Source organism: Vibrio sp. E14 (genome assembly GCF_020515785.1).
GTDB classification, from domain to species: Bacteria; Pseudomonadota; Gammaproteobacteria; order Enterobacterales; family Vibrionaceae; genus Vibrio; species Vibrio diabolicus.
On record NZ_JAHPJI010000006.1, the window covers coordinates 57672 to 115342 of the forward strand.

Consider the following 57671-nt stretch of genomic DNA (forward strand, 5'->3'; position numbering starts at 1 on the left):
GACATATTCAAGCTTAGGTTTGGCTGATTTTTCTAAACGAATGACGGTTCAAGAGCTTTCAGCTGACGGTCTTAAAAATCTTGCGCCAACGGTTGTCACCATGGCTGAAGCAGAAGGTCTGGACGCCCACAAACGTGCTGTTACTATCCGTGTAGAAAAATTAGCAAGTAAGTAAGAATAAGAGAGTAAAGAGATGGAAAAGCTAGCGCGTAAACAAGTCCAACAACTAACACCTTATCTTTCGGCTCGCCGAATTGGTGGTACAGGTGACGTATGGCTGAACGCCAACGAATCGCCATTCAACAATGAATACAAAACAGACTTTGCTCGTCTTAATCGTTACAGCGAATGCCAGCCGAAAGAACTGATTTCTGCTTACGCCGCATATGCTGGAGTGAAGCCAGAACAAACGCTGACTTCTCGCGGTGCAGATGAAGGTATTGAGTTATTGATTCGTGCTTTCTGTGAACCGGGTGAAGACGCGATTTTATACTGCCCACCGACTTACGGTATGTACGCCATCAGTGCAGAAACCATCGGTGTAGAGCGCAAAACGGTGCCGCTAATGTCAGATTGGCAACTAGACCTCGCAGGTATCGAAGCGAGTCTGGATAACGTAAAACTGGTTTTCGTATGCTCGCCAAACAACCCAACGGGTAACTTAGTTAAGCGTGACGATATTGTCTCTCTGCTTGAGATGACAAAAGACCGCGCAATCGTGGTCATGGACGAAGCGTACATCGATTTTTGTCCAGAAGCGTCAACAGTAGATTTACTGGCAGAATATCCAAACCTAGCGATTCTGCGTACTCTGTCGAAAGCTTTCGCGCTTGCTGGTCTTCGTTGCGGATTTACGCTAGCAAACGAAGAACTGATTAACGTCCTTCTTAAAGTTATCGCACCATATCCAGTCCCAGTTCCAGTGGCAGAAATTGCCACTCAAGCGCTCTCTGAAGCAGGCCTAGCGCGAGCGAAGTTCCAAGTTCTCGATTTGAACGCGAACCGAGCTTACTTACAAGTTGGTTTGTCGATGATTCCGGGTCTGGAGGTTTTTGAAGGGTGGGGTAACTACTTATTGGTGAAATTCCCAGATGGCGATGCTCTTTTCAAAGCCGCTTGGGATACGGGCATTATCCTGCGTAACTCGCCAATTGAGAACTGCGTGCGTATCAGTGTTGGTAACCGCGACGAGTGTGAAAAGACACTGGGTTTCATTAGAAACTACTATTCATAAATAGAATTCTCAACGTTCTCGGTTTATGCCGAGAACGAAACAAGATTAGTAATAAGGAAGTTCGAGTGAGCAAGCAACAAAAAATCCTATTTATCGACCGAGATGGCACCTTAATTGTTGAGCCGCCAGTTGATTTTCAAGTAGACCGTTTAGATAAGCTAAAACTAGAGCCATTTGTTATCCCAAGCCTGTTGTCGTTGCAGGATGCTGGATACCGTCTAGTGATGGTCACTAACCAAGATGGTTTGGGTACTGACAGCTACCCACAAGCTGATTTTGATGCACCGCACAACATGATGATGGAGATCTTTGAGTCTCAAGGTGTGAAGTTTGATGACGTGCTGATTTGTCCTCACTTCGATGAAGATAACTGCTCTTGCCGTAAGCCTAAATTGGGCTTGGTAAAAGAGTACCTTCAAGGTGGCAAAGTTGATTTCCAAAACTCTGTCGTGATTGGCGATCGTCAAACCGATCTTCAACTTGCAGAAAACATGGCAATTCGTGGCATTCAATACAACCCAGAAACCATGGGTTGGAAACAGATCCTAAAAGATCTGACGGTGAAGGCGCGCGTAGCTGAAGTGGTTCGCACCACGAAAGAAACGGACATCAAAGTTTCGGTTAATCTTGATGAGCAAGGCGGCAATGACATCTCTACAGGTCTTGGCTTCTTTGACCACATGCTGGATCAAATTGCGACGCACGGTGGATTCCAAATGGTGTGCAAAGTGGAAGGTGACCTGCACATTGATGATCACCACACAGTAGAAGATACGGCTCTTGCGTTAGGTCAAGCGTTGAAAGAAGCACTGGGTGACAAACGTGGTATTGGTCGCTTTGGTTTTAGCCTGCCAATGGATGAGTGCTTGGCACAATGTGCACTGGACCTGTCAGGTCGTCCTTACCTTAAGTTCGACGCGCAGTTTAGTCGTGAGCAAGTGGGGGACCTTTCAACAGAGATGGTGGTTCACTTCTTCCGTTCTTTAACTGACACACTAGCGTGTACACTGCACCTTTCTTCTGCGGGCAACAATGATCACCACATCATTGAGAGCCTATTTAAAGCGTTTGGTCGTACTCTGCGCCAAGCAATCAAAGTAGAAGGCACTGAGCTACCGAGTAGTAAAGGCGTACTTTAAGGCTAACGTTAGCAAGGAGAAAAACAGTGACAGAACAGAAAGTTGTCATTATCGATACTGGCTGTGCCAACGTTTCTTCGGTGAAGTTTGCCATTGAACGCCTAGGCTATGACGTAACGATTTCAAAAGATCCACAAGTTGTATTGTCGGCAGATAAGTTATTCCTACCGGGAGTGGGAACCGCCAGCGAAGCGATGAAAAACCTAGAAGAGCGTGACCTTATCAGCTTGGTAAAACAGGTAGAAAAGCCGCTATTAGGTATCTGTTTAGGCATGCAGCTGTTGGGCAAAGTGTCTCAAGAAAAAGGGCAGAAAGCCGACGAGTTAGTTGAGTGTCTTGGACTTTGTGATGGTGAAGTTAAGCTATTACAAACTGGTGACTTACCGCTGCCGCATATGGGCTGGAACACGGTGTCTGCAAAAGCAGGTAACCCACTGTTCAAAGGTATTGAAGAAGGTGAGTACTTCTACTTTGTACACAGCTTTGCGATGCCAGTTGGAGACTACACCATTGCCGAATGTGATTACGGAAATCCATTCACTGCTGCGGTTCAAAGCGGTAACTATTATGGTGTGCAATTCCACCCAGAGCGTTCTTCAAAAGCGGGCGCGAAGCTTATTCAAAACTTCTTAGAATTATAAAAGGGATTTAATGTGATTATTCCAGCTCTTGATTTAATTGAAGGACAGGTGGTTCGCCTTTATCAAGGTGATTACGGCCAAGTAACCGAATATAAAGTTGATCCAGCAGAGCAGTTTAACTTGTACCACCAAGCGGGCGCTAACTGGCTGCATTTGGTGGATTTAACAGGTGCGAAAGACACAACAGCGCGCCAACTTGATTTGATTGCAAAACTACTCGCAAGCACGCCAGCGAACATCCAAATCGGTGGCGGAGTGCGTACAGAGCAAGACGTGATTGATCTGTTAGAAGCCGGTGCTCAACGTGTTGTGGTTGGCTCTACAGCAGTAAAACAACCGGAGCTTGTGAAAGGTTGGATGGAAAAATACGGCGCAGAGAAAATCGTTCTCGCTCTAGACATCAACATCGATCAAGACGGTACACGTAAAGTGGCGATCTCTGGTTGGCAAGAAGATTCAGGCGTGACTATCGAAGCTTTGATCAACGATTATCTGACGGTAGGTCTACAGCATGTGCTTTGCACGGACATTTCTCGTGACGGTACGCTAGAAGGCTCAAACGTTGAGCTTTACGTCGACTTATGTAAACAGTACCCACAAGTGCAGTTCCAATCTTCAGGCGGCATTGGCTCATTAGCAGATATCGAAGCGTTAAAAGGCAGCGGTGTAGCTGGCGTGATTGTTGGTCGCGCGCTGTTAGATGGTAAGTTCACAGCAGAGGAGGCGTTTGCATGCTGGCAAAGCGAATAATTCCATGTCTTGATGTCCGTGATGGACAGGTGGTAAAGGGCGTCCAGTTCCGTAACCACGAGATCATTGGCGACATCGTTCCTCTGGCACAGCGTTATGCTGAAGAAGGCGCTGACGAGCTTGTGTTCTACGATATTACCGCTTCAAGTGATGGGCGTGTCGTTGATAAAAGTTGGGTCGCTCGCGTTGCAGAAGTGATTGATATTCCGTTCTGTGTCGCTGGTGGCATTAAATCAGCAGAGGACGCAGCGCGCATTCTTGAGTTTGGTGCAGATAAGGTATCTATTAACTCTCCTGCCTTGGCGAACCCTCAGTTGATTACTGACCTTGCTGATAAGTTTGGTGTGCAATGTATCGTCGTTGGTATCGATTCATACTACGACAAAGAGACGGGCAAGTATCAGGTTTACCAGTTTACTGGTGATGAAGAACGCACCAAAGCGACCCAATGGGAAACGCGTGATTGGGTGCAAGAAGTACAAAAACGCGGCGCTGGTGAAATCGTACTTAACATGATGAACCAAGACGGTGTGCGTAACGGATACGACATCGAACAACTGAATATGGTGCGCGAAGTATGTAATGTACCGCTGATTGCATCGGGTGGTGCAGGTGCCATGGAGCATTTCGCAGAAGCCTACCAAAAAGCAAATGTGGATGGCGCGCTTGCCGCATCGGTATTCCACAAGCAAGTCATCAATATTGGTGAACTAAAGCAGTATTTGAAACAACAAGGCATTGAGGTACGACTATGAGTGTGAAAGCCGCCGAAGTAAGTTCGCTAGCTGAGCGAATCAACTGGGAAAAAGTGGATGGTCTGGTACCTGCCATCGTACAAGATTTCCAATCAAGCCAAGTGCTGATGATGGGTTACATGAACCAAGATGCGTTGGCAAAAACGGGCGAAACAGGTCAAGTGACGTTTTTCTCTCGTACCAAGCAACGTCTTTGGACGAAAGGTGAGACCTCTGGCAACGTATTGCAATTGGTGAACATTCAGCTCGATTGTGACAACGATACGCTACTGGTGAAAGTGAATCCCATTGGTCCTACGTGTCACTTGGGTAACACAACTTGCTGGGATGTGGACCCTCAAGAGGAGTCACAAATGGTGTGGCTTCATCAACTTGAGCAGCTATTGGCTGCCCGCAAGAGCGCCGACCCAGATTCCTCTTATACTGCCAGTCTTTATGCCCGTGGCACCAAGCGTATTTCGCAAAAAGTGGGCGAAGAAGGCGTTGAAGTCGCGCTTGCGGCGACGTCGGGCGATAAGGCGGAGTTAGTGTGTGAATCTGCAGATCTGATTTACCACTTGCTGGTATTGCTTCAAGACCAAGGCTTATCGATGAATGACGTAGTGAACAAGTTGAAAGAACGTCATAAGTAAACTTGCTTATAGATAAGTGAAAGCCCCTATGCTCTCGAGTCTAGGGGCTTTTTTAATTTAGTGTTCTTGATTCGGGGGAAACCTGACAGCAGAGCCTACGGTGATTAGATTCTGAATCACGCTTGTTCTTCGCTGTTCAGAATGACGGTATATTTTCTAAAAGTACTTGAAGTAGAGTTATCTATTTCAAATGAAAGCACATATTCACGTTATTTCGACGAGCTTAGGTGAGATCAGGAATCTCATTAAAGCGAGCTCAATAAGCTAAGCGTGGATGACTTTACCCACAACACTTCTTAAACTTCTTACCGCTTCCGCAGATACACGGATCGTTACGACCTAGCTTTAGGCTACTAACTGGCTGGCTCAGTCGTGGATCCTGTTCTGGCTCTTCTTCAGGAAATGTGCCGTCAATGTAGTACCAAAGCCCATTTTCTTTTACGAAGCGAGAACGTTCTGTCATACAGTAGCGTTTGCCGTCTTCATCAAAATAAGCGCTAAACTCGACAAAGCCTTCATTGTCATTACTGCCAGCTTCTGTTTTTAATACTTCAAGTTTGCACCAATCGCTGTCGATAGATTGGGCAATGCCTTCTCGTTGTTCTTCTGCATTACAGCTTGGGTGGTACGTGTTCACCACGTAATCTACTAGACCTAACACATGCGCACTGTAACGAGAGCGCATTAACTGCTCCGGAGTGGTAACGTCAGCATGGTTATTGTGGGCAATTTCACAACACTGTTGGTAGGTGCGGTTAGAGCCGCAAGGACAAGAAGAAGCCATAAAATGAAATCTCGATTAATTAAGCGGGAAAAACAAACAACCTCACAATTGCGAGGCTGGAGGTGAGGCATTATAGCGATTTAGGGCGTTTGAGACAGCAGTTCTTGAGCCCACTCGGTAGATTGATTAAAAGCGTCTGCTAATTGAGGCTCGGTTAATTTAAGAACGGTGCAATACCGCTCAGCTAATTCCCAGTCTGCTTGTTCGTAGGCGATCGTCATTGAAAGTAAGTGGCCAAGTACGCCTTTTCGACTGGTTAATGCGAGTTTTATATCTTCGTCAACGGGGATATCTTCAATGACATCCGAGAGCGGTTGATCGAGCAAAGATCCGAGTAAAGAAAACATGCCTGTCAAAAATGCCTGCCCAGGGTCATACCTAGTGTTCATTTGACTAAGTAACAGTTCACACATTCTTGCACGCTGAATCGCCAAGGAGTAAAGAGAATCTGGTTTATCTTCTTGAACGGACGCAATGGCAACTAAGGATATGAAGCGTCGTAGTCGCTCTTCACCCAGATAAATAAGCGCTTGTCTGAACGACTTAATCTTGGTCGTTAATGTATAGCCTGAATTTACGTAAGTAAGCAGCTTGTATGACAGCGTCACATCAATCGAAAACAGACGTTCAACCTCATTGAAGTCGATGGGCTTATCTGCAATCTCTTTACAAAGCTGGATGACTGTAAGAAACGCGGGGTTCAACCGTTTTTTCTGGATCATCTCAGGCTTGCTGAAAAAATATCCCTGAAAGTAGTTAAAACCTGCTTCTAAAGCTTGCTCAAACTCTTCGTAGGTCTCTACTTTTTCCGCAAGAAAGTCGATTTTAAATGGGCTTAATGCCTGAATAAAAATAGCGGCTTTCTTGATCGGTACGAGTCGAATGTCAAACTTGATCATGGAAACATATGGAAGAAAACGTTTCCAAGCCTTCGTCGGTACAAAATCATCTAAAGCAATTTTGTATCCGCACTCATGCAGGTGCTTGATGGCTTCTAGCAGCTCCTCTGTCGGTTCACAATCTTCAAGAACTTCAATGACGAGAGACTCTTTGGGAAACAGAGTCGGGACCAGATTCACCAAGCTTTGATGCGGAAAGTTAACAAAGCCAAGTTTGTTCCCTAATGTGTTGTAATGCGTCGACAAAAAATGATCGGATAGCAGTCGACTAGTAGCCAGCTCTGGTTCTACTTCAGGGAAGGTATTTTTAGGACCATCTCGAAAGAGAAGTTCGTAACCTATGGTTCGTTTTTCTCTATCCAGAATCGGTTGGCGAGCTACGTAAGAATACTTCAATTAGGTACTTCGTTCTGTTTAACTTAGTATTATGATAATAGCGATTTTTTACAAAATATCTACGATTTGAGCGTGAATCTTCTACACGCTCTACATGCTTAACGCAAATTCTGTATGAATGGTCTCGTTTGTAGGTCAAAGCCATCAGAATTTACTTGTAAAACTGAGCCTTGCGTATACCAATCCCCTAAAACTATCCGGGTCTTTTTAACACCATCGACGTCAAAAAAATGTGTATTCGGGCGATGAGTGTGACCATGAATCATTAAGTTGACGCAATTCTGAGACATCACTTTCTCGACTTCATTTTGATTGACGTCCATGATGTCCAAAGGCTTGCTCATTTTATCATCGCGAATATCGGATTGAACTTTTGAGACAATTTTCTTCTTAATAAACCAAGGAATGTGATTAAACAGCCATTGCAACCAAGGTTGATGAACAGTCTTACGGAATTTTTGATAATCAATGTCGTCAGTACACAGGGTGTCACCGTGGAGAATAACCGCTTTAGTACCATAAAGGTCTATGAGGCTAACTTCATCCAGTAATGTAATGCCTGTCTCTTTACAGAAGCGTTTTCCCAATAGGAAGTCGCGATTGCCCTGAATGAAATAAACAGGAACGCCAGTCTTTGTTAGTTGCTGGAACTCTGTACGGATTTGATTGGCAAAAGGAGTTTTGTCATCGTCTCCAACCCAAAACTCGAACAGATCGCCTAATACATAAAGTGCATCGGCTTTCGTTGCTTCTGTTCGCATGAACGTCACAAAACATTCCGTAATATCCGGACGCGATGGGGTGAGGTGAAGATCGGAAATAAATAATGTTGTCATAGAAATAAGGGGAAGCGATGCCTCCCCATTAACTTATCTCTTAGAAATAATTCTTACGAATTATTCTTCAATTGTTGTACCAGTGATTACTACGTCCTCTAGAGGTACGTCTTGGTGCATGCCGTAAGAACCAGTGCTAACGCCTTTGATCTTATTTACGATGTCCATGCCTTCTACAACTTCACCGAATACACAGTACCCCCAACCATCTAGGCTTTCGCTACGGAAATCTAGGAATGTGTTGTTGTTTACGTTGATAAAGAATTGAGAGCTTGCTGAATGCGGTTCCATAGTACGCGCCATAGCAAGTGTACCCACTTTGTTGCTTAGGCCGTTGTTTGCTTCGTTCTTGATAGGTGCACGTGATGCTTTTTCACGTAGACCAGGTTCCATGCCACCACCTTGGATCATGAAACCGTCAATAACACGGTGGAAAAGAGTGTTGTCGTAAAAGCCATCGCGGCAGTACTGAAGGAAGTTTGCGCTAGTCTCTGGCGCTTTCTCTTCGTTTAGTTGAATCTTGATGTCACCAAAATTAGTGTGAAGGGTGATCATGCTACTTTCCTTTACTGTGTTGTGTTGAGCCCGAGATTCTAGCCTAAGTTCTAGTGCTTTAAAAACTCAGGAAGAGGAAATTCTTCGTTTTGTGCTTGAAGTTTAGCCGATTATCGTTTTATCGGTTAATTGCTATTACCTAACCAGGTCGGAGTTGATATACTCGACCTTCTTTTATTCATTCACAATCATAGATAGAGATCATGTTAAAGATATATAACACACTCACAAGACAGAAAGAGGAATTCAAACCAATTACAGCTGGCAAAGTCGGCATGTATGTCTGTGGAGTTACCATCTACGATCTCTGTCACATCGGTCACGGTCGCACTTTTGTCTCCTTTGACGTGGTATCACGTTACCTTCGTTACCTAGGTTACGATCTAACGTTTGTACGCAACATCACAGACATCGATGATAAGATCATTAAACGTGCGGCTGAAAATGGCGAGTCTTGTGACTCATTGACCGAGCGCTTGATCGGTGAAATGCACGCAGACTTCGACGCATTAAACATGAAGCGCCCTGATATTGAGCCTCGTGCAACCCAGTTTATTCCAGAAATCATCGAACTTGTTCAAAAACTGATTGAACGTGGTTTTGCTTACGTTGCGGATAATGGCGATGTAATGTTTGAGGTTCGCAAGTTTGACGAATACGGCAAACTGTCTAAACAAGATTTGGATCAGCTGCAAGCGGGCGCGCGCGTTGATGTCGAAACAGCCAAACGCAGCCCACTAGACTTCGTTCTTTGGAAGATGTCTAAACCAGGTGAACCTACGTGGGAATCACCATGGGGCCCTGGTCGTCCAGGCTGGCACATTGAATGTTCTGCTATGAACTCTTCAATCCTAGGTGATCACTTTGATATTCACGGTGGCGGCTCTGATCTTCAGTTCCCACACCACGAAAACGAAATCGCGCAATCATGCTGTGCGCACGACACTAAGTACGTAAATACTTGGATGCACAGTGGCATGGTGATGGTAGATCGCGAGAAGATGTCTAAGTCTCTAGGCAACTTCTTTACTATCCGTGACGTACTTGGTCACTACGATGCAGAAACGGTTCGTTACTTCCTTATGTCTGGTCACTACCGTAGCCAGTTAAACTACAGCGAAGAGAACCTAAACCAAGCACGCGCTTCGCTTGAGCGTCTATACACTTCTCTACGTGGTTTGGATCTAAATGCTGCTCCTGCTGGTGGTGAAGAGTACGTATCTCGCTTTACAGCAGCGATGAACGATGACTTCAATACGCCAGAAGCGTACTCAGTTCTGTTCGACATGGCGCGCGAAGTTAACCGTCTGAAAACAGAAAACCTAGAGAAAGCGAGCGAGCTAGGTGCGCTAATGCGTGAACTAGCAGATGTGATCGGTATTCTTCACCAAGATCCAGAAGCCTTCCTAAAAGGTGATGCAGGTAACGATGATGAAGTGGCTGAAATCGAAGCTCTTATCAAGCTGCGTAACGACTCTCGCGCTGCGAAAGATTGGGCGAATGCAGATATGGCTCGTGACAAGCTAACCGAAATGGGCATTGTTCTGGAAGATGGTCCAGAAGGCACAACGTGGCGTCGTAAGTAATTGAATTTTCAATTTTAAAGGGCTGATAATTCAGCCCTTTTATTTTCCATTTCCATAAATTAAAACTTTAACTTTAGGTAATGCTCTGTGGCTCAGATGTATTTCTATTACTCAGCAATGAATGCGGGTAAATCAACAACGCTTCTTCAATCCTCTTTCAACTATCAAGAACGCGGCATGACGCCAGTTATTTTTACGGCTGCACTAGATGATCGCTTTGGTGTCGGTAAAGTGAGCTCTCGTATTGGTCTTCAATCTGACGCACATTTGTTTCGTCAGGATACCAATTTATATCAAGAGATCGCAGCTCTGAATGAGGTTGAGAAACGTCACTGTATTCTTGTTGATGAGTGTCAGTTCTTGTCGAAAGAGCAGGTTTACCAACTTACTGAAGTTGTTGATAAACTGCATATTCCAGTATTGTGTTATGGCCTTCGCACCGATTTTCTAGGCGAACTTTTTGAAGGCAGTAAGTACCTGTTATCTTGGGCAGACAAGTTGGTTGAGCTCAAAACGATCTGCCACTGCGGTCGCAAAGCGAATATGGTTATTCGTACCGATGAACATGGCGTGGCAATTAAAGAGGGCGATCAAGTTGCGATCGGCGGTAACGACAAATATGTCTCCGTGTGCCGTCAGCATTACAAAGAAGCACTCGGTAAATAATCCGTATTAATACAGAAAAGCCACCGTAATCGGTGGCTTTTTGTTGTCTGCTAGAAAGGGCTTAGACTAAGTCAAAACCAAATCTCTCTAGCAAAAACTGATAAGATGATTCTACCTGCGGAGGGATGTTCTGCTCGGTTTGAAATCCTTTCTCTGGATAGCTTTTTACACGAGAGAAATCTTCCATTAGTGCTTCTAGCACCATCATTAATGGCATGTCTTCATTAATATACTCAAAAAACGGATGAGCCGTAGAGCTTACTTGGAGCTGGGAGTAGGGTGACTGCCACTGTTTTTCAAATGTCGCTATGGCTCTGCGTTCCATAAATGGTTTTTGCACCAGAATAAACGATGAGCAATTTTTTCCTTCCTCTTTCAATCGTTGCTCAGTAAAGCGAACGTTTTCGCCACTATTGGTGGATTCAGCTTCGAGCAAAATTGCTTCACTGGGCACGCCTGACATCTTGGCAATTTCGGCAAAAGTTTCCGCTTCGCTTTTTTCAAACAGTCCATCGGTAAAACGACCTTCTCCCCCTGAAAATACAATCAAAGGCGCTAACTTTTGGTGGTACAGATTTGCGGCATGCTCTGCTACACGCACATCGTTACTGCACATCACAAACAAACAGTCTGCGGGTTTCAGCTCATGTTTGAGTTGCATGTAATCCCAAAGTGTTTCTATGTGTCGATAGAGTTTCATAGCGCGTCCAAAGTTGAGTTGAAATGAAATTGATAGCCAAGTGAGAGTAGTTTGTCTGCGAGAATGCGCTTATCTGTTTGTTCTGTGACTGGTGGAAGAGGTATCTCACTTTCGCTCTTATTTATAGCGGCTTGGTAGAACTCCGCCTTGCTGACGGTATGCGGTGTGGTCACGTTAATAACTTGGTTGCTTAATTTATCTAAAGCAAATTTGGCCGCCGATACCGCATCGTCTTGATGAAGCATATTAGCAGGCGCTTTACGACTGACTTGTTTTAGTCTCATTGCAAAGCGAGAAGGGTGCCTATCTGGTCCAATTAGCCCGCTACAACGCATAATGACGAAGCTAATATTAGAGTCGATAACATGCTGCTCGGCTTGCAGCATAATACGTGCATTGTCAGAGAAATAAGGGCTGTCGGCTGCTAAAGAGAGTGACGCATCTGCTTCTTCCATATCAGAAGCTAGGTTGGGATACACCGTTGTAGAGCTAATCATAACGAGCTTTTCAACGTTGTTTTGCTTTGCTGCGTTTGCGAGCATTTTCCATTGTTGGGCGTATTCTTGTCCGCGTCCTTTACGAAAACCAGGGGGAAAAGCACCGACAACGTGAGTAATTTTATGTTGCTTAAGCAACTCATCTAGCCGTTTCGCCGCGTTAAGTTGATTAAAATCGAATAATGCGGAGTGAGTTAATGAAGCGGGTAACTCGTTTAACCGAGCTTGGTTACGACGAGTAACGACAACGTGGTGTCCGTCTTTCATCAAAGTTTCTGCTAGCGGAGTTCCGAGCCAGCCTGCACCTACGATCAATGTATTTGCCATTTGGGTCTTCCTACTTACTTATTTATGTCTGCTCGAATAGATTGAGCAGCTCTGCTTTGGCTTGTTGATGGAGGGGATCTGAATGCCATTTCTGATGTTGAATAAGGTCAACATTGACTTGCCAAGCCAGCTTTGTGAAATCATCCCCAACTCTTTTCAGTGTGTTCGGTGAATACGCGACTAAATGCTCTGGAAGAAAGCACCAACCAAACCCTTTATTCGCTAATTCCAACAAAATATAGTAGTTATCAGCGTACCAGATATCCGGGCTGAATGCTTGATTGAGACCACATGGCTCTGCGTTTTTGGAGCGTATGACCAGTTGACGGTGTTGTTTGAGTTGATCAATGTGAGTGACGCGTTGCTGTGCCAGAGCGTGTGTTGAAGAGACATAGACATCGAACGCAATGTTACCAAGATTAGTGAAATCGATATGTCTTGGCATTTGTAAGTCACTCAAAATAATCCCAGTAGTGGCGCGCTCCGATTTGACCAATTCAATGATATCCGGACTTGAAGCTGTTAAGCATTCAACTTGCAAATGTGGAAAGCGTTGCTCTAAATTTTTTAGCACGTCGGGCAAGCGAGTCAGAGGAATCCCTTCATCAATGGCTAAGACCAATTTATTAGTTGGTGTTGAAAAAAGCTGTGATGCTCTGTTGTTTAATCGGTCGAGTTGGCTGATTGCCGCTTGTGCATAAGGTATGAGCGCGAGGCCACTCTCGGTTAATTTCGGATATCGACCAGAGCGATCAAATAGATCAACACCACAGTCGACCTCCATATTTATGATGTGTTGGCTGACTACGGATTGAGCTCGCCCCAGTTTTCTTGCCGCGCCTGAAAATGATCCGGTTTCTGATGTAGCAATGAAAGCTTGCAGTTGTTCGATGGTAAACATATCGCTTTTGCCGATGGTATCTAACTTTTTGCTATCTGAATAATAGATAAAATTCTAAGCATTGAGTAGAACTATTTGGACAGAGAAATATGACTCGTAACGAACGAATTTTTCATGCAGTACTTTTTGAGTTAATCGCACTCGCGATCATTGTGCCAGCGGCTTCATTGATCACCGGAAAGGGATCGAGTGATCTCGCGTTGGTTGGGATTGGGTTGAGCATGTATACCGTTGTGTGGAATTACATCTACAACTTGTACTTTGATAAGTGGTTTGGCAGCAATCGAACTGAACGAAGTTTAGCGATGCGTTTTGGGCATACAATTGGATTCGAGGGAGGGTTGATCTTTATCTCTATACCCGTCATTGCTTGGTTCTTAGAAATTACGCTTCTCCAAGCTCTGGTGTTGGAAGCTGGCTTCCTAGTGTTCTTCCTATTTTATGCCACAGGCTTTAATTGGTTGTACGACAAGGTTCAGCCATTTAGCAAAATGAAAAAACGATTAGCACCGCAGGTTTCGGCAGGAACAAAATGCAGGGACCAATAAAAAACGCCACCGAATTCGGTGGCGTTTTTGTTCAAATTACACAGAAAGGACTCTTAAAATCTTATCCGCATGCTCTGCGACTTCAATACCTTCATCTGTTAAATAACCACCATCAGGCTGTGTACAAAGTTGCTTCTCGTATAGACGAGCAACGGCTGCCTGCATTTCTTCTGACGCGTCTGTATGAACTTTAATACCAGTTGCAGCACTACTTAGGTCGAACTGAAGAAGTAGGTTCAATTCGGCGATATGTTCAGCTGAATATTTCATAAATGATTCCTTTACGCTTTTTTTACCAAGCTAGTCTGAAAAGAAGAGTTGAGCAACATTAAACGATAAGAAGTGTTAAGTATGGCGCTATCAGGCTGATATAACGCAGGATCTTTGTTCGAAAGGCAGAATACTTGTTAAGTATCAATGATAGTTACGATTGCGAATGATAGTTGACCTTTATCGGTTGATCTATCGATAACAACATTTTTAGTAAACATGTCAAATAGCGCTTGAAAAAGTAGGGAAATGGAGCGATTATCCGCGCCTCTTTAATTGTTTCTAAATGTTACACCACAATGAACTTCAATCAGTTTGACTCACTATTACCGCCTCAGGCTGCGGAACGCGCGGCTGAAGTGGGGGTAGGTAAAGCAACTAAAGCACCGATCAAATCTTTTTTATTGGCAATTTCTGCCGGACTTCATATTGGTATTGCGTTCATCTTTTACACCACGGTGACAACCGGTGCAGGCGACCTTCCATGGGGTATTACCAGGCTAATCGGTGGCCTAGCCTTCAGCCTTGGTTTGATTCTTGTTGTCGTTACAGGTGGTGAGCTTTTCACTAGCTCAGTATTAACATTGGTAGCGCGAGCGAGTGGAAAGATCTCGTGGCAAGCGCTCATCAAAAACTGGTTTGTGGTTTATTTCGGCAACATGGTTGGTGCTCTTTTGTTGGTAGCATGCATGTTGGTCACCAAGCAGTATATGTTTGATCACGGCCAAGTTGGCCTCAACGCGATGGCGATCTCTCAACACAAATTGCACCATGGTTTCTTTGCTGCTGTTGCGCTTGGCATCATGTGTAACGTGCTGGTGTGTATTGCTGTTTGGATGACGTTTAGTGGACGTACATTAACTGACAAAATAGCGGTCATGATTCTGCCAGTAGCTATGTTCGTGTCGGCAGGTTTCGAGCACTGTATTGCGAACATGTTCCAAGTACCCATGGCGATTGGAATCAAATATTTTGCACCGGAAGCATTTTGGCAAATGACAGGGGCGGAAATTGCAAACTATGCGGACTTAAACATGATGGGGTTCATCGTAAATAACCTTATCCCTGTAACGATAGGGAACATCATTGGTGGCGGTGTATTCGTTGGTATGTGGTATTGGATGATTTATCTACGTGATGAAGACAAGCATTTACGATAAATCTAAAAGAATAAAAGAAAGGCGAGCCAAATGGTTCGTCTTTCTTTTATTCATGTCGATAAGTTTCACACAAATCGAGTGAGTTAAATCAGTTCTTCATTGATGCCAAAATCGGTTGGGAGCCAATGAGAAGTCACTTCCTTTGGTTCTTGAACGAGCCAGTCCAGAGGTGCATCGGATAGGAGTTCATCGTAATTTTCTTTGATCATTAAGACATCCATGTACGTCTCTCCAAGTTTGTGGTCACTATCTTTACTCTAAAATTAGAATATGTCAGGCAAGTGATCAAAGCATGACGATTAGATTGATCACTTATGCTGCTATGTTTCTGGTTGCGTATGGGTTTAGGGTGTTTATCCACATTTTCTGTGGATAACCTGTCTCAAAGGCCGTGCGTATCTAAACTTGCAAAGAAAATTTCATAAAATTAGAGGCTTATACTCGAGAGAATTCTGTCTGACTTTTCTCCAGAAAGCGTCTTGATGAATGTTGAAAGAATGAATGAGTTATTCAGTTAAAATTGCGTTTGACTTGATAATACAAGCCCTTTCACTGGCTTTGTTCACACGCTTAAACTATCTATGAGTTTTGGTAGGTTCTGGTTGTTGGATTTTTATTTTGATCCGGCCTTCTTTCGTTTGTACCCAGCTCAGTGTCATCTCCAGCGTAATAGCGACGGAGGTACTCAACATGACGAAAATAGCCAGCATAATCACCAACTGATATTTAATCGCAACCATCGGGCTTGCGCCACCTAGAATTTGACCAGTCATCATGCTTGGCAAGGTAACCAGCCCTGTAGTGGCCATAGAGGCTAAAGTTGGAGCAAGTGACTTTCTAAGGGCCTCTTGAATGAAGGGGAATGATGCATAACGAGGAGAGGCACCAAGTGAGATAGCAGCCTCGTATTCTGATTGTCTCTGTTCAAAAGCCGTAAATAAATTCTGCAGTGCGATGATGTTACTACTTAAGCTGTTACCCAATAGCATGCCCGCAAGTGGGATCATATACTGGGCGTTGTAAATAGGGGATGGCTGCACTAGGCCTGCGGTAATCGCTATAAGAAGTGGAATTAGACCACAGGTTAAGCCTGTAAGCAGAGGAAGCATGAGTGGCTTTTTAGGTAGACGAGCTTTTCCTGCAATTGAGCTTGCACCAATCAGTAGCATGATGGCAAGCCAAAGTATATTGATAAGTAAGCTGTTTAATTGAAAAAGATATTCTAAATACACGCCAATCAATATGAGCTGAAGTGTCATACGAATAACACTGATTATCGTGTCTTTCGCAATCCCTAATTTGTAGCGGGCATTAATAAAGAAGGGAACCAACAAAATCAGACCAAACAATGCCAGTTTGGTCCAACTTATATCCACCACGCTATCCATAATCGCTCCTCGAAAATCCGCGAATAATTGTAACTAAGCTCCTCCTTTATATGAACATCAATGTGCATTTTTTGATGTTCTCAACGTAAACCTTCAGCGCTATTCTTGTCATTATTTAGCATCATTTTATTTACAATTTATTATCTTTTGACGGGTTTTTAAGCCAATTTATGACCCGTTAATTACTATCCAAATGTAACTTATGTTTGGTAAATGTTGTTGTTTTAACAATTAGTTAAAAGACTTATTTTGTCACATCTGTTCATGTTTTTTAATAAATAACATCAATCAATCACATCTCTGGATGAGCTCAAAAAAGTGTTGAATTACAAGGCCTGAGAGCTCTTATTTGATTGAACCTTACTATTAGTATGGTCTAACATTTTCCATTAGAGATTGTAAAAAACTTAAGCTTGGTTACGCGGGCTTTTCAATAACACTAGATACAAAATAGGCAAATGTATGAGTGATGTTAATAAAATTGAGAGTGGTGAAAAACGCTCCCTGGAGTGGAAGTCGTTCCTCTTCATTGCAGTTGTTCTCTTCCCAATTCTGAGTGTGGCTTTTGTCGGCGGTTATGGGTTCATCGTTTGGATGTTGCAAGTGTTCTTCTTTGGACCTCCAGGCGCGCACGGCATGTAAGCCTGTGAGCTCATAACCACACTTTTGAAAAGATTTTAAGAGAGCAAATAATGAAATCATTAATCATTAAACTGTGGCGTACCATGACGCGCCCAGCTGTACATATCAGCCTAGGTGTGCTGACTATGGGCGGCTTCATTGCTGGTGTTATCTTTTGGGGTGGCTTTAACACCGCTCTAGAAGCAACCAACACAGAAGAATTCTGTATTAGTTGTCACACAATGCGTGACAACGTGTACGTTGAGCTGCAAGAAACGGTTCACTGGAAAAACCACTCAGGCGTTCGTGCTACTTGCCCTGACTGTCACGTTCCTCATAACTGGACAGACAAAATTGCTCGTAAAATGCAGGCATCTAAAGAGGTATTTGCACAGGTATTTGGCAACTACGATGAACCTGGTGTGTTCGAAGAGCGTCGTATCGAACTTGCGAAACACGAATGGGATCGTTTCTCGGCAAACAAATCTTTAGAGTGTAAGAACTGTCACAACTACGAATCGATGGATTTCGAGCAAATGTCTCCAACCGCTCGTATCCAAATGAAGCAAGCAGCAGAGAAAGATCAAAGCTGTGTTGACTGTCATAAAGGTATCGCGCATAACCTGCCAGCAGGTATGGACAGCATCGGCGGTATCGTGGGTGACCTAGAAGGTATGACTTCAAATACAGATTACTCTGTAGGTCAGCAACTAGTGAGTGTTCGTCACCTACCTATTTACTTTGATGCACAAGGCACTAAAGAAGCCGGTCTTCTTAACCCAGCATCGACCGTTAAAGTTCTTGAAGACAAAGGCGAGTTTGTTGAAATCGAAATCGATGGCTGGCGTAAAGCGAAAGGCTTTGGTCGCGTAATTCAAGAAGACTTCGGTAAGAACATTGCGACTGCGTCTCTGATGAAAGAAGCAGCGACAGATAGCAACATTGTGACGACTGGTGAGAAAAAAGTGGATGAGCTAACGGGTCTTCCATGGGAAAAAGTGGCGGCGAAAGTATGGCTTAAGAAAGAGTCTATGCTGAACGACATCAATCCTGTTTGGGAAAAATCTCGTGAAGCGTACAAGACCAACTGTTCTGTATGTCACACGCAACCTGCGGAAGCGCACTTCGACGCGAACACCTGGCCAGGTATGTTCGACGGTATGTTGGCGTTCGTTAACCTAGATACAGACAGTGAAGCCCTGATCTTGAAGTATCTACAGAAACACTCTTCAGATTATGCTGAAGGTCACCACTAATAAGCGTCGGATTGGAGTAATTTAAATGGCTATTACACGAAGAAGTTTTCTTAAAGGTGTAGCAACCACAAGTGCAGCGTCAGTTATTGGTCCTAGCTTATTGGCGTCAGCCTCTGCCAATGCTGTTGAGACGACAGGTACTTGGAAAGTAACAGGTTCTCACTGGGGCGCGTTCCGCGCCCACATCTACGCGGGTAAAGTTCAAGAGATCAAACCGCTAGAGCTAGACAAAAACCCAACTGAAATGCTAAACGGCATCAAGGGCATTATTTACAGCCCTTCACGTGTACGTTACCCAATGGTTCGTCTAGATTGGTTGAAGAAACACAAATACAGCGCCGATACTCGCGGTAACAACCGTTTCATCCGCGTGACTTGGGATGAAGCGCTAGATTTGTTCTACCGCGAACTAGAACGTATTCAAAAAGACTACGGTCCATGGGCGCTACACGCAGGTCAAACAGGTTGGAACCAAACAGGTTCATTCAACAACTGTACCGCGCACATGCAACGTGCAGTGGGTATGCACGGCAACTTTATCACGAAAGTAGGTGACTACTCGACGGGTGCAGGTCAAACCATCATGCCTTACGTACTTGGTTCAACCGAAGTTTACGCACAAGGTACGTCTTGGTCTGAAATCCTAGAGAACTCTGACAACATCGTTCTTTGGGCTAACGACCCAGTGAAAAACCTTCAAGTAGGTTGGAACTGTGAAACGCATGAGTCGTTCAAGTACCTAGCACAACTAAAAGAAAAAGTAGCGAAAGGTGAGATCAACGTTCTATCTGTAGACCCAGTGAAGAACAAGACTCAGCGCTACTTAGAGAACGATCACTTGTACATTAACCCGCTGACAGACGTAGCGTTCATGCTTGCTGTGGCGCACGTGCTGTACAACGAAGACTTGTACGATAAGAAGTTCATTGATACTTACTGTCTAGGCTTTGAAGAGTTTATTCAATACGTTCAAGGTAAGACAAAAGATAAAGTAGAGAAAACACCAGAGTGGGCTGCGGCTATCTGCGGCGTGAAAGCGGACAAGATTCGCGAATTCGCGCGTATGCTAGTAAGTGGCCGTACACAGATCCTGATGGGTTGGTGTATCCAGCGTCAAGAGCACGGTGAGCAACCATACTGGGCGGCGGCTGTGGTTGCTGCAATGGTTGGTCAAATCGGTCTACCTGGCGGTGGTATCTCTTACGGTCACCATTACTCAAGTATCGGTGTACCTTCAACTGGTTTCGCGGGCCCTGGTGGTTTTCCTCGTAACCTTGACCAAGGTATGAAGCCGAAGTGGGACAACAACGACTTTAACGGTTACAGCCGTACTATCCCAGTTGCACGTTGGATCGACTGTCTGCTTGAGCCAGGCAAAGAGATCAACTACAACGGCGGTAAAGTGAAACTGCCAGACTTCAAGATGATGGTGATCTCGGGTTGCAACCCATGGCACCACCATCAAGATCGTAACCGCATGAAGAAAGCGTTCCGCAAACTTCAAACGGTTGTAACGATCGAGTTTGCTTGGACTGCAACATGTCGTTTCTCGGATATCGTTCTACCTGCGTGTACGCAATGGGAACGTAACGACATCGACGTATACGGTTCATACTCGAACAAAGGTCTGATTGCAATGCATCGTCTCGTCGATCCATTGTTCCAATCTAAGCCTGATTTCCAAATCATGAGTGAACTAACTCAGCGTTTTGGTCGCCGCGAAGAATACACTCGTGGTATGAGCGAGATGGAATGGATCGAAAGCCTATACAACGATTGTAAGAAAGCGAACGAAGGTAAGTTTGAAATGCCAGAATTCAACGAGTTCTGGGAGAAGAGCGTACTAGACTTCGGTGAAGGTAAACCTTGGGTTCGTCATGCGGACTTCCGTAAAGACCCTGAGCTTAACCCACTAGGTACGCCATCTGGTTTCATCGAGATCACGTCTCGTAAGATCGGCCGTTACGGCTACGAACACTGTCAAGAACACCCAATGTGGTTCGAAAAATCAGAGCGTTCACACGGTGGCCCTGGTTCAGATAAATACCCATTCTGGTTGCAGTCTTGTCACCCAGACAAGCGTCTGCACTCTCAAATGTGTGAATCTGAAGAGTTCCGTGCAACTTACGCGGTGCAAGGTCGTGAACCTGTTTACATCAACCCAGCGGATGCGAAAGCGAAAGGCATCAAAGACGGTGACTTAGTGCGCGTATTCAACGGTCGTGGTCAGCTATTAGCTGGTGCTGTTCTTACTGACAGCTACCCACGTGGCGTTATTCGTATCGAAGAAGGTGCATGGTACGGTCCTCTAAACGAGAAAGAGGGCGCAATCTGTACTTACGGTGACCCTAACACGCTAACGCAAGACATTGGCTCTTCTGAACTTGCGCAGGCGACTTCTGCGAACACATGTATCGTAGACTTCGAGAAGTTCACCGGCAAAGTACCGCCAGTGACTTCATTCGGTGGTCCAATCGAAGTTGCTTAATTAATGCAATTCACATCAATCGAAATACCAGCCTTCGGGCTGGTATTTTTTTAACCAAAATTTCAGTGAGCGTTATCTCAATAATAAATTTGTGACGCTAAACGACAGTAGGATTCGTGACGTCGATAACGAATTGGGTGGGACAAGCAGGGGATAATGAACCAAGCTAAACAATAATAATTAAGTGAGTAGACTCTTTATGGCTCAGAGCATTCAATTGGCAAATCACATTGAGATCACTGTGAATAACAACGACCTCCAAGTTGAAGTTGAGGGTAATCAATTACATTTTTCTTTTGCTGGGCTTCACAATAAAACGTTTACCGACCGTGAAGTGTTGTTCGAGATGCCGTTTTTATACGAGCACGAGGCCAACGTGATTGGTGATGGCTTCCAAATGCTAGCGCAAACAGCGGGAACGGTTAGCCATCCCGTTGATATTGGTCGCTGTCCAGACAACAACCCTTCTTATCGAATCTATCCCAAAGATGCCCCTAAGCGTTACTACAACTATTTAGTGGTGGAAGGCTCGGCTGGCTATACCTTGTTTGGCTTTACTTCATGTCACCGTTTTGCGGGCTATTTTGATGTTGTACTGCGTGATGGACATTGGGTTTTATCTGCCGCGATTGATGGTGAGTTTACTCAAGTGGCGGATTGGGAAAGTAATCAACTTGAATCCGTGGCGGTACTCTGCGGCCAATCTCTGTCTGAACTTTATCAAATCTATGGAGAGATGATTGCAGAGCATCATCCTGTTCGCCAAGGTGTGACACAAGATGCGCCTGTCGGTTGGTGTTCGTGGTATGCCTACTACGCAGGCGTGACAGAGCAAAACATCATGCAGAACGTTGATTGCATGCAAGATAAGCTTGAAGACCTAGAGTGGGTACTTCTGGATGATGGCTATCAAGCCTTTATGGGCGATTGGTTAATCCCATCGGATAAGTTTTCTGGTGGTGTGAAAGAGCTCATTCATAGTATCCGTGCAAAAGGCAAAAAGCCGGCAATTTGGATGGCCCCCTTTATTGCTCAACCTGAGTCGGAGATCTTCAAACAACACCCAGAGTGGTTTGTTCGTCACAAAGATGGAAGCTTACTTAAAGCAGAAGATGTCACATACGGTGGTTGGCGCTGCACGCCTTGGTACATACTCGATACCTCAAATCCAGAAGTGCAAGACCATCTGACGAATGTGGTCTCTGTCATGAGACAAGAGTGGGGCGTTGAATTGTTCAAGCTAGACGCGAACTATTGGGGCACCTTGAAAGGTGTGCGTAAACAATCTGGTATTACAGGCGTTGAGGCGTATCGCTTAGGAATGGAAGCGATTGCTAAAGGCGCTGGTGATGCGTGGCTTTTAGGTTGCAACGCGCCAATGTGGCCATCTCTAGGGCTTGTGGATGCAATGCGTGTTTCTGATGACGTAGAACGCCATAGTCGTCGTTTCGAGCAGATAGCCAAAGAAACCTTTTACCGTAGTTGGCAGCATCGAAAACTGTGGCAAATTGATCCGGATTGCGCGACATTCACGTCATTAGCTAATCAAGCCGCATCCAGAGAAGAGTATGAATTTCATCGCACGGTGTTATTGGCGTGTGGTGGTTTGCTGCTGTCTGGCGATCCGCTCCCTGAGATTACGCCATTTGCAAAGAAGACATTGGCTAAGCTCATGCTACGTCAACAACGTAACCAAGAGTCAGCAAAGTTCACGGCTTTGAGTTTAAATCATGCGTTTTTAAAACTAACGACGAAGAATGACCTTCACTGCTTGTTTAACTATGCCAGCTACGGTGCGATGGAATTTACGCTGACGTCTGATCAACCGATGGATTGGTATGATTACTGGACAGGAGAAAAGCTAAACCAAGAACCTTGTCAGTTATTAATGGTGAGCGTTGATAAAGGGTTAAATGCGAAAGCGATCGTCACGGCATAACGTGCAGCAAATCGTTCGATTATAAAAACAAGAAAGGGGCCTACTGTGGCTCCTTTCTTATTTTGACGTCCTGAGCGTTAGAACTCGAATAAAAAGTAATACCCGTATCCAACGATAAAAGCAGGAATGGACGAATAAATAGTCGCGACCAAAGCGGCTTTCGGTGCCATAGCAATGGCGGGGAATAGGGCGTCACCATCATTGGAAATCGCATTTGCCAGCTGCGCCGAAAGTGGCGCTGCACCAGAGATGTACAGGCTAGTGACTAAAATTTGCGGACCACAACCAGGTAGCATACCAATGGCTAAGCCAGCTAATGGCATCCATATCCCCCAATGAGAAAAGGTTTCTACGAGATTGATTCCAGAAAAATAGGTCGTCAGTTCAAACGCCAGAAACGCAACGATCACCCAAGCACTGACGAAGTTTGTGTCTTGAGCCGCTTTTTGAATTGGGTGTGAGTCCACAATTTTTTCATCTTCAGAGACCGTTGACTGATAATCGCCGAGCTCTTTTGTCATCGCCCACAACGACATTGTGATCACCGCGAAGATAGCGCCCAGCCATTCAATGGTATTGGCCTGCAAAGACAACAGCTGATTAATATCGATTTGGAAAGACATTAACACAGCAACGACGCTGGCAGGCACAATAAGCCATTTCCAAAATGCGCCTTGTAGATTGATTGCACGTTGTTCAAGAGGCGTGTGTCGGTCTGTCTGGTGTTGGCAACAAGCATGTGTCTGAGGTGCTTCTTTTGGCTCTGGGCGCAGAAAGTTATCATCATGAAAAGCATTAACGACCAGCCCTGAAAGAGTACCCACGATTATGCCTAATCCAACCACGCCTAATCCAACACTTGGTTTGGCGGCAAGAAGTAAAAAGGCAGCGTCACCCATTGTTGAAGTAAGTACCGCGACAATCGCACCAAATCCCACTCGGCCACTAATAAATTGCGTTGTCACAACAATAGCGCCACCACAGCCAGGCAATGCGCCCAATAAAGAAGCAAAGAAAACCTGATGATTACGCGAGCGATGGTATAGCTCAGTAATTCGATTGGTTTTCGACATAAAGTTTGAAAGATAATGATAAATTGCCAAGGTGGCGGCAACATAGCATGACACCGCCCAGAATGAGTCGGATAGCGTCTGTACGGCAACGTCACGTGTATTTTCATTGCCTAGCAAAATGAGCATGACGATAGGGATCAGCAATCGCTTATAAGCTAAACGAAACTGAGTAGGCTGAAACAACTGTTGTGCAGAGTGTAAAAATTGGGTCGCGTTCATCGTTTACTCAAATGCAAATAGGAATAATTATCATTATATGTAAATGAGATTTATTCGCAATAGCATTGTGAACTTTTCTTCGTGTCAAACTCTCTGAAATCAGGTAAAGTATCGGCCTTTGTGAGCAAACACGCCCTAATTAACTGTATTAGGCGGCGTATAAAATTGACTTGAATAGGAAGAAACATGATTCTAGTTGTAGGTCATAAGAACCCAGACAGTGACAGTATTTGTAGTGCACTCGTTGCAACTGAACTTCTAAAAGCGCGTGGCGTTGAAGCTATGCCAATTCGCCAAGGCGAAATCAACCGTGAAACTCAGCACATCCTAGAAGTTGCTGGCGCTGAAGTTCCTGAGCTTCGCATATCAGTTGCGGGTGAGACCGTTTGGCTAGTAGATTACTCAGATCTAGCACAAGCACCAGACGATATCGCAGAAGCTGAAATTGCGGGTATTGTTGACCACCACCGCCTAGGTGACGTGATGACAGTAAACCCAATGGAAGCATGGATCTGGCCTGTTGGTTGTACCAACACTGTTCTATTCAACATGTTCAAGATTGAAGGTCACGCGATTACTCCACAAATCGCTAAGCTAATGATGTCAGCAATTCTATCTGACACAGTAGGCTTCGCTTCTCCAACTTGTACACAAAAAGACAAAGATGCCGTTGCTGAGCTAGCGGTAATCGCAGACGTACAAGATGTTGACGCATTCACTAAAGATCTTCTAATTGCTAAGACAAACATCGAAGGTCTATCTGCTGCTGAGCTTGTTGAGAAAGACCTTAAAGGTTACCCATTCAACGGTCGTGACGTAGTAGTAGGTCAGGTTGAGCTTGCAACACTAGAGCAAGTTGACGGTATGATCGAAGCACTAGAAGCGGATCTAGAAGCGCGTTGCGAAAAAGATAACCTTGCATTTGCTGCTGTAATGCTAACAGACATCACGACTGCTCAAACTCGTCTTCTATACAAAGGTGAGTGGGCTGAGAAGCTTGTTAAGCACGAAAAAGACGGAATGCTAATGATGGAAAACACGCTAAGCCGTAAGAAGCAAGGTTGGCCTTGGCTTCAAACTGAGCTAGCTTAATTTTCTAGCATATACTTTAAATGCCCGCCTAGCTGCGGGCATTTTTCTATGGGAAATAGGAGACGAATATGTCTGAGCAACTGACCCAAGAGCAGATGGATACCATCAATCGTTACAACGAAGAGCAACGTTTAAAGTACTGCGTAAAAGAGATTGTGGCGAATCGTAAAGTTTGGATTCTGAAAGATGAACATGGCTGTGTCATGTTAAATACAGAAGATGATGATTGTGTACCAGTATGGCCAAACGAAGAGTTTGCTTTGCAATGGGCGAATGGTGATTGGGAAGATTGCGAGCCAGAAGCGATCTCTCTAAACAAGTGGCACAGTCGTTGGACCTCTGGTCTAGAGGATGACGAGCTATCGATTGTTGTATTCCCAAATCAAAATGAAGAAGGGGTCGTATTGTTTCCTGACGAGTTTGATTTTGAACTGCGCAAACAAGCGAGCCGCCGTTAGTTTTTTGATTAGTACCCATACAATAAAGAAGCCTGCTTTAACGCAGGCTTCTTTACATTTGAACGATGAGATCTTTGATAGGCTATTTTGTTTGGTGGCTTGGCGCCTTATAGAAGTGGCTTTCGACTAGGCGTTGAGTGATCGGATGTTCTGGGCTAGTGAGTACCTGGTTAGTTTCGCCAAACTCGACCACTTCACCTTCATGCATCACCATCACTTTGTCAGTGATGTGCTTAACAATGCCAATGTGTTGAGATACATACACAAACGACAATCCCATCTCTTCTTGTAACTCGAGGAATAAGTTAATGATCTGTGAGCGCATTGCCATATCCAAACCGTTTAACGCCTCGTCAGCGACAATGATGGAAGGTTGAAGAATAAGCGCACGAGCTAAACACACACGCTGTTTTTGGCCTGCCGCTAGCATTTGTGGGTAAAAATAGGCGTGTTCAGGCAACAATCCGACGCGGAGTAGGGTGTTCTTCACACGCTGCATGCGTGCATCTGGCGGCATGTTGGTGTTTCGCTTTAATGGACCTTCCAAAATACGGCCAATCTGGATACGCGGGTTGAGCGATGTGTTTGGATCTTGGAAAATCATGCGAATGAGCTTACAGCGTGTCGCGTAATCTTTGTGCTCCAACCGTTCGCCATTCACACGGATCTCTCCGGAGCTTGGCTCTACAACGCCTGCAAGCATACGGGCAAGAGTGGATTTTCCTGAACCGTTTTGGCCAATAAAACCGATAGTTTGCCCCGGCTCTAACGTAAAGCTCACCGGTTTGACAGCCTCATTAACCTGACGTTTGAATAGTCGGGAGCGCGTAACAAACTGCTTCGATAAATTATCGACTTCAAGTAACGCACTCATGACTTTTTCTCCGTGTTCAATGGAAAGTGGCAGTTAAATTTATGATTCTTAATTCGTCTGGTGTGTGGAATTTCAACACATTGTTTCTGCGCATACGGACAACGTGGACCGAGTCGACAACCGATTGGCAGATGCTGCAATGGCGGAATCGAGCCCGGTAGGGATTGGAGTTTTTGCTTGTGTGGTACCCAATCATTAAAGTCTGGCATCGCTTTAAGCAAGGCATCTGTATACGGGTGCTTGGGCGCTGCAATGATTTTACTGGTATCGGCAGACTCTACCGACTGACCACAATACATTACCGTAATGCGGCCCGCCCATTGTGTGATGGTTGCTAAGTCGTGACCGATAAGCAGAATGGTCGTGTTATTGAGCTGGTTCATACGGCTCAATAAACGCAATATTTGCGACTGGGTAATCGGGTCCAAGTCGTTCGTTGGTTCATCTGCGATTAGCAACTTTGGTTTGGTCGCTATCGCCATGGCAATCATGACTTTTTGGCACTCACCATCAGTCAGTTCATAAGGGTAGCTACCCATTAAACGCTTGTGATCTTTAATACCCACTTTATGCAAAAGCGCGATGGCCTGTTTTTTACGCCATTTAAATCGCTCCCACCATTTCCCTTCAAACGCGCGAGATGGGATGGACTCGATCAATTGACGTCCCACTTCTTCTGAAGGATCAAGACAGGTTGATGGCTCTTGGAAGATCATCGCAATATCACGGGCAATGACACGTCGACGCTCTTTTGGCGTAAGCTGAAGCAAGTCAATATTGCCAAGGCGCATACGGTCCGCGGTAATGCGCCAGTTATCTTTACTTACCCCAACAATCGCTTTTGCAACCAAGCTTTTCCCTGAACCAGACTCACCTACAAGACCACGAATTTCGCCTTCATTCAAAGTTAGGCTCATTCGGTCCACGGCTTTGACCAACCCTTGAGGGGTTTCAATCTCAATAGTCAAATGTCGAATATCTAACAACGGCATTATTCGATCCCCGCATTAAGCGCTTGACGTACACCTTCACCTACTAAGTTTAGGGTAATAACGGTAAACATGATGGTTAGGCCGGGTAGGGTTACGGTCCAAGGTGCAATATAAATCAACTCGACAGAGTCACCTAATATTGCTCCCCACTCAGTACTTGGTGCTTGTGCGCCTAAGCCAAGAAAACCCAGCGCAGTAATATCTAAAATCGCAGCAGAGAGCGCGAGCGTGATTTCAGCAGCAATAACCGTCAATATGTTGGGAAGAATTGAACTCCACAACAAGTAGAAATCGTTCGCGCCATCAAGACGTGCTGCCATGATGTAGTCTTTTTCAACTTCGGTGTGGACTGCGATATAAACAGAACGAATAAAACGCGGAATCAATGCCAAGCAGATCGCGAGTAAAATGTTGAACCCACCAAAACCTAGAAATGCCACAAAAATGATTGCTAATAAGAGCGACGGGATCGACATGACGGTATCGAGCAAGTGATTGAGAGTACTTGAGAGTAAGCCTTTCGTCATACCTGCTAATACGCCAATCAAACAACCTACGACCGCGGCAATCGCAGTGATGGCAACGGCTGCACCAAATGTAAGTTGAGAGCCCATGATCAAGCGTGACAGAATGTCTCGGCCTAAGTCATCGGTTCCCAAAAAGTAATCAACCGTTCCAGCTGGGGCCCATGATGGCGGCACAAGCAATTCGCCTGACTGTGCTTGGGCATCAAACGGCGCAAGCAGTGGCGCAAAAATGGTAATTAGGACGATAAATACCAAGCACCATAGGCCAAACATGGCTAGCCCGTTGGCGCGGTAACTTCGCCAAAATCGCTCAAACTGAGTTGGAATGCGTTCTTCCTGATAAACGTTATTTGTTAGCATACCATTCCTTTCGAACTAGAGGGTTAATCATCGCGCCAATCAAATCAGAGAGAATATTAGCGGTGAGAACCAAAGTCGCAAGTACCATCACGCCAGCTTGGATAGATGCATAATCTTGGTTTGCCAATGCATCTAACAACCAACGACCAATACCTGGCCAGTTAAAAATAGATTCAGTGATGATAGCCAAGGTAATCATACTGGAAAGCTGAACACCGACTTTGGGGATGATAGGCGGTATCGCATTACGTAGCACATGTTGAGTAACGATCTCGCGGTTAGAGAGACCTTTGATTCTCGCTGCACGAATGTAGTTTTGGCTCATCACTTCCGCCACCGAAGAACGCATTAGTCCGACAACCTGCGTGGTTGGAGCCAAAGCGAGCACTAAACATGGCAGCACCATATGCTCAATGACGCTTTGCAGTGCGTGAGCGCGGTATTCACCTTTCGCCATGAATGCATCGATAATGGCAAATCCGGTTACATGATCAATTTCGTAAAGCAGGTCATACCGTCCTGCCACGGGAAAGAGTTGGTATTCCAATGAAAAAACCATGATAAGTAACAAAGCCACCCAAAAAATTGGAGCGGAATAACCAGACATCGACATGAATGAAATGCTGGTGTCGAGCCATTTACCTTGCTTCATCCCAGCAACGGTTCCAAGCGGAATACCGATCAAAAGGGACACCAAAAAGGCAAAAAAGCACAGTTCCAAAGTGGCAGGGAATACGACGGCGAGCTCGTCATAAATCGCGTTGCCGTTTTTACTTATGCCAAAATCAAGCTGAGAAAGGTTGATTAAGTAAGTTTGCCAACCAGACCAAAAATCAACGTTTGCCCAGTGCGAGAGAGGGTCAAGGCGCAGCAGAGAAAAGCCCACTAATGTGAGGATCATCAAAGTGATGAAAAATAGGTTAAAGCGTCGAACGGTATACCAAAACATCAGTGAATTCTCTCAACTCTATCAAACGGTTGGGCATTGAAAGGGCTTGATTTGAAGCCTGTCAGTGATTTGTCGTGAACACGGAATTGCACACCATGTGCCAGAGGAATTACCGGGAATTCTTGATTTAAAATGTTCTGCGCTTGGCGATATAAGTTCAGACGGTAACGCGGTTCTTGGGTTTCCAATGCCAAATCGAGCAAGAAATCGAAATCATCGTTACACCACATCGATACGTTGAGGCCAACGCGATCAGACTCACAAGATAATAACGGGCGGAAAAAGTTGTCAGGGTCCCCGGTATCACCAATCCAACCAGTTAAAAGTAAATCGATGTCGTTGATGTTCTCTAAATCCACACGTTCGAATCTATCATCGGTTAGCAACGTTAACTCAACCCCAATATCGGCAAAATTCGCTTGGATTAGCTCCGCGGTCTTGCGAGGACTTGGGTTAAAGGCGCGTGGTTCAAGTGGTACCCACATGGTCAGCTCTAGACCGTCTTCATAGCCAGCATCACGGAGTAGTGCTAATGCGTAGTTACGGTCATAACGAATTTTTACGCTGTCCTTTTGATAGGCCCATGAATTAGGCGGTAGCAATGTATAAGCTTGCGAGCCAGTTCCGTAGTAAACCGAATCTAAAATGTTCTGACGGTTAATCGCTAAGTTAAGTGCTTGGCGGACGCGAACATCACTAAGTGCGGTCGTTTCAGTGTTGATCGCAATAAAGGATACGTTGTTGGCTGGCGTAGCAGTTAACTCAAGATTGTCATTTTCTTGAATAACGGGTATTTGGCTTGAAATAGGCGAAGAGAGCACATCACACTCGTTTCTTAAAAGTTTCGCCAAGGTACCAGTGCCTCGATGAGAGATATCGAACACCACTTGTTCCATTTTCGCGGGTGACTTCCAGTAGTTAGAGTGACGTTCCAAACGAATCAAGTCGTTCACTTGGTATTCTTTTAGCTGATATGGGCCGGTACCGATAGGAAGTTGGTCGATTTCTTCTTTATGATCTTTTGCTGCCAGTTGCTGTCCGTACTCTGCAGACAATATGACAGCATGGCTGGTGGCAATATTTGCCAAGAAGGAAAAATTTGGCTGAGATAAGGTAAACCTTACCGTATGCTCGTCAATCGCAGTCACGTCTTGCAACAGGTTTTGAAAATCTAACCCTGCAAACCATGGATAAAAACCACCACCAACTTGGTGAAAAGGATGGTCTACATCAATGATTCGCTTGAAGCTAAATACCACATCTTTGGCATTCAATGGTCGAGTGGGAGTGAACCAGGACGTAGTTTGGAATTGAACATTACGTTTAAGCTTAAACGTGTATTCCGTTCCTGACTCATTCACAGACCAACTCTCAGCGATATTTGCTACTGGCTGATGTGATTTAGGATCGAGCGTGAGCAGCGTATCGTACAACTGCGGGCTCAGTGCCTCTGCGGTAATACCGCTATCAATAAGCTGAGGGTTAAACGTGGTTGGCTTACCTTGTCCGCAAAACACAAAGCCAGCTTTGCGAATGTCATTGTGGTCAATTTCATCACCACAAGCGGTCAGTAGGCTAATCCCAATAAGGCTCAGCGATAATCTTATAAAAGCATTCATAATATGAAATGTTCATTGGATCTTGCTTGTTTCATTTGATCTTACTCTTTCAGAGCTAACAAGCGAAAATGATCTCGCTAATTTATCACCTTTGTGAACTCGCTCCAAACATAAAATCCATACACTGTAAGGTGTTATGCTTGAAAGACATACAAATTAGAGCGCTGTCTCTCGCTCGCTAACCGATCAAGCACCTTCGACTAAGCTAGCTTTGCCCGACTAAACCATATTTTCTAACCATCCCTCGTAATTGGTGGTAGCTCAAACCAAGTAGATCGGCTGCTTGTCGTTGATTAAACTTGGCCTCTTCCAATGCGCGATTGAGTAAGTGGATGTCTTGCTCTTCTTGCCACTGTTTATAGTCTAGAGGGAATTGAACTGCGCTGCTTGGTACTTCCTCCTCTTGCTGCTGTTCGGCTTGCTCGGCATGATGGCCAAGCGTGTTATTCCAAACTGTTTCAAAAGGATTGAAAATCAGTTCATCAATTGGATCGGCATTGAGACCATGTTGGTAAATAGCACGTTCAATCACGTTTTTTAGTTCACGGACATTACCTGGCCATTCATATTCAAGAAGCGAATGCTGTGCTTTTGAGGTAAAACCGACAAAATATTCGAGCTGAAGTTCACGGCACATCTTCATCGCGTAGTGCTCTGCTAAAGACAGGATGTCTTCCTTTCGTTCACGAAGAGGAGGCAGCATGATGACATCAAACGCTAAACGATCGAGTAAGTCGGCACGGAAATCGCCTTGTTCCGCCAATTTTGGTAAGTCCGCATTGGTTGCACAAACAAGTCGAACATCCGCATTGAGAGCGGTATGACCGCCAACTCGTTCATATTCACCATATTCGATGACACGCAACAGCTTTTCTTGAACTAAAAGTGGTGCGGTGGCCAATTCGTCAAGAAACAAAGTGCCGCCTTCGGCGCGTTCGAAACGTCCTTTATGCTTGCCCTTAGAACCTGTAAAAGAGCCGGATTCATGACCAAATAGCTCTGAATCTATTAGTCCTTCGCTTAAGGTCGCACAGTTGAGTGATAGTAGTGGCTTATCCCAACGTCTTGATAAATAATGCAAACGCTGAGCGATGAGCTCTTTACCCGTTCCTCGTTCACCGATAATGAGGACTGGACGCTCAATAGGCGCAAGTTGTGATACTTTATCTAGTACTGCGAGAAAAGCAGGTGATTCACCAATCAGGTTTTGCTTCATAAAGTCCTTCTTATTTAACAGCCGAGCCATGATTTACATATGGAGTTGGTGAATTTCACCAACAGTTGGTGAAAAACATCATAGCATAATAGTGCATAACGACAACAAAATGCATAAGTTGCTGATTTTAAATGTAATATTAAGTTGGCATGCTACTTGTAATGTATTCAGGGAGACACAAGGTCAATCACCACCTTGTCGAGTTTTAATAGGAAAAAAGAGGAGTTCCGTTATGGGTATTTTTTCTCGATTTGCAGATATCGTTAACTCAAACATCAGTGCATTGCTGGACAAGGCGGAAGATCCTGAAAAAATGATCCGTCTTATCATTCAAGAAATGGAAGACACACTTGTTGAAGTGCGTACTAACTCGGCTAAAGCGATTGCAGACAAAAAAGAGTTGGCTCGTAAAGTTGAAACGTTAGAAGAGCAAATTGGCGAATGGAGCCAAAAAGCGAGCCTAGCGTTGGTAAAACAGCGTGAAGATTTGGCTCGTGCAGCGTTAATTGAAAAGCAAAAGCTTGAGCAAGTGATAAAAGGTCTTCACACTGAGCAGACGTTAGTAGAAGAAACGATCGACAAGCTTACAGGCGAGATCGGTAAGTTAGAAAGCAAAATTGCAGAAACGCGTGCAAAACAGCAAGCACTAGCAATTCGTAACCAAACCGCCTCTAACCGTCGTGATGTGCAAAAACACCTGCACACTAGCCGTACTAATGAAGCGATGGCGAAGTTTGAGCAGTACTCACGTAAAGTGGATGAAATGGAAGCAGAAGCAGATTTGTACGCACAAACTGGTAATGCAAAATCGCTAGAGCAAGAGTTTGCAGAGCTTCAAGCTCAAGACGAAATCGAAAAAGAGTTGGCAAAACTGAAAGAACAGATGTCATCGAAAGATAAATAACAAAGGAGCCATTTATGTCGACATTTTTTATAGCAGGACCAGTGATTGTCTTTTTAATCTTTGTCGCTCCACTATGGCTCTTCTTACACTATCGCAGCAAACGCAAAACAGATAGTGCACTGTCGAGCCAAGATTTAGAGCGCCTTCAGGTACTATCTGAAAAAGCGGAAGCGATGCAGTCCCGAGTTGATACATTGGAGCGCATCTTGGATGCTGAGTCACCAACATGGAGACGCAAGTATGACTAATCGAGAGCTGTATCGTGACCCAGTAAATGGCAAAATCTCCGGTGTTTGCGCCGGAATTGCCAACTACTTTGGTGCAGAGGTTTGGTTGATTCGTATTGTAGTGATTTCTGCAGCGCTGTTGGGCGGTACGTTTTTGGTGTTGTTAGCATACGTCGCGATGGCGTTTATGTTAGAAAAGCAACCAGTGACGTATTCTGAAAATATCCGAGCGCAACAAGAGCACACACTTAAAAGTAAGCCTTGGCAGAAAGGACAAAGTCCGGACCAATTGCTCAGTGTGTTGGAACGCGATTTTGACCGTCTTGATGGCAAAATCCGTAACATGGAAGCGTATGTTACGTCTGATACATATAGGGTGAATCGGGAGTTCAGTAAGCTCTAAACACTCCGCATCCAAAGAAGATTTAAACGAAGCAGGTGCAAAGCCTGCTTTTTTGTCACAAATTACTAATTTTAAAGCACTATTAATCTTTTCAACTCTGGAAGTTCGCCCAGAATTCATCTACTTTAAAAATAATCCCTTAATTTTTTATGGATGAATGTAATGAGAAGATTGCTCATTCCTGTCGCCATCTCGGCTGTGTTGTCGGGGTGTGGTAAAGAACTTCCCCCTGTTCCAGAACCTGAATCCCGCCCCGCGAAGCTATTTACAGTATCTGTTGGCAATGCCCAATTTGAACGACACTTTCCTGCCACGACGGAAGCTGGTGATAAAGCGGTACTGACGTTTCGAGTTCCTGGACTTCTTCAAACGATTGAGGTGAATGAAGGTCAAGTCGTCAGCAAAGGCGATGTATTGGCTTCATTAAACCCTGATGAATATTCTCTGCTTGAACAGCAAGCTCGGGCAAATTTCGCGCTCGCAGACGTGCAGTACAAGCGATACCAAAAGTTACGTAAAGACCAAGTGGTGTCCGAACAAGACTTTGATGAGGCAAAAGCGAATCACAACTCAGCCAAAGCTCAGTGGAATCAAGCAAAGGCAAATTTAAGGTATACCAAACTTGTCGCGCCATATGATGGTACGATTTCGTATATTCCAGCAGAAAACCATGAGTATGTTGCCGCAAAAGAAGGCGTGATGAATATCCAATCCAACCAACTGCTTAAGGTGATATTCCAAATCCCTGACTATCTGCTAAACCGTTACACGCAGGGGAGCGATGTCTCTGCCAGAATGGTCTTTGACGCTTTCCCCGAGCAGTCATTTGACTTGACCTTTCAAGAAATCGATACAGAAGCCGATCCTAAAACCGGTAGTTACAAAGTCACTATGGTTATGGAGCGACCATCAGAAATAGGCCTTTTACCGGGCATGTCTGGCAATGCTTACCTCCTATCTAAAAATGCTGGTGCAACAAAAATTCCTAATTCCGCGCTGCTAGAAGAGAACGGCAAAACATACGTTTGGCGTGTTGATGAGCAAGGCATTGTGTCCAAAGCCGCTATTGAGATGAATGATAAAAACCAAGTGTTAGCTGGGCTTAACGATGGCGATCAAATCATTATCTCTGGTGTTAGTGTAATTGAACCCGGAATTAAGGTAAGAGCCTGGATTAAGGAAAGAGGGTTGTAATATGAAAGGAATCATCTCTCTAGCGGCATTATTTTCAACGTTTCTTCTTGTTGGTTGTGGCGATAAGGCACCAGAAAAAGCTCTTGAGACACCGCGTGTAAGAGTTACCTCATTAGCGGGAAATAAGGTGGATGACAACTTATATTTCCCTGCGGTTGCGAATGCAGCGGATCGCTCTCATTTGAGTTTCCGAGTGACAGGAGAAGTCAGCCGCATCATGGTAAAAGAGGGCGATAAAGTCACGAAGGGTGATGTTATCGCAACGTTGGACCCTACGGACTATGAGTTGGATGTAGATAATGCGAGTGCGCGTTTTTCTGTTGTTGACAGTCAGTATCGCCGTTCACGTCCTTTGGTTGATAAAGGTCTATTAGCTAAGTCTCAGTTTGATGAAATTGCAGCACAACGACAAATCGCTCTGGCTGAGCTTAAGTTAGCGAAACTCCGTTTATCATTTACTGCCTTAAAGGCGCCTGTGGATGGGATCATTTCGCGAGTTAATATCGAGCAATTCGAAAATGTCCAAGTCGGACAGCATATCGTCAATATTCATAGTTTGGAGCGAGTTGAGGTGCTGATTCAACTTCCAGACCGGCTCTATGTTAACCAACCGCCAACGGAAGAAAGACTTACCGCGATAAAGGCCTTGGTGCGCGTGCCTAGTGGTAACGAGTACAACGCGACCGTGAAAGAATTTACGACTGAGCCAGACCCAACAACAGGTACGTTTACCGTCACGTTATCGCTTCCTATGCCGGAAGATGAATACATCCTAGATGGGATGGCAGTTGAGGTGACCTCCAAAGATAAGAACGTTGGCTTGGATCTCAATTTAGGAATTAATGTTCCTATTGAAGCCATTTTCAATGCGGACGGTGACGAGCTGGGGCGGGAAAACAAATTTGTTTGGGTACTGAATGATGACAACACGGTATCGCGCAGACAGGTGCGAGCAGGTAAAGCATCTAAAACGTCCATTCAAATCCTTGATGGTCTCATGCTCAAAGACAAAGTTGTGATTGCCGGTGTTTCTCGGTTAAGGGATGGCATGAAAGTGGAAGTGATACAGGAAATGGCTACGCAGGAGGCCGGTCTATGAGCGATCTTAATAAATCAGCGCCTCAAAGTGATGATGATGTGACCGGTATTGCTGCGTACTTCATCCGAAATCGTGTCATCAGTTGGATGGTCGCACTGATCTTTTTGATTGGTGGTATCGCTGCATTCTTTGGGTTAGGGCGTCTTGAAGACCCTGCTTTTACCATCAAAGATGCAATGGTGGTGACCTCTTATCCTGGTGCGACGCCGCAACAAGTCGAAGAAGAAGTGACTTATCCGATCGAAAAAGCGATTCAGCAGCTTACTTATGTTGATGAAGTGAATTCGATTTCCAGCCGAGGATTATCGCAAATCACGGTCACGATGAAGAACAATTATGGCCCTGATGATCTGCCACAAATCTGGGATGAGTTACGCCGTAAAGTGAATGACCTTAAAGGGACGTTGCCTCCGGGTGTGAATGAACCTCAAGTGATCGATGATTTTGGTGATGTTTACGGGATTTTGTTAGCGGTGACTGGCGACGGTTATAGCTATAAGGAGCTACTGGATTACGTCGATTACTTACGCCGAGAGCTCGAACTGGTTAATGGCGTGAGTAAAGTTTCGGTATCCGGGCAACAGCAAGAGCAAGTTTTCATCGAAGTATCGATGAAAAAGCTGAGCAGTATAGGACTTTCTCCCGATACGGTCTTTAATCTCCTCTCGACGCAAAACGTGGTTTCTGACGCAGGGGCGATCAGAATTGGTGATGAGTACATCAGAATTCAGCCGACTGGCGAATTCCAGAGTGTGGATGAGCTAGGCGATTTGTTGATTACTGAGTCGGGTGCTCAGGGGCTCATCTTCTTGAAAGATGTGGCGGAAATAAAACGTGGCTATGTAGAAGTCCCGAATAATATTATTAATTTTAACGGCAGCCTCGCACTAAACGTGGGGGTTTCTTTTGCTGAAGGCGTCAACGTCGTTGAAGTCGGAAAAGCGTTTGATCATCGCCTTGCAGAGCTAAAGTACCAACAACCTGTTGGTATCGAAATCTCGGAAATTTACAGTCAGCCTAAAGAAGTGGATAAATCGGTTAGCGGTTTTGTTGTCAGCTTAGCTCAAGCTGTCGGTATCGTCATTATCGTACTTCTGTTCTTTATGGGGCTACGTTCAGGTCTGCTTATCGGTTTAATTTTACTGCTGACGGTGTTGGGTACGTTCATTTTCATGAAGTATCTCGCGATAGATTTGCAGCGGATTTCATTAGGTGCTTTGGTTATCGCGTTAGGTATGCTGGTGGACAATGCAATCGTCGTGGTTGAGGGGATTTTGATTGGTACCCAAAAAGGGCGAACTCGACTCCAAGCGGCGACTGATATCGTTACCCAAACCAAGTGGCCATTACTTGGGGCAACTGTGATTGCGGTAACTGCATTTGCGCCCATTGGACTGTCTGAAGACTCGACGGGTGAATACTGTGGCACTTTGTTTACGGTTCTGCTGATCTCATTGATGTTGAGTTGGTTTACCGCTATCTCGTTGACACCATTCTTTGCTGACATCTTCTTTAAAGGCCAGAAGATTAAACAAGGTGAAGGGGAAGAAAATGATCCATATAACGGGGTTATTTTCGTTATTTATAAAAAGTTTCTTCAGTTTTGTATGCGTCGTGCTTGGTTTACCGTTGTGGTGCTGATTGCGGGATTAGCGGCAAGTGTTTACGGGTTCACCTTTGTGAAGCAAGCGTTTTTCCCATCTTCGACAACGCCGATTTTTCAGTTAGATGTATGGATGCCAGAAGGAACTGATATTCGAGCAACCAACACAACGCTTAAAGAGTTAGAAAGTTGGTTAGCTAAGCAAGAGCATGTTGACCATATCACGACGACCGCGGGTAAAGGCTTACAGCGCTTCATGTTAACGTACGCGCCCGAGAAAAGTTATGCGGCTTATGGTGAGATAACCACTCGTATGGAAAATTACGAAGCGTTGAAACCATTAATGGCGAAGTTTCGAAAGTATTTAAAAGCCAACTACCCAGAAATCAATTACAAGCTCAAACAGATTGAGTTAGGTCCAGGTGGTGGTGCAAAAATTGAAGCGCGCATTATTGGCTCTGATCCAACCGTCCTTCGTACGATAGCCGCTCAGGTCAAGGACATCATGTACGCCGATCCTCAGGCAACAAATATCAGGCATGATTGGCGTGAACGAACCCAAGTTCTTGAGCCTCAGTTTAATGAGAGTCAGGCACGTCGCTATGGCATTACAAAATCAGATGTCGATGACTTCTTGTCCATGTCATTCTCTGGAATGACGATAGGCCTTTACCGAGACGGCACGACGCTCATGCCTATCGTGGCTCGCTTACCTGAAGATGAACGCATCGATATTCGTAACATTGAAGGCATGAAAATATGGAGTCCAGCACAGAGTGAGTTTATCCCACTTCAACAAGTCACAATGGGTTACGACATGCGTTGGGAGGATCCTATCATCGTACGTAAGAACCGTAAGCGTATGCTCACTGTGATGGCAGACCCTGATATTCTTGGTGAAGAAACCGCATCGACGTTGCAAAAACGTTTACAGCCCCAAATCGAAGCGATTCAAATGCCTCCTGGCTATTCACTAGAGTGGGGTGGTGAGTACGAATCTTCAGGTGATGCTCAAGAGTCGCTGTTTACTACCATGCCAATGGGGTACTTGTTCATGTTCTTGATCACTGTATTCCTATTTAACTCTATCAAAGAGCCACTCATTGTTTGGCTTACCGTGCCGCTGGCGTTAATTGGTGTCACCACCGGTTTGTTGGCACTCAACACGCCGTTTGGTTTTATGGCATTGCTCGGCTTCTTAAGCTTATCGGGAATGGTGCTCAAAAATGGCATCGTATTACTGGACCAAATTGAAATAGAAATGAAGTCCGGTAAAGAGGCTTATGATGCGGTCGTTGATGCAGCGGTAAGTCGCGTCCGTCCCGTTTGTATGGCAGCTATCACGACGATCCTTGGTATGATCCCACTGTTGCCAGATATTTTCTTCAAACCAATGGCGGTTACGATTATGTTTGGTTTGGGTTTTGCGACAGTCCTGACACTGATTGTCGTGCCAGTGTTGTATCGTTTGTTCCATAAAGTGGCAGTACCGAAACAGGCTTAGTGCTACTGATATAATGATGAAAAACATCGCGCCTCTAGCTCATCAGTTAGAGGCGCTTTTTAAGGAAGAATAATGACAGAACAAAAAACGTGTGCGTGGGCGATGAATCACCCATTAGAGCGCGAATATCATGATTCCGAATGGGGCGTACCAGTATATGACGACCAAGTCCTGTTTGAATTTATTACTTTGGAAGGTGCGCAAGCTGGACTTAGTTGGATCACCATTCTTAAAAAGCGCGAAGGTTACAGAGAAGCGTTCGAGAATTACGATCTAGATGCGTTGGAACAAAGAAATGAAGAACACGCTGAATACATCGTGGAAAACTTCGATGTTGTGAGACATCGCGGAAAGATTAACTCGGTATTCAGTAATGCCAAAGCGGCCAAAGCGTTAATTGCTGAATACGGGAGTTTATCAGACGCGTTGTGGCAGTTCGTGGACGGCGAACCAATCGTCAATCAATGGCAACATATGAGTGACGTACCAGCTTCGACAGAGCAATCCAAAGCCATGAGTAAATTCCTAAAAAAGAAAGGCTTCAAGTTTGTCGGTGAAACCATCTGTTATGCTTTCATGCAAGCCGTCGGCATGGTGGATGACCATATCGTTGGATGTCCTAAAAAGCAGAATAAGTAACGTTTGGCTTATTAAGTTTATGTTGTTAGTTCTGGCTATCATGAATACGTTCCAAAGCTTCGATTCGACGCCATTGAGTGGCATCGAAGCTTTGTTTTCTTAAAGCAATGATTTCTGCCTGTTTTTCGTCTTGCCCTAGAAAATCTCTATTAAGAATATCTTGACGCTGTTTTAAGTAAGTGGTGAGTTGAGTCTCAAATGATGCTCTTTGCTCATCAAGCTTTTGCAGTCTCTGCGCTCCGGCATCTCCCACCAGTGCAACACGGGCGATGTACTTGTCTTGTGAATCAAGCTGAGAAGCTCGCTCGAGTTGCTCCGCTAATGCGTTATTGCGTTCACTCTCTCGGATGTAATCTGGTTGTTCTGATAACGCTTGATTGAGAAGGTGTGTCTGACTCTCGATATCCGATGCCTGTTTTTTAATCGTCAGCTTTTCCAATGCAAGTTGGCGAAGTCGGTTTTCTTCGTCAAACAATTGAGCTATCTGGGCCTCGTTAAAGTATTGAAGCTGTAAATTCAGTATCGCTTCATTCAACATGGTTAACTGTTCAATTGTTAGTTGGTTATGCTCAAAAGGCTCTAATGCAGAGAGCGCTTGCTTGTAGGAAACGTAGGTCTGGAAGAGTTTGGCATCAATATTCAGTGTTTGTTTTGCTAAAGTGTCATCATTGACTTCCGCTTTGATCGTATCGAGCTCTTCTTCGCCCAGCCGGCTAAGAGAATATTCGAAGAAGTCTTTTGGGGAAGAGACATCGGCGGCTATGTCTTGCTGAGATTGCGAATGGCTAGAGGTTATCTCTTGTTGTTTGTCGCTTTGCAATAGAGAAAGCGCTCCCATGCCAAATATTGAGAGCAGGATAAAAGTGGTGAGAGCGACTTTCTTCATTGTGATGACCTCTTATAAACCTTGAAGTTTGAGACGATTTGCATGTTGGCGATAAAGCGTGACTGGATCGGTTTCAAAAAGATGATGAATACCGAGTAGACCGTTAATTTCATCCAAATGGTTCATTTGATAATCATCACGTATGACTTTGCCTAAATGTGTGCTGCACGCACCAACTAAGCCATCATTTGGCCCATCAAAGGCTAAGCCAAGTACCATCATGGCAGCGTCAGTCGGATCGAAAACGTTTGTAAAAGTGGATGATCCGGTCCATGAGTAGTAATAAACGCCATTTGAAGCTAGCAAGTCGCCATTACCACATTCGCTAGTAGGCACTCCCTCTGGGTAGTGCTGGTTAAACGCCAATGATCCTTCCGTGGTCAAGGCTGCTAATGAGGCCAAAGGGTCTTGGTCGAGATCAGAACCGCCTGATAGAAGATTAATAAGAGTGGTTAAGCCTTGCGCCAGTTTTACCGCGAGCTGCTCGCTACCAGAGCCCTCAGATACGGTGCCACGAACTAAATCTGCCACTTTAGACCCTTTATTAACGCCACCGATACTCGTAACTGATGCGACTAGGTCAGGACGGACAGAGGCGACGTAGCGCGTTGTTGGACCACCATGACTGTGACCGATGAGATTGACTTTCTCTGCGCCTGTTGCAGCAAGTAAGGTTTCTACTTGAGCAAGCAGTTGCTCCCCTCTAACTTCGCTGCTGTTGGTCGCGGATACCTGCGCTACATAAACTTTAGCGCCGTCTTTCGTTAAGGAATGTGGTATTCCGAAAAAGTAATCTACGCCTGCGAGGGTATCAAAACCAAATAATCCATGAACCAGAACAATCGGATACTTGGTTTGGGTATAACCCGTTGCGGCGTGTACGGAGGTTATTGGGACGGTAATTAAGGTAAAAAGCATTAGCGCTATGAATTTGAGTTTCAAAACTATCTCCTTGTGGTATGACCTCTTATGAATGATAAAAAGTAGGAGAGAAACTCTAAATTTGGAAAGCCTATTTGTGGCACATTATTTCATTCTGTGACTGCTCAATTGAAAAACAACACAAATGATTAACATTAACGAATAGGTGATGGGAATGTTAGGTAATTCTAATTAAGTCAGCAAGTTATGAAGACGCCCCGCGAAGCAGGGCGATTCAATTACTATTTTAGAGAGACTTCTTTTTCTAAAATTAACGCGTTATAGCGTGCAAAACCAGCCTCTAGATCGGCGATCAAGTCATCCACGTCTTCTAAGCCAATATGAATTCGAACTAAAGTGCCCTCAAAGTGTGGGTGCGCTACGGTTCTCAAGCTGTTAAAGCTCTTTGGTTCGTTAGCTAGAATGAGGCTTTCATACCCGCCCCAAGAATAACCCATACTGAAGTGTTTCATACCATCAAGCAGAGCCGTCGTCGCTTTTGGATAAGACGTTTTGAGAACAAATGAAAATAAGCCGTTTCCGCCAGTGAAATCGCGTTTGAAAAACTCATGCCCAGGGCATGATTCCAAAGCTGGATGGCGGACATGATCAACTTCCGGACGAGAAGTCAGCCACTTGGCGACTTTCAAGCTACTTTCTGCGTGTTGTCTTAGGCGAACATCCAGCGTGCGAATACCACGAAGGCCTAGGTATGCGTCGTCAGGAGAAACGCATTGGCCCATCAAGTAGCTTTGTTCACGCAGTTGGGGCCAGTATTTTTCGGAAGCTACCGCTGTACCTAACATTACATCAGAGTGACCAACTATGTATTTGGTGGCGGCTTGAATGGAAATATCGACACCATGTTCAAATGGTGAGAAGTTCACGCCAGCTCCCCATGTGTTATCAAGCATCACAATAATATCGTGCTCGTGAGCAATGCGCGCCAATGTTGGTACGTCCTGCACCTCCATTGTGACTGACCCCGGAGATTCTAGGAAAAGGACTTTGGTATTTGGTTGAATCAAATCACGAATACCTTCTCCAATCATTGGATCATAATAGGTAGTTTCGATGCCCATTTTCTTCATGATGGTATTACAAAAATCACGAGTTGGTTCGTAACAAGTGTCCACCATCAGAATGTGATCGCCAGTTTCGACGAAAGAGAGAATCGCATTTGAAATTGCTGCCGTGCCACAAGGGTAGAGAGCACAACCTGATCCACCTTCAATCTCAACCATTGCATCTTGAAAAGCGAAGTGCGTGTTGGTGCCACGGCGACCATAAAATAATGTTTTATTGGTGCGGTTCATGGTGGCTTGGTTCTTCTCTGCAACCGTGTTGAATACCACGGTTGAAGCGCGTTGAACGGGTGGGTTTACAACACCGTTTGTCCACTTTTTATCGCGGCCAGCGGTAATGAGCTTGGTTTTTTTGCCCTCTGACATAAAAGTTCCCTGTCTTAAATATTACGATTTTGATTATTTAAAACATGGACGACATAACGTTTGCAAGGGAAAAGTCAACTATCACCCAATAATAGCCGAGATTATCGAGTGAAGGCGTCAAAGCTGAAAGGTTGAGTTGTAGGCTTAGAGTGTATCGCTAAGGTGAAAAACGTAAGTAGAACAAACCTCCGGCAAGATGTTTGAAGCGCTGGAGGTTTTTTTAGTCGGTGTATTTGAGGTATTAGAGGAGTGGATTGAAGAGATAGAATACTCGCTCTAAGAATCGAGAAAATAGACTTCTTTTCTCCCATTCTTCCAATACAACAGTGTGAGATTGCTTAATATAGCTATCTTGTAACCAAGACATTTGCTTCGTGAACTCTTCGTCGTCAACGGCGAGGGTAACTTCGAAGTTCAGCCACAAGCTGCGCATATCCATGTTTACGGTGCCAACTAAACAGAATTGGTCGTCAATTACGACGGATTTCGTATGCAGCAAACCACCGTAAAACTCATAGATTTTGACTCCTGCACACAAAAGCTCACTATAAAAAGCGCGTGACGCCCATTGCACCATCATTGAGTCATTTTTATGTGGAATAATGAGTTCAACATCAATGCCTCGTTGTGCTGTCATCTTTAACGTTTCAAGTAAGTCTGCATTGGGCACGAAATATGGCGTTGTAATTCGTACCGAGCGATTGGCTTGGTTGATTGCCAATGTTAATACTTGATAGATCAGATATTCCGGCATACCAGGGCCAGAAGGCACAACCTGAATAGGGTGTTGGAATTCACTCTCATCGATCTTGCATTCAGGTAGTCTCGGTAAATGACGTTCGCCAGTTTCGACTTCCCAATCCCAACAGTGGATAGCACTCAATACGTTTACCGTTGGTCCCGTAATGCGAACCATGATGTCCACCCAATGCCCGACGCCACTGTTTTGTTTGAAGTAAGCCGGGTCAACCAAGTTCATTGAACCTGTATAAGCAATTTCATCATCAATTACGATGATCTTGCGATGTTGGCGAAGATCAAGACGACGTAAGAAAATACGCCACATCTTCACTTCTAGCGCTTGAATAACTTCAATTCCAGCATCCTGCATCATTCGATACCAAGGACTTCTGAAAAAACGTGGACTACCTGCTGAATCGAGCAATAGTTTGACATCTACGCCGCGTTTAGCCGCTTGGATAAGTGCAGAAGCGACAGAGTCAGCCAAACCACCTGGATGCCAAATGTAGAATACCATTCGAATACTGCTCTGCGCGTTTTCGATGTCTTCAATAATGGAATGCAAAATCTCATTAGGTGACTGTTGCAGCGACAATGTATTACCGCTCAATGCGGGAAGACCAAGGCGGTTGTTACAAAGTTCATCAATTCGGTAGATGTGCCTTCCCATCGTTTCTGGGTTGTGCGCGTTACAGTCGTTCAACTGACTGAACCACTTCTCGAATGGTGTAAACATCTCTTTTGCGCGTTCGGCCCGTTTTCTGCCTAAGTTCAGTTCACCGAAGAGGAAATAACACGCGACACCCAGAACGGGAAGGATATAAATGATCATTAGCCAAGCTAAAGACACGCTCACTGCACGGCGCTTTAAAACGACACGAATGGTCACACCTGCGACCAGTAACCAATATAGCCCGATGCCAGCTAAAGTAAGAAAGTGATAAAACTTGTCCATATACGCTCAGAGTAATATGCCCTTCTAGGATATTAAGCATAAAAGTGGGTTGGGGGAATAGATTTCCCATTTAGACGTGGGATTGACCTTATATGAGGAACGAATTTCATAACAGCTGATTCTGTTATTTTAATGTGAAAAATAAGGTCATTCTTTAACTTTTGAACAAAAAAGCAGCATTTAACCTGCGTAACTCGACACTTGTGCGATAAATGTACTTTTTTGGGGTTCCAATTTTAAAGGGGAGCTGCTTTACTTTCTAGACATAGTGCGTCGAACGCTTATTTTATAAGTGTACAATAATTTTTACATAAACTTTTTAGACGCCTATCTCTATGCATACACAACAAACTAATTTTGGAGAAAAAGCGTGGCTACAACTAATACAGCAGCACCACGTGATACGTGGGGGTCTAAACTAGGCTTCGTAATGGCAGCAGCGGGTTCCGCTGTCGGTTTAGGCAATATATGGAAATTCCCTTACACAGCAGGTGAGAGTGGCGGCGGTGCATTCGTTGCTATCTATCTTATCTTTGTAATTTTTATCGGCTTTAGCGTGATGCTGACAGAGTTCGCTATTGGTCGTAAGACAGGTCTTTCTGCCGTAGGTGCATTCAAAACAACTGACCGACGCTGGACGTTCACTGGCGTCATGGGAGTCTTTAGTGGTCTTTTGATCATGGGTTTCTACCCAGTGGTTGGTGGTTGGGCATTGGCCTACATCTTTAAAGTGGGCGGTGGTCTACTCAGCGCGCCAGAAGCAATTGGCGACAGCTTTGGCGGTTTCATCTCAGATCCGGTTCAACCTTTAATGTGGATGGGTGTTTACCTGTTCCTTAACGTCATGATTGTGATGAAAGGGATTTCGGGTGGTATTGAGAAAGCCGGTAAGGTTCTGATGCCGCTTCTGTTCTTAATCCTAATCGTTGTTTCTGTTAAAGGCTTGATGCTGCCAGGTGCAATGGCTGGCCTTGAGTTCTTATTCATGCCGGACTTTTCTAAAGTCGATAGCAATGTGGTTCTTGCTGCACTAGGGCAGGCGTTCTTCTCACTTAGCTTAGGTATGGGCTGTATGATGACGTACGGTTCTTACCTGAAGAAGAAAGAGAACCTAGTTCAAACAACCGGTATGGTTACTGCGATGGATACAGGTGTAGCGATTCTTGCTGGTGTTGCTATGTTCCCAGCTATGTTTGCCTTTGGCATGGAGCCTGCGGCAGGCCCTGGTCTTGTATTCGTTGTCGTTCCTCAACTATTTGCTGAAATGGGCGGTGTGATTGGGTTGCTATTCGCGTTGCTATTTTTCATCGGCTTGACGGTGGCGGCATTAACTTCTTCAGTCTCACTATTGGAAGTTGTCGTGTCTTACCTAATCGATGAGAAAGGCATGAAGCGCTCTAACGCTGTTCTGTCTGCAAGTGCAGTTATGGCTGCATTATGTATTTTTGCGTCACTATCGTTAGGTGGAATGGGACCAACGCTGTTCGGTACCGGTGCCTTTGATATCTTCGACTTGCTAACGGACAAAATCTTCTTAGCGGTTGGTGGTATGTTGGTTTGTATCTTTGCAGGATGGCGCCTAAGCCGTGCTGAGCTAGAAAAAGAGATCACTAATGACGGCGAAGTATCCTTCCCGCTATTTGGATTGTGGTACAACCTAGTTAAATACTTGATTCCTGTTGCGATCGCTATTGTTGCCTTCATGGGGATTAAGTCTGGCTTTGACAGTGGCAAAGGTGAAATCATGCTGCTGGGTATCGCAATCATTGGTCTTGCTGGTATTTTCTCTAGAAAGCTCTAGCTCAGGCCTTGGGGCAAGCCTCGATAGCTTTGTCCGATAACTTATGTATACTGCTGGCTCCAAACGTGGAGCCAGTTTTTTATGTTCGATATTCTACATACCCATCCCGATTTTCTGATCATCAATAAGCATCCCAACGTCTCTGTTCATAAAGACGATGGCGACACAATGCTGCTGCAAGAAGTGGCTAAGCAGAGTGGTGATGAGCAGCTTTATCTTATCCATCGCTTGGATAAAATGACATCGGGTATTCTGCTCCTCGGACGCAACGCCAAAGCGGCCAGTGCGTTATCGCAAGCCTTCGCTGACCGCCAAGTGGAAAAGTTCTATCTGGCGATTGGCTCTAAAAAGCCGAAAAAGAAACAAGGTTTGGTCGTTGGTGATATGGAGCGTTCGCGCCGTTCATCATGGAAGCTGGTCAACAGCAAAAATAACCCAGCCGTTACCCAGTTTTTCTCTCTTGCGGCAGAGCCCGGAGAGCGCCTATTTTTATGTAAGCCACACACTGGTAAAACGCATCAAATCCGCGTGGCATTAAAATCGGTTGGCTCAGGTATTGTTGGTGACCCGATTTACAATGCAGGCAATGAGGCTGATCGCGGTTATCTGCATGCATTTTCACTTTGCTTCCAATACCGAGATGAGCAATATCGCTTTGTTTGCGACCCACGAGAACACAAAATGCTTGGTAACAAATGGCACAGTGAAATCGTCTCTCAGGGTTTGGATACTTGGCTTTCCCCTTGGGGACTGAACTGGCCTACGATCAAATAATCGTCACAAAGAAAACTAATAAGAGAACTCGATGCAAGCATCACAACTTCCGCTGTTTTTTCAGCATCTAGAAACCGAGCTCGCGCAAGCTCCGAATGAAATTCGTCGACTGTTTCATGGTCGTGGCCGCCGTTTTGAGGGCCTAGAGCAAATTACCTGTGACTGGTTACAAGGTCAGTTGATCATCAACTTGTTTAAAGAAGTCGACGACGCATTTCTCGCTGAGCTGAAAAGCGGTCTCAATGCGGTGGCACAATCACAACTGTGGGCAGATAAGCAAGGTCGCACAATGGTTCTTCAGCACCGTTATGCCGATGGAGCGCCTTCAGAAGTGCTTGTCGGTGAATTAGACGCTCGCCCTGTCGTTGAAGAAAGCGGTTTGAAATACCAATTGGATATTGGCCGCAACCAAAATTTCGGTCTGTTTTTGGACATGCGCTACGGTCGTGATTGGGTACGGGAAAATGCGAAGCATAAAAACGTGCTCAACTTGTTTGCTTACACCTGTGGCTTTTCTGTCGCTGCCATTGCGGGTGGCGCAGATAAAGTGGTTAACGTCGACATGGCGAAAGCGTCGTTGTCTAAAGGTCGTGAGAACCACAAGCTAAATAGTCATAACATCAACCAGGTAAGCTTTATGGGGCACGATATCTTTAAATCGTGGGGTAAGATTAAGAAATCTGGTCAGTATGACTTGATTATCATCGATCCGCCTTCATTCCAGAAAGGCAGCTTTGCGCTGACTAAAGATTACAAAAAGATTCTACGTCGATTGCCGGATTTGTTGGCAGAAGGCGGCCAAGTGATGGCATGTGTGAACTCGCCATCTGTGACAAGCGACTTCTTGATTGAAAGCATGAAAGAAGAAGCGCCAGAGTTGACATTCCGTGAGCGTCTGGATAACCCGCCAGAGTTTATGGACGTAGACAGCGAAGCAGCATTGAAAGTGTTGTTGTTTAGCGAGAAGCAATGACGACGAAACGAAAGTTGTACCTATCTATAATACCAGCCGTTTGAGTACGGCTGGCATTTCCGCGATACCCCGTCAATCTGAATAGCGAGACACGAGTGTGATTCAGAGTCTATTCTCAGAGTGAGTTATTCCCAACACACTGATATTAGATTCCTGATCTCGCCTAGGCTCGTCGGAATGACGGGAAACAATAAAAGATCGATACCAGCAGCATTAACCGATCTGCACTTCAAGATCCGCTTCGATGGTTGATGAGCAGGCGAGTACATAGCCTTGTTCAATTTCTTCTGGCGTTAATGTCTCTATGCTGGTGGAAGAGACGCTGCCTTTACGAACCTTGCATTTGCACGAGCCACAAATGCCGCTGCGACAAGCGACGATTAATGGTAAACCTGCGCCTTCAAGCACATCGGCCAGTACCTGACCTTTTTGCGCATCGATGGTTTGAGCAAAGTCAGGAACAGAAACACGAACAACTTCATCGGAGATCGATGTTTCTGCGCTAGTCGCTGGCGTAAAACTCTCTTGGTAGAAGTTCGTCATGTCAAAACCAAGGTCATTCAAATAGCCGTGAACATCTTGCATAAACTGGCTTGGACCACACAGGTAAACGGTGCGCTGTTTGAAATCAGGAACAAGCTCTTTAAGCCAATCGGCATTCAAACGACCTTGTGGATGCGATGTTTCTTCGCGGTTTTTCAGCAACAATTTTAAATGGAAGTTTGGATACACAGCGTCGAACGTTTCTAGCTGATCGTAGTAAATCGTCTCTTCTGGGCTGCGTGCGATATGAAGAAATGCGATGTCCACATCGTTGTCGTTTTCATCTTGATTACTCAGCCAGTGTTTTGCCATCGAAAATACGGGCGTGACGCCGCAACCTGCACTGATAAGCAAGGCTTTTGTTTCGCCATCACGTAAACCGGGTGGATGGTCAATGCAGTTAAATTCGCCCGCTGGTGGTAATGCTTGAACGGTATCACCGAGCAGCAGCGAGTCAACGATATAGTTCGATACTTTACCGCCAGATACTCGTTTGATGGTGAGTTGAAGGTGATCGTCTTCATTGATAGAGCTGATTGAATAGGCACGAAACTCCATTTTTCCATCAATTTCCACGCCCAAGTTAATAAACTGGCCAGGTTTAAACTGAAACAAAAGTGACTCGGTTAGCTCAGCCAACTTAATGCTAACGGTGTCGTGTGTTTCGAAGTATTTGTCGATGCAACGGAGTGTGACGGGCTGGTTACCTTGCCATTCAAAAAACATAACAATCTCTTTGGTTGTGGCTATTTTTGGTTCGAAATAGATAGCGCCTCCACGTAAGGAGGCGCGTAACAAGTAGGTTTATTAGGCTGCTAGGATGGCTTTTAGATCATCCTGAACATTGCCAATACTGCGCATATCGAACTTCTCTTGGATGATGGCGATTAGGTTTGGCGTTAGGAATGCCGGTGCAGTAGGGCCTGTGTAAATGCCTTTCACGCCCAATGCAAATAGCGTTAGCAAGATAACGATCGCTTTTTGCTCGAACCAAGAAAGCACAAGCGTGAGTGGTAGTTCATTGATGTCACAGTCAAACTCTTTCGCCAGTGCAAGTGCAAGCTGGATTGCAGAGTAAGCATCGTTACATTGGCCCACATCCAATAGGCGAGGGATGCCGTTGATATCGCCGAACGTATTCTTGTTGAAGCGGAACTTACCACACGCCAACGTCAGGATTAGCGTGTCTTCTGGTGCTTCAGCCGTAAAATCGGTGTAGTAGCTACGTTCCGCTTTATCACCATCACAACCACCGACTAGGAAGAAGTGTTTGATGTTGCCTTGCTTCACTTGGTCGATAACCGCAGGGGCGGCGTTCATCAGTGCATTGCGACCAAAACCAACCGTGATATGGTGTTCGATTTCGTCGTGTTGGAAACCGTCTTGCGCTAGAGCACATTCAATTACTTGGCCAAAATCATCGCCTTCAATGTGAGCCACTCCAGGCCAGCCAACAATACTACGGGTGAATAGACGGTCTGCGTATTGACCCACATTTGGATTCAACAAACAGTTTGACGTCATTACGATTGCGCCAGGGAAGTTTGCGAATTCTTTCTGTTGGTTTTGCCATGCGCTGCCGTAGTTACCGACGAGATGAGGGTATTTCTTCAGCTCAGGGTAGCCGTGTGCAGGCAGCATTTCTCCGTTGGTGTAAACGTTAATGCCTTTGCCTTCAGTCTGTTGCAGGATTTTTTCTAGGTCATGCAAATCATGGCCAGAAACAAGAATGCATTTGCCTTTTACTGGCTTGACGTTCACCGTGGTTGGTTCTGGATGGCCGAAGGTCGTTGTTTCACCTTGGTCGAGCATTTCCATCACTTTGTAGTTCATCAGGCCAATGCGCATTGAGCAATCAAGTAGTTCGCCGAGATCTTCAGGATCTGTGCCCAACCACGCCATGATTTCATGGTATTCGGCATAGATATCGTTGTTGGTTTGCTCAAGAACACGTGCGTGCTCCATGTACGCTGCGGCACCTTTAAGTCCGTATAGGCAAAGTAGGCGTAGGCCAATAACATCTTCATGTACTTGGTCTTTACCACGGTTAACCGCGACTTGAGGAGCAAAAGCTAAGATCGCTTCTGCGCTGTTTGGTAGCTCGAAGTTGGCAACGGCAGGAATGTCAGCGACTTCGGTATCGGCGAGCGTGGCTGCAGACATCACTTGCTCTTTTAGCAATGCTTTGTACGTTGCAGCTTGAGAAGTCAGCTCTAGGACACGTTCAGGGTCGAAGTTTACGTTCGTCAATGTAGAGAAAAATGCTTTTGGTGCCCATTGGTTGATTTCATCGTTAATGATATTGAATTCAAGTGCTTTTGATGCCCAAAAAGAAACCCCTTGCAGTGTGTAAACCAACACGTCTTGTAGGTCTGATACTTCAGAAGTTTTGCCACACATGCCTTGTGCAAAAGAACAACCTTTAACAGCAGGGGTTTGAATTGTCTGTTCACATTGAATACAGAACATATTGGGTTCTCCAGTGATTGTTTTAATAGTCGTGATGTTGACCACCAGAGAGCAGAATACGTGCCAATTGTTATATTGTTGATTTTTAATGGCTTTGTTTGTTTTTGATAGGGCGGACGATGTAATTAAGACAACGTAAATGATGTCTTGATTACATCAGCCTCTTGTGGTTGGTTATTTATTGATCCCGAGTTTTTTACCCATTCGATATAAGTTTCCGCGATCCATTTGCAAAAACTCCGCTGCTTTTGCCCAAACGCCACCAGTTTGGCTTAAAGCATGTTCAATTAAATCACGTTGATAGCTTTCTATTAGCTCTCGCATTGGTTGGCTTTCTTTAGGCAGATAATGCGATGTGTTTTTTACATCATCGAGAGCCAATGAGGTGTCGAAATGGTTAAGCATGATTGTGCTCGCGCCTTGTTGAATGGCGTGTAAAGCCGCGCGAGTTAAAGTGTGTTCGAGCTCGCGTACGTTTCCGTACCAAGGTAAAGACTCCAGTTGAGTCAACACCTTAGGGTGAACGTGTAGGTTGGGCGCATTAAATTGTTGGCGTACTTTTTCTAACAGATATCCGGCTAAAACGGGAATATCACCGTCACGGGTACGAAGTGGGGGGACTTGGATTGGGAACACGTTCAAACGGTGGAAAAGGTCTGCTCGAAACGTGCCAGCTTCGACCTCTTTTTCTAATTGTCGATTGGTCGCGGCGATGATGCGCACATTGACCATCAAATGCTGATCGCTACCCACACGTTGCAGCTCGCCTTGTTGAATCACACGCAGCAATTTTGCCTGTAAAATCAAAGGCAGTTCGCCCACTTCATCAAGGAAAATCGTTCCGCCGTCTGCCAGTTCAAACTTACCGGCGCGGTGGCTATTGGCTCCAGTGAATGCGCCTTTGACATGGCCAAACAGTTCACTCTCAGCCAGACCTTCAGGCAGGGCTGCACAGTTGACGTAGATCATCGGCTTATCGCTACGATGAGATTGCGCGTGCACCGAGTGCGCGACCAGTTCTTTACCAGTACCGGTCTCTCCTGTGATAAGTACCGCGTAATCCGATTGAGCAACGGTCGCAATGTTGTTTCGTAACTGGTTGATCTGCTGGCTCAAGCCTACCATTTCGCCATGTTGGGAACGGGCTTGTTGGATAAGGGTTTGAGTGACGCTTTTCTGCTTTTGGTTTTGTGCTTTGAGCGCTTTTAATTGAGCAATGTTACGCAATGTCGCAGCGGTCAAAGCCGCCAAGGTTTCGATAGCGACAGGGTCAATGTCATCAAACGCGCCCACCGTTAGGGCGTCCATAGTTAGTGCGCCAACAAGTTGGCCTTCCACATACAAGCTAAAGCCCATGCAATCGTGTACATCAATGCACTGGTCTTCGGTTAATAGTGTGCCGTCAAAAGGATCAGGCAGTGAACAATCGGCATCGAAACGCACCGGTTCGCGGCTATGAATAATGGCATCTAAGCGTGGATGCGCTTTGGGGAAATAGCGACGACCTAAGACCGCGCTGGATAAGCCTTTTACCGCGACAGGAGTCAGAAACCCATCCTCATCGAAGATAAACAGGCAACTAGCATCACATGGGAATACTTGCGCGACCCCATCAATGAGGTTTTGATATTGCTGCTCGTGAGAGCGATTAGAGCTGAGGTTTAGCGCGATATTAAGGAGTACGTGGTCAACATTCGGTGTCATAACAAGCCCAAAGTTATCTGGAATGGGCTCATGCTAGCAACTCGATGTCATTTGAACATCGAAAGGTGTGGGAGATTGATGTTCCATTGACGACGATCAAATTTGATACAAATAGAATCGCGCAAGCCGATAAGTAAGCAATGTACGCTTGCGCGGATTAAGCTCTTTGAAACAAAACAGCAGACCAATGGAACGGAGTCATCGTGTTCAAATTAGCGAGGTACAACCCTTGCGTCATTACCAGACATGTTGATTTGAACCGCTTGGCCTGGCTGAAAAATCATGTTTGGGTTTGCTTCTTGAACGACAGAGATTATTTTTCCATCCTCTAAGCGAATGGTCAGATTCACACCATTTCGTTTCGCGGTTGCTTCAGCGGCTTTACTGCCGGCATAACCACCCAGCAGACCACCACCAATAGCTGCGATATCCGAGCCAGAGCCGCCCCCGACTTTTGAGCCTAATATACCACCCACGGCGGCACCAGCGATTGTACCTATGGCGTTGGATTGGGTAGAGGCATCAATGGTTACTGGTTCAACTTTTTCAATCGTTCCGTAGTAAACCTGCTGAACTTTGCGTGTGTCTGAAGAGCCGTATGCATCTCCGTACGGGTTAGGTGAGGTACAGCCGCTAAGCACAACAATACAAGACATGATGAGCAGCATACCTAGCTTGACGTATTTTTTCATATAGCCTCCGAATGATTTCTCTCCATCCAAAGAGTATATACCCCAATTTAATATATGCTTTAGTGTTATATAAAACAGGTACTTAGCGGCTTTTCTCTCAAGAAAACGTGAACTTCTAAGTGGTTTAATGGCCTTTAAGCGTATGAAACCCAGAGTAAATACGTGTGAATGTGGTAAACCAACATGCTGCACCAAAGATATAAGCAATGACGGCAAAGTGTTGCGGTAACAAACAAAATAGCACCAAACAACCAATGGTTTCAGTACCTTCGGTTAAACCGCTCATGTAGTAGAGAGATTTGTGTTTATACACTGGATTATCGATGCCTTGTTTGCCTGCCATGATGGCAAAAGCCAAAAAGCTGCTTCCCGTTCCGACAAAGGAAAAAATCAAAAATGCCCCTGCAATGGCATTTTGTTCTGGGTTTGCTAACACAAAACCAAAAGGAATCAGGGAATAGAACAGAAAATCTAAGCTGATATCGAGAAAACCGCCCGCATCAGTAATGCCTTGAATCCTCGCCAGTGCACCGTCTAATCCATCACAGATTCTATTCAGCAAAATAAACAGCAACGCCAACAAGTATTGTTCGGCGATCAAAGCCGGCAGGGTAAAACAGCCAAGCACAAAGCCAAATACTGTCGTTTGATTTGCGGTGATACCACATTTGTCGAGGTATGTCGCACTGAGTGCCAGCGGTTTGCGGATGAGCTTTATACTTAGGCTATCAAGCATGATTTGTCTCCCACGGCCAGTTTAGACAACGGCTGCCATTGGGAATATCGTCTTCATCGTGCGTTACCATCAAAGTAGGGATGTTCGCTTGCTGCAATTGCTCGACCACCCAATTGCGAAATTGTACGCGCAGATCTTTATCTAACTTGCTGTAGGGCTCATCGAGTAGCGCAACTTTCGGCTTTGCCAACAGCATACGAGTCAAAGCAATACGGGCTCGTTGTCCTCCGGAGATTTGATCTGGGAAGGATTCGGCAAGTTTGGTCAATGCAATGTTCTTCAGTGCTTGCATGGCGTGTGCTTTACGCTCCTCACCTTTGATTGAGTTTGGTAGCGCGAATGCAAGATTCTCCCATACCGTTAAGTGAGGGAAGAGCAAATCTTCTTGGAACAGAATACCAACCTGCCGCTTATGTGCAGGGAGGGCATCCAACTTTTCGTTATCAAGCGTAATGGAGCCAGAGTAGTTGAACTCGGCGGAGAGGTGTCCAGCAATGGCATCCAACAAAGTGGATTTACCACAACCGCTTGGTCCCATCAGAGTAACAATTTCACCTTTCTCTACGGTCATGTTGAACGCTGAGAAAAGCGTGTCGCCATTGGTTTTACGGATGGCGAGGTTTTCGAGACAAAGACTCATTCAGTAGTAAACCTTTTATAGACAAGCGGCGATACTTCACGTGTAAGCGGCTTAGTAGTATCGCAAAAGAGAAGAACAAGAACGGCAAGAGTGCTTGCCAAATGGCATAAATCGCGGTGACACGTCGGTCAAAACCACTGGATAGCGCAACGGCTTCGGTGGTGATGGTGCTAATGCGCCCAGCCCCTAGCACCAGTGTCGGTAGGTATTGCGCCAGACTTACGCTAATACCGACCGCCCATGCGAATGTAATTGCAGGTAGGAGGATTGGCAGTTTCACTTTTAACCAAGCTTGCATCGGTGATTTACCCAAGCTGAGTGCGACGCGAGTTAAGCCGTTGTCGAAGCTGCGCCACGGGCCGTCTAGCGAGAGGTAAATAAATGGGAATGCGAAGAACACATGCGCCCAGCATACCCAAAAGAAATACGCGTTACTGTTAAAATACAGTGTCACTACTTGCATACCGAATAGCACCGATAGCTGAGGAATCAGCATTGGGATGGCGATAATGTAACCGGGCACCTGCCAGCGATAACGAAGGCGATACTCGTGTGCGATCAAGGCAAGGACTAGAGCGACGGTCGCGCTGATAACAGCAATCAGCATGCTCTGTTCCAGCGTGCCAAGAATGCTGTGCCATCCGTATTCCCAAAAACGCAGGCTATAGCGGCTCGGTAGTAAATCTGGAAAGCGCCAGCGTTGAGCAAAGCTCCATACCACCATGAGTGGAATCATTAGAAGTGCGAGTAGCGCAATCAGTGAAAACAGGGTCTTACCGGGTAAACGAAACCCGTTTCGACCAGAGTACTGCCAGCGTTTGAAGCCTTTGGTAATACACCATTCCATTAAGCGTGCAAATCCAATCACAAGGCTAGCGATCGCAAACAACACTACCGCGCCTGCGGCAGCTCTTGGTAGTAGCGATAAATCAGGGTCGTTAAACCACTGCCACACTAAAACCGCAAATGTTGGTGGGTTGGTAGGGCCAATAATCAATGCAACATCGACAACCGACAAGCTGTAAGCCAATACCGCCAGCATTGGAAAGCGCAGTTTTGCTATCCACTGTGGGAACAAGCATTTCCACCACGCTTGCGCCGAACTGTAGCCCATTGAGTGACTGACTTTTTCAATCTTATCGACTTTCAATTGCTGAAGAATTGGAATACTCATCAACAATAAAAACGGCACTTCTTTAATCGCAAGCATGATGATCAAACCGAGTGCATGCGGATCTTTAATCAGCAATGCTAAGTCATTCACCGTTTGCGCATTGGGATCGTAACCAAACAGTTGGTTGAGAACCCTAACGCCCATACCAGTTGGGGCAAACAAGAACGCAAAGCCAATCGCAAACGCTACGTGCGGCATGGCAAGAAGTGGCGAGAGGCTTACTTCAATTTTTCGCCAAAACTTGCTGCCCCACGATGCTTGCAAAATCGCAAATGTGATCAAGCAAGCCAAGTAGCTACTGAAAATGGCAGAGTAGAAAGTAAGCCCGATGGATGTCCAAACACCCTCCCAATCAAAAACAGCGTTAAAGCCATCTAAAGAAAAGTGGTGCAAGCCGATAGGAGGCACATAACCGAGCGCAGAGACCACCACTCCGAGTAGTCCCGGAATGGTAGGCAAAATACAAACTGCGATAATGACTAAATATAGCGCTCTTAACATGGGCTCTTATTAATTCCCGTAGCGTTTCAACCATTCTTTTTCTAAGGCAGATTGCCAACTTGGATGCGGCTCAGCGATAGATTTGAATTGTTGAGTATGTTTAGCCGAACCTGTTAGGTATTGGCTGCTTAGCACTGAAGGATCGCCCCAGATGTTAAGGTTACCTTTGCGAGATTGTGCTTCAGGGCTCAATAAAAAGTTTATCGCAACTTGCGCACCAGCACTGGCATTTGCGTTCCAAGGAATCGCTAAGAAGTGAATGTTTGAGAGTGCACCTGCGTCCATCGCATACGCTTTGGTGCTTTCTGCAAGATTACCGCTCGACTGCGCAGAGAAAACCGCGTTCGGGTTAAAGGTAATTGCCAGGTCAGTCTGACCATCATCCAGTAGTTGAAGGGTTTCTGCTGTACCGCCTGGAAACTGTTTACCACCGCGCCAAGCGACTTTATGGAACTCATCTAGGTAAGCCCATAGCGGTTGAGTAACTTGTTCAAACGTGTCATCGGTAACTGGTTGTTGCAGAGCAGGGGCGTTGTTAGACAGTTCAATGAGTAATGCTTTAATAAAGCTTGTGCCATGAAACTCTGGTGGGCGAGGGTAAGTTAGGCGATTTGGAAACGCCTTTGCGTAACTCAGCATTTCAGCAAATGATCGAGGAGGGTTATGCAGGGTTTGCTCATCATGGATAAACACTAATTGCCCCACACCCCAAGGTGCTTCCAGACCTTCAGTCGGCTCTGAAAAATCCACATCAATTGGCAATGATTTATCGACGTATTGCCAGCTTGGC

At 45.2% G+C, this 57671-nt stretch carries 56 protein-coding genes (2 of these 56 cut by a window edge); 27 read left to right on the plus strand and 29 right to left on the minus strand.

Features of this window, described 5'->3' with window-relative positions; genetic code table 11:
• The 7 genes from hisD to hisIE form a co-directional block, all read left to right on the plus strand.
• A protein-coding gene (hisD, locus tag LIX84_RS16600; RefSeq protein ID WP_226421780.1) for a histidinol dehydrogenase crosses the window boundary here: on the plus strand, nucleotides 1–175 show its 3' end. It extends 1118 nt beyond the left edge of the window; 175 of the gene's 1293 nt are visible here — the last part of the coding sequence; the start codon falls outside the window, past its left edge; it ends in the stop codon at nucleotides 173–175.
• An 18-nt stretch (nucleotides 176–193) separates the two neighbouring features.
• A complete protein-coding gene (hisC, locus tag LIX84_RS16605; RefSeq protein WP_114322490.1) occupies nucleotides 194–1234 on the plus strand; it encodes a histidinol-phosphate transaminase in 1041 nt (346 codons plus the stop codon).
• 65 nt (nucleotides 1235–1299) lie between these two features.
• Nucleotides 1300–2373, plus strand: a complete 1074-nt coding sequence (gene hisB, locus LIX84_RS16610; protein WP_226421781.1) for a bifunctional histidinol-phosphatase/imidazoleglycerol-phosphate dehydratase HisB — start codon at nucleotides 1300–1302, stop codon at nucleotides 2371–2373.
• A 26-nt stretch (nucleotides 2374–2399) separates the two neighbouring features.
• Nucleotides 2400–3014: an imidazole glycerol phosphate synthase subunit HisH gene (hisH, locus tag LIX84_RS16615; protein WP_006743042.1), complete on the plus strand. Its 615-nt coding sequence runs from the start codon at nucleotides 2400–2402 to the stop codon at nucleotides 3012–3014.
• Between the two features lie 12 nt (nucleotides 3015–3026).
• The gene (gene hisA, locus LIX84_RS16620) at nucleotides 3027–3764 is read left to right on the plus strand and encodes a 1-(5-phosphoribosyl)-5-[(5-phosphoribosylamino)methylideneamino]imidazole-4-carboxamide isomerase (RefSeq protein ID WP_005390889.1); all 738 of its coding nucleotides are present in this window, start codon (nucleotides 3027–3029) and stop codon (nucleotides 3762–3764) included.
• On the plus strand, nucleotides 3746–4519 hold the full coding sequence (gene hisF / locus LIX84_RS16625; protein ID WP_004749837.1) for an imidazole glycerol phosphate synthase subunit HisF: 774 nt from the start codon (nucleotides 3746–3748) through the stop codon (nucleotides 4517–4519). Before hisA ends, hisF begins: the two co-directional genes overlap by 19 nt.
• Nucleotides 4516–5151 carry a bifunctional phosphoribosyl-AMP cyclohydrolase/phosphoribosyl-ATP diphosphatase HisIE gene (gene hisIE / locus LIX84_RS16630; RefSeq protein ID WP_005450749.1) on the plus strand — a complete coding sequence of 212 codons (636 nt, stop codon included), beginning with the start codon at nucleotides 4516–4518 and terminating at the stop codon, nucleotides 5149–5151. The genes hisF and hisIE overlap by 4 nt, the downstream gene beginning before the upstream one ends.
• A 280-nt stretch (nucleotides 5152–5431) precedes the next feature.
• On the opposite strand, the gene LIX84_RS16635 is transcribed toward hisIE, so the two are convergent.
• The 4 genes from LIX84_RS16635 to LIX84_RS16650 all read right to left on the minus strand — a co-directional run bounded on the left by LIX84_RS16635 (nucleotide 5432) and on the right by LIX84_RS16650 (nucleotide 8621).
• On the minus strand, nucleotides 5432–5935 hold the full coding sequence (locus tag LIX84_RS16635) for a YchJ family protein (protein WP_012841952.1): 504 nt from the start codon (nucleotides 5933–5935) through the stop codon (nucleotides 5432–5434).
• Nucleotides 5936–6015: 80 nt separating this feature from the next.
• Nucleotides 6016–7230 carry an EAL and HDOD domain-containing protein gene (locus LIX84_RS16640; protein WP_005378158.1) on the minus strand — a complete coding sequence of 405 codons (1215 nt, stop codon included), beginning with the start codon at nucleotides 7228–7230 and terminating at the stop codon, nucleotides 6016–6018.
• A gap of 98 nt (nucleotides 7231–7328) precedes the next feature.
• A complete protein-coding gene (lpxH, locus tag LIX84_RS16645; RefSeq protein ID WP_006743038.1) occupies nucleotides 7329–8066 on the minus strand; it encodes a UDP-2,3-diacylglucosamine diphosphatase in 738 nt (245 codons plus the stop codon).
• A 60-nt stretch (nucleotides 8067–8126) separates the two neighbouring features.
• Nucleotides 8127–8621, minus strand: coding sequence for a peptidylprolyl isomerase (locus LIX84_RS16650; RefSeq protein WP_005390900.1), 495 nt, complete (start codon nucleotides 8619–8621; stop codon nucleotides 8127–8129).
• 203 nt (nucleotides 8622–8824) lie between these two features.
• Between LIX84_RS16650 and cysS the strand changes: the two genes are divergently transcribed.
• Both cysS and LIX84_RS16660 read left to right on the plus strand, forming a co-directional pair.
• Nucleotides 8825–10207: a cysteine--tRNA ligase gene (cysS, locus tag LIX84_RS16655; protein ID WP_005390902.1), complete on the plus strand. Its 1383-nt coding sequence runs from the start codon at nucleotides 8825–8827 to the stop codon at nucleotides 10205–10207.
• 87 nt (nucleotides 10208–10294) lie between these two features.
• A complete protein-coding gene (locus LIX84_RS16660) occupies nucleotides 10295–10873 on the plus strand; it encodes a thymidine kinase (protein WP_005378154.1) in 579 nt (192 codons plus the stop codon).
• A 61-nt stretch (nucleotides 10874–10934) separates the two neighbouring features.
• Here the strand turns inward: LIX84_RS16660 and LIX84_RS16665 are convergent, their stop codons facing one another.
• The 3 genes from LIX84_RS16665 to LIX84_RS16675 are packed head-to-tail and all read right to left on the minus strand — an operon-like array spanning nucleotide 10935 to nucleotide 13298.
• Nucleotides 10935–11573, minus strand: a complete 639-nt coding sequence (locus LIX84_RS16665) for a YdcF family protein (protein ID WP_226421782.1) — start codon at nucleotides 11571–11573, stop codon at nucleotides 10935–10937.
• Nucleotides 11570–12397, minus strand: coding sequence for an NAD-dependent epimerase/dehydratase family protein (locus tag LIX84_RS16670; RefSeq protein ID WP_226421783.1), 828 nt, complete (start codon nucleotides 12395–12397; stop codon nucleotides 11570–11572). Before LIX84_RS16670 ends, LIX84_RS16665 begins: the two co-directional genes overlap by 4 nt.
• Before the next feature lie 22 nt (nucleotides 12398–12419).
• The gene (locus LIX84_RS16675) at nucleotides 12420–13298 is read right to left on the minus strand and encodes a LysR family transcriptional regulator (RefSeq protein WP_005390908.1); all 879 of its coding nucleotides are present in this window, start codon (nucleotides 13296–13298) and stop codon (nucleotides 12420–12422) included.
• Nucleotides 13299–13387: 89 nt separating this feature from the next.
• Between LIX84_RS16675 and LIX84_RS16680 the strand changes: the two genes are divergently transcribed.
• The gene (locus tag LIX84_RS16680) at nucleotides 13388–13846 is read left to right on the plus strand and encodes a PACE efflux transporter (RefSeq protein WP_005390910.1); all 459 of its coding nucleotides are present in this window, start codon (nucleotides 13388–13390) and stop codon (nucleotides 13844–13846) included.
• Nucleotides 13847–13882: 36 nt separating this feature from the next.
• Here the strand turns inward: LIX84_RS16680 and LIX84_RS16685 are convergent, their stop codons facing one another.
• Nucleotides 13883–14116, minus strand: coding sequence for a TIGR02647 family protein (locus tag LIX84_RS16685; protein ID WP_005378148.1), 234 nt, complete (start codon nucleotides 14114–14116; stop codon nucleotides 13883–13885).
• A 299-nt stretch (nucleotides 14117–14415) separates the two neighbouring features.
• On the opposite strand from LIX84_RS16685, the gene focA reads away from it, so the two are divergent.
• A complete protein-coding gene (gene focA, locus LIX84_RS16690; protein ID WP_104971510.1) occupies nucleotides 14416–15276 on the plus strand; it encodes a formate transporter FocA in 861 nt (286 codons plus the stop codon).
• Nucleotides 15277–15359: 83 nt separating this feature from the next.
• Here the strand turns inward: focA and LIX84_RS23480 are convergent, their stop codons facing one another.
• Both LIX84_RS23480 and LIX84_RS16695 read right to left on the minus strand, forming a co-directional pair.
• Nucleotides 15360–15485: a hypothetical protein gene (locus LIX84_RS23480; RefSeq protein ID WP_254903806.1), complete on the minus strand. Its 126-nt coding sequence runs from the start codon at nucleotides 15483–15485 to the stop codon at nucleotides 15360–15362.
• Between the two features lie 366 nt (nucleotides 15486–15851).
• Entirely contained in the window at nucleotides 15852–16664 is an 813-nt protein-coding gene (locus LIX84_RS16695; RefSeq protein WP_226421784.1) for an ABC transporter permease, read from the minus strand.
• A 462-nt stretch (nucleotides 16665–17126) separates the two neighbouring features.
• On the opposite strand from LIX84_RS16695, the gene torE reads away from it, so the two are divergent.
• From torE to LIX84_RS16715, 4 genes are all read left to right on the plus strand, one after another.
• Nucleotides 17127–17306, plus strand: coding sequence for a trimethylamine N-oxide reductase system protein TorE (torE, locus tag LIX84_RS16700; protein WP_005378141.1), 180 nt, complete (start codon nucleotides 17127–17129; stop codon nucleotides 17304–17306).
• A gap of 50 nt (nucleotides 17307–17356) precedes the next feature.
• Nucleotides 17357–18541 (plus strand): pentaheme c-type cytochrome TorC, encoded by a 1185-nt coding sequence (gene torC, locus LIX84_RS16705; RefSeq protein WP_031780338.1) that lies wholly within the window; start codon nucleotides 17357–17359, stop codon nucleotides 18539–18541.
• 25 nt (nucleotides 18542–18566) lie between these two features.
• The gene (gene torA / locus LIX84_RS16710; protein WP_041156583.1) at nucleotides 18567–21029 is read left to right on the plus strand and encodes a trimethylamine-N-oxide reductase TorA; all 2463 of its coding nucleotides are present in this window, start codon (nucleotides 18567–18569) and stop codon (nucleotides 21027–21029) included.
• Between the two features lie 199 nt (nucleotides 21030–21228).
• Nucleotides 21229–22968 (plus strand): glycoside hydrolase family 36 protein, encoded by a 1740-nt coding sequence (locus LIX84_RS16715; protein ID WP_226421785.1) that lies wholly within the window; start codon nucleotides 21229–21231, stop codon nucleotides 22966–22968.
• A 77-nt stretch (nucleotides 22969–23045) separates the two neighbouring features.
• On the opposite strand, the gene LIX84_RS16720 is transcribed toward LIX84_RS16715, so the two are convergent.
• Nucleotides 23046–24260: a putative manganese transporter gene (locus tag LIX84_RS16720; RefSeq protein WP_226421786.1), complete on the minus strand. Its 1215-nt coding sequence runs from the start codon at nucleotides 24258–24260 to the stop codon at nucleotides 23046–23048.
• A 186-nt stretch (nucleotides 24261–24446) separates the two neighbouring features.
• On the opposite strand from LIX84_RS16720, the gene LIX84_RS16725 reads away from it, so the two are divergent.
• Both LIX84_RS16725 and LIX84_RS16730 read left to right on the plus strand, forming a co-directional pair.
• Nucleotides 24447–25352 carry a manganese-dependent inorganic pyrophosphatase gene (locus LIX84_RS16725; RefSeq protein ID WP_226421787.1) on the plus strand — a complete coding sequence of 302 codons (906 nt, stop codon included), beginning with the start codon at nucleotides 24447–24449 and terminating at the stop codon, nucleotides 25350–25352.
• A gap of 68 nt (nucleotides 25353–25420) precedes the next feature.
• Complete coding sequence (locus LIX84_RS16730; protein ID WP_005378129.1) at nucleotides 25421–25810, plus strand: DUF2750 domain-containing protein; 390 nt, start codon at nucleotides 25421–25423, stop codon at nucleotides 25808–25810.
• A gap of 82 nt (nucleotides 25811–25892) precedes the next feature.
• Here LIX84_RS16730 and LIX84_RS16735 read toward each other — a convergent pair whose 3' ends face one another.
• From LIX84_RS16735 to pspF, 6 genes are all read right to left on the minus strand, one after another.
• Entirely contained in the window at nucleotides 25893–26684 is a 792-nt protein-coding gene (locus LIX84_RS16735; RefSeq protein ID WP_006742848.1) for a peptide ABC transporter ATP-binding protein, read from the minus strand.
• Nucleotides 26681–27676 carry a peptide ABC transporter ATP-binding protein gene (locus LIX84_RS16740; RefSeq protein WP_005378126.1) on the minus strand — a complete coding sequence of 332 codons (996 nt, stop codon included), beginning with the start codon at nucleotides 27674–27676 and terminating at the stop codon, nucleotides 26681–26683. Before LIX84_RS16740 ends, LIX84_RS16735 begins: the two co-directional genes overlap by 4 nt.
• Complete coding sequence (locus LIX84_RS16745; RefSeq protein WP_005378123.1) at nucleotides 27676–28563, minus strand: ABC transporter permease subunit; 888 nt, start codon at nucleotides 28561–28563, stop codon at nucleotides 27676–27678. Before LIX84_RS16745 ends, LIX84_RS16740 begins: the two co-directional genes overlap by 1 nt.
• The gene (locus tag LIX84_RS16750) at nucleotides 28550–29512 is read right to left on the minus strand and encodes an ABC transporter permease (protein ID WP_046874787.1); all 963 of its coding nucleotides are present in this window, start codon (nucleotides 29510–29512) and stop codon (nucleotides 28550–28552) included. The genes LIX84_RS16745 and LIX84_RS16750 overlap by 14 nt, the downstream gene beginning before the upstream one ends.
• On the minus strand, nucleotides 29512–31131 hold the full coding sequence (gene sapA, locus LIX84_RS16755; RefSeq protein WP_226421788.1) for an ABC transporter substrate-binding protein SapA: 1620 nt from the start codon (nucleotides 31129–31131) through the stop codon (nucleotides 29512–29514). The genes LIX84_RS16750 and sapA overlap by 1 nt, the downstream gene beginning before the upstream one ends.
• Nucleotides 31132–31336: 205 nt before the next feature.
• Complete coding sequence (gene pspF, locus LIX84_RS16760; RefSeq protein ID WP_226421789.1) at nucleotides 31337–32347, minus strand: phage shock protein operon transcriptional activator; 1011 nt, start codon at nucleotides 32345–32347, stop codon at nucleotides 31337–31339.
• Nucleotides 32348–32579: 232 nt separating this feature from the next.
• Here pspF and pspA point away from each other — a divergent pair, with 232 nt between their 5' ends.
• The 7 genes from pspA (at nucleotide 32580) to LIX84_RS16795 (ending at nucleotide 39920) form a co-directional block, all read left to right on the plus strand.
• Nucleotides 32580–33251 (plus strand): phage shock protein PspA, encoded by a 672-nt coding sequence (gene pspA / locus LIX84_RS16765; RefSeq protein WP_005393294.1) that lies wholly within the window; start codon nucleotides 32580–32582, stop codon nucleotides 33249–33251.
• A gap of 14 nt (nucleotides 33252–33265) precedes the next feature.
• The gene (gene pspB / locus LIX84_RS16770) at nucleotides 33266–33499 is read left to right on the plus strand and encodes an envelope stress response membrane protein PspB (protein ID WP_054867313.1); all 234 of its coding nucleotides are present in this window, start codon (nucleotides 33266–33268) and stop codon (nucleotides 33497–33499) included.
• Nucleotides 33492–33881, plus strand: coding sequence for an envelope stress response membrane protein PspC (pspC, locus tag LIX84_RS16775; protein ID WP_012841944.1), 390 nt, complete (start codon nucleotides 33492–33494; stop codon nucleotides 33879–33881). The genes pspB and pspC overlap by 8 nt, the downstream gene beginning before the upstream one ends.
• A gap of 162 nt (nucleotides 33882–34043) precedes the next feature.
• Entirely contained in the window at nucleotides 34044–35075 is a 1032-nt protein-coding gene (locus tag LIX84_RS16780) for an efflux RND transporter periplasmic adaptor subunit (RefSeq protein ID WP_065645345.1), read from the plus strand.
• A 1-nt stretch (nucleotide 35076) separates the two neighbouring features.
• The gene (locus LIX84_RS16785) at nucleotides 35077–36174 is read left to right on the plus strand and encodes an efflux RND transporter periplasmic adaptor subunit (protein WP_226421790.1); all 1098 of its coding nucleotides are present in this window, start codon (nucleotides 35077–35079) and stop codon (nucleotides 36172–36174) included.
• The gene (vmeI, locus tag LIX84_RS16790) at nucleotides 36171–39281 is read left to right on the plus strand and encodes an efflux RND transporter permease subunit VmeI (RefSeq protein ID WP_226421791.1); all 3111 of its coding nucleotides are present in this window, start codon (nucleotides 36171–36173) and stop codon (nucleotides 39279–39281) included. The genes LIX84_RS16785 and vmeI overlap by 4 nt, the downstream gene beginning before the upstream one ends.
• Nucleotides 39282–39353: 72 nt before the next feature.
• Entirely contained in the window at nucleotides 39354–39920 is a 567-nt protein-coding gene (locus LIX84_RS16795; protein ID WP_046874794.1) for a DNA-3-methyladenine glycosylase I, read from the plus strand.
• A 25-nt stretch (nucleotides 39921–39945) separates the two neighbouring features.
• On the opposite strand, the gene LIX84_RS16800 is transcribed toward LIX84_RS16795, so the two are convergent.
• The 4 genes from LIX84_RS16800 to cls form a co-directional block, all read right to left on the minus strand.
• Complete coding sequence (locus LIX84_RS16800) at nucleotides 39946–40806, minus strand: lipase secretion chaperone (protein WP_226421792.1); 861 nt, start codon at nucleotides 40804–40806, stop codon at nucleotides 39946–39948.
• A gap of 12 nt (nucleotides 40807–40818) precedes the next feature.
• On the minus strand, nucleotides 40819–41748 hold the full coding sequence (locus LIX84_RS16805) for an esterase/lipase family protein (protein WP_025998621.1): 930 nt from the start codon (nucleotides 41746–41748) through the stop codon (nucleotides 40819–40821).
• A gap of 221 nt (nucleotides 41749–41969) precedes the next feature.
• Nucleotides 41970–43178: a cystathionine beta-lyase gene (locus LIX84_RS16810; protein ID WP_046874796.1), complete on the minus strand. Its 1209-nt coding sequence runs from the start codon at nucleotides 43176–43178 to the stop codon at nucleotides 41970–41972.
• A 241-nt stretch (nucleotides 43179–43419) separates the two neighbouring features.
• Nucleotides 43420–44874: a cardiolipin synthase gene (gene cls, locus LIX84_RS16815; RefSeq protein ID WP_005393277.1), complete on the minus strand. Its 1455-nt coding sequence runs from the start codon at nucleotides 44872–44874 to the stop codon at nucleotides 43420–43422.
• A gap of 430 nt (nucleotides 44875–45304) precedes the next feature.
• Between cls and LIX84_RS16820 the strand changes: the two genes are divergently transcribed.
• From LIX84_RS16820 to LIX84_RS16830, 3 genes are all read left to right on the plus strand, one after another.
• Complete coding sequence (locus LIX84_RS16820) at nucleotides 45305–46675, plus strand: sodium-dependent transporter (protein WP_230417936.1); 1371 nt, start codon at nucleotides 45305–45307, stop codon at nucleotides 46673–46675.
• An 81-nt stretch (nucleotides 46676–46756) separates the two neighbouring features.
• Nucleotides 46757–47449: a TIGR01621 family pseudouridine synthase gene (locus LIX84_RS16825; protein ID WP_226421794.1), complete on the plus strand. Its 693-nt coding sequence runs from the start codon at nucleotides 46757–46759 to the stop codon at nucleotides 47447–47449.
• A 31-nt stretch (nucleotides 47450–47480) separates the two neighbouring features.
• On the plus strand, nucleotides 47481–48422 hold the full coding sequence (locus LIX84_RS16830) for a class I SAM-dependent methyltransferase (protein ID WP_226421795.1): 942 nt from the start codon (nucleotides 47481–47483) through the stop codon (nucleotides 48420–48422).
• 213 nt (nucleotides 48423–48635) lie between these two features.
• On the opposite strand, the gene LIX84_RS16835 is transcribed toward LIX84_RS16830, so the two are convergent.
• The 8 genes from LIX84_RS16835 to LIX84_RS16870 all read right to left on the minus strand — a co-directional run.
• Complete coding sequence (locus tag LIX84_RS16835; protein WP_226421796.1) at nucleotides 48636–49691, minus strand: hybrid-cluster NAD(P)-dependent oxidoreductase; 1056 nt, start codon at nucleotides 49689–49691, stop codon at nucleotides 48636–48638.
• A gap of 81 nt (nucleotides 49692–49772) precedes the next feature.
• Entirely contained in the window at nucleotides 49773–51434 is a 1662-nt protein-coding gene (gene hcp, locus LIX84_RS16840) for a hydroxylamine reductase (protein ID WP_226421797.1), read from the minus strand.
• A 174-nt stretch (nucleotides 51435–51608) separates the two neighbouring features.
• Nucleotides 51609–53138, minus strand: coding sequence for a nitric oxide reductase transcriptional regulator NorR (norR, locus tag LIX84_RS16845; protein WP_226421798.1), 1530 nt, complete (start codon nucleotides 53136–53138; stop codon nucleotides 51609–51611).
• A gap of 212 nt (nucleotides 53139–53350) precedes the next feature.
• A complete protein-coding gene (locus tag LIX84_RS16850; RefSeq protein ID WP_226421799.1) occupies nucleotides 53351–53830 on the minus strand; it encodes a glycine zipper 2TM domain-containing protein in 480 nt (159 codons plus the stop codon).
• A gap of 124 nt (nucleotides 53831–53954) precedes the next feature.
• Nucleotides 53955–54566, minus strand: a complete 612-nt coding sequence (locus LIX84_RS16855) for a CDP-alcohol phosphatidyltransferase family protein (protein WP_226421800.1) — start codon at nucleotides 54564–54566, stop codon at nucleotides 53955–53957.
• On the minus strand, nucleotides 54559–55206 hold the full coding sequence (locus LIX84_RS16860; RefSeq protein WP_005393263.1) for an ATP-binding cassette domain-containing protein: 648 nt from the start codon (nucleotides 55204–55206) through the stop codon (nucleotides 54559–54561). Before LIX84_RS16860 ends, LIX84_RS16855 begins: the two co-directional genes overlap by 8 nt.
• A complete protein-coding gene (locus tag LIX84_RS16865; protein ID WP_226421801.1) occupies nucleotides 55172–56881 on the minus strand; it encodes an ABC transporter permease in 1710 nt (569 codons plus the stop codon). Before LIX84_RS16865 ends, LIX84_RS16860 begins: the two co-directional genes overlap by 35 nt.
• 9 nt (nucleotides 56882–56890) lie before the next feature.
• Nucleotides 56891–57671 carry the 3' portion of an ABC transporter substrate-binding protein gene (locus LIX84_RS16870; protein ID WP_047008619.1) on the minus strand. It continues 380 nt past the right edge of the window, so 781 of the gene's 1161 nt are visible here — the last part of the coding sequence; its start codon lies beyond the right edge, outside the window; its stop codon occupies nucleotides 56891–56893.

Excerpts from the sequence above, each read along its gene's own strand:
- hisC (WP_114322490.1), top strand. The coding sequence starts at position 194 with ATGGAAAAGCTAGCGCGTAAACAAGTCCAACAACTAACACCTTATCTT.
- hisF (WP_004749837.1), top strand. The coding sequence starts at position 3,746 with ATGCTGGCAAAGCGAATAATTCCATGTCTTGATGTCCGTGATGGACAG.
- hisIE (WP_005450749.1), top strand. The coding sequence starts at position 4,516 with ATGAGTGTGAAAGCCGCCGAAGTAAGTTCGCTAGCTGAGCGAATCAAC.
- LIX84_RS16635 (WP_012841952.1), bottom strand. The coding sequence starts at position 5,935 with ATGGCTTCTTCTTGTCCTTGCGGCTCTAACCGCACCTACCAACAGTGT.
- lpxH (WP_006743038.1), bottom strand. The coding sequence starts at position 8,066 with ATGACAACATTATTTATTTCCGATCTTCACCTCACCCCATCGCGTCCG.
- LIX84_RS16650 (WP_005390900.1), bottom strand. The coding sequence starts at position 8,621 with ATGATCACCCTTCACACTAATTTTGGTGACATCAAGATTCAACTAAAC.
- cysS (WP_005390902.1), top strand. The coding sequence starts at position 8,825 with ATGTTAAAGATATATAACACACTCACAAGACAGAAAGAGGAATTCAAA.
- LIX84_RS16665 (WP_226421782.1), bottom strand. The coding sequence starts at position 11,573 with ATGAAACTCTATCGACACATAGAAACACTTTGGGATTACATGCAACTC.
- LIX84_RS16670 (WP_226421783.1), bottom strand. The coding sequence starts at position 12,397 with ATGGCAAATACATTGATCGTAGGTGCAGGCTGGCTCGGAACTCCGCTA.
- LIX84_RS16675 (WP_005390908.1), bottom strand. The coding sequence starts at position 13,298 with ATGTTTACCATCGAACAACTGCAAGCTTTCATTGCTACATCAGAAACC.
- LIX84_RS16680 (WP_005390910.1), top strand. The coding sequence starts at position 13,388 with ATGACTCGTAACGAACGAATTTTTCATGCAGTACTTTTTGAGTTAATC.
- LIX84_RS16685 (WP_005378148.1), bottom strand. The coding sequence starts at position 14,116 with ATGAAATATTCAGCTGAACATATCGCCGAATTGAACCTACTTCTTCAG.
- focA (WP_104971510.1), top strand. The coding sequence starts at position 14,416 with ATGAACTTCAATCAGTTTGACTCACTATTACCGCCTCAGGCTGCGGAA.
- LIX84_RS23480 (WP_254903806.1), bottom strand. The coding sequence starts at position 15,485 with ATGATCAAAGAAAATTACGATGAACTCCTATCCGATGCACCTCTGGAC.
- LIX84_RS16695 (WP_226421784.1), bottom strand. The coding sequence starts at position 16,664 with ATGGATAGCGTGGTGGATATAAGTTGGACCAAACTGGCATTGTTTGGT.
- torE (WP_005378141.1), top strand. The coding sequence starts at position 17,127 with ATGAGTGATGTTAATAAAATTGAGAGTGGTGAAAAACGCTCCCTGGAG.
- torC (WP_031780338.1), top strand. The coding sequence starts at position 17,357 with ATGAAATCATTAATCATTAAACTGTGGCGTACCATGACGCGCCCAGCT.
- torA (WP_041156583.1), top strand. The coding sequence starts at position 18,567 with ATGGCTATTACACGAAGAAGTTTTCTTAAAGGTGTAGCAACCACAAGT.
- LIX84_RS16715 (WP_226421785.1), top strand. The coding sequence starts at position 21,229 with ATGGCTCAGAGCATTCAATTGGCAAATCACATTGAGATCACTGTGAAT.
- LIX84_RS16720 (WP_226421786.1), bottom strand. The coding sequence starts at position 24,260 with ATGAACGCGACCCAATTTTTACACTCTGCACAACAGTTGTTTCAGCCT.
- LIX84_RS16725 (WP_226421787.1), top strand. The coding sequence starts at position 24,447 with ATGATTCTAGTTGTAGGTCATAAGAACCCAGACAGTGACAGTATTTGT.
- LIX84_RS16730 (WP_005378129.1), top strand. The coding sequence starts at position 25,421 with ATGTCTGAGCAACTGACCCAAGAGCAGATGGATACCATCAATCGTTAC.
- LIX84_RS16735 (WP_006742848.1), bottom strand. The coding sequence starts at position 26,684 with ATGAGTGCGTTACTTGAAGTCGATAATTTATCGAAGCAGTTTGTTACG.
- LIX84_RS16740 (WP_005378126.1), bottom strand. The coding sequence starts at position 27,676 with ATGCCGTTGTTAGATATTCGACATTTGACTATTGAGATTGAAACCCCT.
- LIX84_RS16745 (WP_005378123.1), bottom strand. The coding sequence starts at position 28,563 with ATGCTAACAAATAACGTTTATCAGGAAGAACGCATTCCAACTCAGTTT.
- LIX84_RS16750 (WP_046874787.1), bottom strand. The coding sequence starts at position 29,512 with ATGTTTTGGTATACCGTTCGACGCTTTAACCTATTTTTCATCACTTTG.
- sapA (WP_226421788.1), bottom strand. The coding sequence starts at position 31,131 with ATGAATGCTTTTATAAGATTATCGCTGAGCCTTATTGGGATTAGCCTA.
- pspF (WP_226421789.1), bottom strand. The coding sequence starts at position 32,347 with ATGAAGCAAAACCTGATTGGTGAATCACCTGCTTTTCTCGCAGTACTA.
- pspA (WP_005393294.1), top strand. The coding sequence starts at position 32,580 with ATGGGTATTTTTTCTCGATTTGCAGATATCGTTAACTCAAACATCAGT.
- pspB (WP_054867313.1), top strand. The coding sequence starts at position 33,266 with ATGTCGACATTTTTTATAGCAGGACCAGTGATTGTCTTTTTAATCTTT.
- pspC (WP_012841944.1), top strand. The coding sequence starts at position 33,492 with ATGACTAATCGAGAGCTGTATCGTGACCCAGTAAATGGCAAAATCTCC.
- LIX84_RS16780 (WP_065645345.1), top strand. The coding sequence starts at position 34,044 with ATGAGAAGATTGCTCATTCCTGTCGCCATCTCGGCTGTGTTGTCGGGG.
- LIX84_RS16785 (WP_226421790.1), top strand. The coding sequence starts at position 35,077 with ATGAAAGGAATCATCTCTCTAGCGGCATTATTTTCAACGTTTCTTCTT.
- vmeI (WP_226421791.1), top strand. The coding sequence starts at position 36,171 with ATGAGCGATCTTAATAAATCAGCGCCTCAAAGTGATGATGATGTGACC.
- LIX84_RS16795 (WP_046874794.1), top strand. The coding sequence starts at position 39,354 with ATGACAGAACAAAAAACGTGTGCGTGGGCGATGAATCACCCATTAGAG.
- LIX84_RS16800 (WP_226421792.1), bottom strand. The coding sequence starts at position 40,806 with ATGAAGAAAGTCGCTCTCACCACTTTTATCCTGCTCTCAATATTTGGC.
- LIX84_RS16810 (WP_046874796.1), bottom strand. The coding sequence starts at position 43,178 with ATGTCAGAGGGCAAAAAAACCAAGCTCATTACCGCTGGCCGCGATAAA.
- cls (WP_005393277.1), bottom strand. The coding sequence starts at position 44,874 with ATGGACAAGTTTTATCACTTTCTTACTTTAGCTGGCATCGGGCTATAT.
- LIX84_RS16820 (WP_230417936.1), top strand. The coding sequence starts at position 45,305 with ATGGCAGCAGCGGGTTCCGCTGTCGGTTTAGGCAATATATGGAAATTC.
- LIX84_RS16825 (WP_226421794.1), top strand. The coding sequence starts at position 46,757 with ATGTTCGATATTCTACATACCCATCCCGATTTTCTGATCATCAATAAG.
- LIX84_RS16830 (WP_226421795.1), top strand. The coding sequence starts at position 47,481 with ATGCAAGCATCACAACTTCCGCTGTTTTTTCAGCATCTAGAAACCGAG.
- LIX84_RS16835 (WP_226421796.1), bottom strand. The coding sequence starts at position 49,691 with ATGTTTTTTGAATGGCAAGGTAACCAGCCCGTCACACTCCGTTGCATC.
- hcp (WP_226421797.1), bottom strand. The coding sequence starts at position 51,434 with ATGTTCTGTATTCAATGTGAACAGACAATTCAAACCCCTGCTGTTAAA.
- norR (WP_226421798.1), bottom strand. The coding sequence starts at position 53,138 with ATGACACCGAATGTTGACCACGTACTCCTTAATATCGCGCTAAACCTC.
- LIX84_RS16850 (WP_226421799.1), bottom strand. The coding sequence starts at position 53,830 with ATGAAAAAATACGTCAAGCTAGGTATGCTGCTCATCATGTCTTGTATT.
- LIX84_RS16855 (WP_226421800.1), bottom strand. The coding sequence starts at position 54,566 with ATGCTTGATAGCCTAAGTATAAAGCTCATCCGCAAACCGCTGGCACTC.
- LIX84_RS16860 (WP_005393263.1), bottom strand. The coding sequence starts at position 55,206 with ATGAGTCTTTGTCTCGAAAACCTCGCCATCCGTAAAACCAATGGCGAC.
- LIX84_RS16865 (WP_226421801.1), bottom strand. The coding sequence starts at position 56,881 with ATGTTAAGAGCGCTATATTTAGTCATTATCGCAGTTTGTATTTTGCCT.